Origin of the sequence: Streptomyces sp. CA-142005 (assembly GCF_050942335.1) — a bacterium.
GTDB lineage: Bacteria > Actinomycetota > Actinomycetes > Streptomycetales > Streptomycetaceae > Streptomyces.
Window position 1 is genome coordinate 8,327,467 of the sequence record NZ_CP192078.1, and the last position, 56,734, is coordinate 8,384,200.

Here is a 56,734-nt window from a genome sequence, read left to right on the forward strand (position 1 = left end):
CGAACAGCACGTCGCACTGGCGGCGGCCGGCCTCCCGGAGGATCTGCTCCCACACGAGATAGTCGGCGGCGGCTCCCACACCTTCCTTGGCCTTGTCCATGTAGCCCGGAGGCAGCCGCTTGTCGACGCGGCGCATGCCCTCGGCGATCGCCTTGTCGTGGTCCTGCGGACTCAGTGGAGCGCCGACACGGCCGTCGAGCGCGGGCTCCAGTTCCGCGATGACCGGATCGGTGCTCGTGTCGTGGGTGATGTTCTGCCACTCACCCTCGCCGACCTTGACGATCGTCTCCTGCACGTCGTCGAAGACCTCGTTCAGCAGGCTGCGCAGACGGTCGGTCTCCTCCTCTGGCAGGGCCACGCGATTGGCCCAGGTGCGCAGGGTGCGCTCCGCCTGGTCCGCGTGACCGGCCATGTCCTCGGCGGCCTGCGCACCGGATGACCGCGCGTCGTTGAGGGTGCTCTCACGGTTCCGCCAGAACTCCACGAGGACCTGGTGAGGCACCCACAACCGGTCCTCCACGGCGGCAAGCGCGCGCAGCAGGTCGCCGCGCGCCTGCTCGGTGTACCGATAGAGGTTCAGCAGGACGTTGGCGTCGGGGGCGACCAGGCCGTGGGTCAGTACGGAGGTGAAGTCGTCGGTGGTCGGCGTCCGGAAGGCGCCGAAGTCGTCGAAAAGGCCTCGGCTGTCCGCCCCGGTCGTCGTGTCCTCTGTCACTGCGCCCCCGTCGTCGCTGTATGCCGTGTCCGATGGGCGTACCGACCCGCCCCTCGCGTTCGCCTGCCGGGACCGTAGCGCGTCGAAGAGGACCGCCGGAAGTGAACGGGGAACTCTCGCCGATCTGTTGGCCGGCAGGCGTCCCGTGTCAACTGGACCGGTGGCTCACCTCGGCCCAAACGGTCTTGCCGCCATCCCCGACACCCACACCGATGCGGCTGTCGATCCCAGCTCGGCAGCCCTGCGGATGACCTACTACGTGCTGGCCACCCGTGCCCGACACGAACTGCACCTCGCGTACGAGGGCGAGACCGAGCCGCCCCTGCTGGCACAGATAGGATCGGGGGATCTGGTGCGCGGCTGACACACGCTCTACCTGCACCGCCGGTCGCGTCCGCCGCCCGTGCCTTGGCTCGCCGACTCTGACCGGGCCTGATCGTGCTCATCGGCGTATGGCTTCGGACCCGCATCCGGCGACGAGGGCGCGGCCCCTCCCGGCCCCGCAGCTGAACAGGACATCCGCGCCCCACGTATCCCCCCACCGTGGCAGGATCCCTCACCATGAGTGCGTCCCCGGCGGTGAAGAGCCTGCGTGCCGCGGTGTTCGCCGCGGTGTGTGTGCTGCTCGCCGCCGCCGGGCACGGGCTCGCCATGGGGGACATGCCGCCGCTGTGGGCCGACGCGGCCGGATTCCTCGCGGTGTTCGCGCTCGGCTGGACGCTGGGCGAACGTGAGCGGTCGCTGCCCGGCATCGGTGCGGTCATGCTGCTCACCCAGGCCGGGCTGCACCTCGGCTTCGACGTCGCCCACCCCGTCACCGGACGTTCGGCCATGCCCGGCCACACCATGGCCGCGATGCACATGCACGCGGCGGCCATCACGCAGGCCCATGAAGCCGCGCCTCAACACCTCACCGCCCACGCCACCGCCGCCCACCTCCTCGCCGCGCTCGTCGCCTCCTGGTGGCTGCGGCGGGGCGAGGCCGCGTTGTGGTCGTTGCTGCGCCGGGCCCGCACGCTCGTCCCTGGTCTCGTCGCCTGGTGGCGTGACACCCCGCTGCCCGCCCCCGTCGATCACGCCCCGCGTGTGCCGTCGGCACCCCGGCCTCCCCGTCTGACCTTCCTGCGGCACGCTGTCAGCAGACGTGGACCCCCGCTTCCGATCCCGTACTCGCTCTGACCCCGAACACCACGTCACCCGTACGGAGATCACTCACCCATGTCCGCATCCGCATCACGTCTGACCACGCGCCGCGCCGGCACCGTCATCGCCCTCGCCGCCGGCACCGTCCTGCTCGCCGCCGGTGCCGCCTCCGCGCATGTCACCGTCCATCCCGAGAGCTACGCCAAGGGAGCCACCGACGGTGTGCTGACCTTCCGTGTCCCGAACGAGGAGGACTCGGCCTTCACCACCAAGGTGCAGGTCTTCCTGCCCACCGGCCACCCCGTGCTCGGCGTGCTCGTGCACCCGCAGGACGGCTGGACCGCCAAGGTCACCACCACCAAGCTCAAGACGCCGGTGAAGACCGACGACGGCACCATCACCGAGGCCGCCTCCGAGATCACCTTCAGCGGCGGGAAGATCGGCGCCGGGCAGTACGAGGACTTCGACGTCGCCTTCGGACAGCTGCCCGACGACACCGGCCAGTTGGTCTTCAAAACCCTGCAGACCTACTCCGACGGCAAGGTCGCGCGCTGGATCGAGGAGCCGGCCGGCGGCGACGAGCCGGAGAACCCGGCCCCCGTGCTGAAGCTGACCGCCGGTGACGCGTCCTCCGCACCCGCGCCCGCCAAGACCGCTGTCGTCAGCACCGCCAAGGCCGCCGACACCGGCGACTCCACGGCCCGCGGCCTCGGTATCGCCGGGCTGGTCGTCGGTGTCATCGGCCTCGCCGCCGCCGCGTTCGCCCTCGTGCGGAGCCGGGGCGCGAGGTCGTAATACCTGAGGAGACCAGGAAGGGCCCGGACCGGCAAACGGTCCGGGCCCTTCCCCACGCCAGGGGCCCCCGATGCCAGGGGCCGTCGTTCAGCGCCCCACCAGCTCCAGCACCTTCGCCTCGGTCGCGGCCTCGACGGTGATGCGCGAGGTGCGCCACAGCCACCGCACGTCCCGGCCGAAGGACCACAGCAGTGAGCCCAGGGCGAGGGCGACGATCGCGAGGTTCGCCAGGTGGGGGAGGAGCTCCGCGCCGGCCAGGAGCAGGGCGATGCCCTGCACCGCGGCGACCGTCTTGCGGGCGAACGACGGCGGCAGGGGGGCGTTCAGCCAGGGGGCCAGACGGGCCGCGGCGACGAAGGCGTACCGCATCCCGCCGATCAGCAGCACCCACGGGCCGAGCTGGGTGGACACGTACACGCTCAGCACCAGGATCAGGAGCGCGTCGACCTCCATGTCGAAGCGCGCACCGAGCGCCGTGGAGGTGCCGGTGCGGCGGGCCACCTTGCCGTCCACGCCGTCCAGGAGCAGGGCGACCGCGGTCAGGCCCACCAGCAGCGTCACCGGCGGCGCGCTCTCGAAGGAGTCCGCGACCAGCGCCGTCACGCCGCCCACCAGCGTCGCCCGGCCGAGTGTCACACGGTTGGCGGGACCGAAGGAGCGCAGGCAGGAGCGGTGCAGGGCACGTGCCAGCACCGCCCAGGTGGCGAACGCGAACGCCAGGCCCGTCAGCCAGCCCACCGGCCCCATGCCTATCGCCGTTCCGAGCAGGGCCAGCAGCAGGAGCTGTATACCCGCTCCCACAGCGGTCTCCTGCTGGGGCCTGGCGTCATACGTGTTGTTCAGGGCCACCGCACACCCTCCGGCCGAGTGACAGAGTCGATCAACGCCGCGTACTGTGCGCGGCCTGTGCACTTCTCGGTACGTGAACAACTTCCCTACTGTTCAGGAGGATGCCGATGAACCGCTCGGCCCGCGCGTTCTGGCTTCGCTCACCGGGCCACGGCGAGCTGCGTGACATCACCCTCGCGGAGCCCGCCGAGGACGAGGTCGTGGTGCGCGCCCTGTACTCCGGGGTGAGCCGTGGCACGGAGACGCTCGTGTTCCGTGGCGGGGTGCCGGAGAGCCAACACGCCGTGATGCGGGCGCCCTTCCAGGAGGGCGACTTCCCCGGCCCGGTGAAGTACGGCTACCTCAGCGTCGGTCAGGTGGAGGAGGGACCGGCCGAGTTGGTCGGGCGTACGGTCTTCTGCCTGTATCCGCATCAGAGCCGTTACGTCGTTCGGGTGAACGCCGTGACCGTCGTGCCCGAGCGGGTGCCCGCCGAGCGGGCCGTGCTCGCCGGCACCGTGGAGACCGCCGTGAACGCCCTGTGGGACGCGGCGCCGCTGATCGGCGACCGGATCGCGGTGGTCGGCGGTGGCATGGTCGGCTGCTCGGTCGCCGCCCTGCTGGCCCGCTTCCCCGGCGTCCGGCTGCAGCTGGTCGACGCCGACCCGGCCCGCGCCAAGACCGCCGAGGCGCTCGGCGTGAACTTCGCGACGCCCGACTCCGCCCTCGGCGACTGCGACCTCGTCGTGCACGCCAGCGCCACCGAGGCCGGTCTCACCCGCGCGCTGCAACTCCTCGCTCCCGAGGGTACGGTGGTGGAACTGAGCTGGTACGGCGACCGGCGCGTCGCCCTGCCGCTCGGCGAGGCCTTCCACTCCCGCCGGCTCACCGTGCGCAGCAGCCAGGTCGGCACCGTCTCCCCGGCCGCCCGCGCCGGCCGCGGTTACGCCGAGCGGATGGCGCTCGCCCTCGACCTGCTCGCCGACCCGGCCCTGGACGCGCTCATCACCGGGGAGAGCGCTTTCGAGCAACTCCCGGACGTCATGCCCCAGCTCGCCTCGGGCGAGATCCCGGCCCTGTGCCACCGGATCCGGTACGCCGAGACGGGCCTGACCTGAGAAAAGAGTGAGAGTGAGCTGAACACGGGGAACCGAAGAGCCGTACTACACGGCATCCCCCGACGGGTAAGGACAGGGGGACCAGACGCGTCGTACCTGGAGGGTCGTCCGTTGTTCAGCATCACCGTCCGCGATCACATCATGATCGCCCACAGCTTCCGCGGCGAGGTGTTCGGGCCCGCGCAGCGACTGCACGGCGCCACGTTCCTGGTGGACGCCACCTTCCGCCGCGAGCAGCTGGACGAGGACAACATCGTGGTCGACATCGGCCTGGCCACGCAGGAACTGCGCCTCATCACCGCCGAGCTGAACTACCGCAACCTCGACGACGAGCCCGAGTTCGCCGGCGTCAACACCTCAACCGAGTTCCTCGCCAAGGTCATCGCCGACCGGCTCGCCGAACGCGTCCACAAGGGCGCCCTGGGCGAGGGCGCCAAGGGCCTCGCGGGCATCTCCGTCACCCTGCACGAGTCGCACATCGCCTGGGCGAGTTACGAGCGTGGCCTGTGACGGGGGCGACCACGCAGCGGGCACGGCTGTCCTACGTCCCGGCGCAGGCCACAGCCGTCACCGTCGAGAAGGCCGGAATCATCCCCATGTCCCTGCGCACCGTGCACTTCGTCCTGCCGGGCGGCATCGACGACCCGGCCGCGCCCAGCGGCGGCAACGCCTACGACCGCCGGGTCTGCCTGGACCTGCCCGGCTTCGGCTGGCAGGTCACCCGGCACACCGCGCCCGGCACATGGCCGCGCCCCGACCAGGCCGCCCGCGACCACCTCGCCCGCACCCTGAGGGATCTGCCGGACGACGCGGTGGTGCTGCTGGACGGGCTGGTCGCCTGCGGCGTCCCGGACGTCGTCACCCCGCACGCCGACCGGCTGCGCCTGGCCGTGCTCGTCCACCTCCCGCTCGGCGACGAGACGGGCCTCGACCCGGCCGTCGCCGCCGACCTCGACGCCCGCGAACGCGAGATGCTGCGTGCCGCGCCCGCCGTCATCGCCACCAGCGACTGGGCCGTACGGCGGCTCGTCTCCCATCACGGACTCGCCCCCGAACGGGTGCATGTCGCCGCGCCCGGCGCCGACATCGCACCCCTCGCACCCGGCACCGACGGCGTCTCCCGGCTGCTGTGCGTGGCCGCCGTCACCCCGCGCAAGGGCCAGCACCGGCTCGTGGAGGCCCTCGCGGCGGTCCGGGACCTGCCGTGGACCTGCGAGCTGGTCGGCGGACTCGGCCACGACCGCGCGTACGTCGCACAGTTGCGCGAGACGATCGCCGGGTACGGCCTCGCCGACCGGCTGCACCTGACCGGCCCGCGCTCCGGCGCCGACCTCGACGCCGCCTACGCCGCCGCCGACCTGATGGTCCTCACCTCCTACGCCGAGACCTACGGCATGGCGGTCACCGAGGCCCTGGCCCGCGGCATCCCGGTCCTCGCCACCGACGTGGGCGGGCTGCCGGAGGCGGTCGGCCGCGCCCCCGACGGCGGGGTGCCCGGCATCCTCGTCCCGCCGGAGGACCCCGCCGCGCTCGCCGCCGAGCTGCGCGGCTGGTTCGGTGAGCCCGACGTACGCCGCCGGCTCAAGTCCGCCGCCCGCGGCCGCCGCGCCGCGCTCGACGGTTGGGCCACCACCGCCCGCAGCCTGGCCGGAGTCCTCGCACGGCTCCCCGAAGCCCCGAGGAGGGCGGCATGACCGCGCCGGAGACCACGACGAACGGCTTGGCGTCGATCCCGGCCCAGACAGGACCGAGGAAGGTGACGCCGGTGCGCGGCGAGGGCGAGAAGGAGACGGTTCATGAGGCGTCCGGTGCGGGGGAGGGCGGTGCCGAAGTCGGGCAGCGTGGCGCGGAGGCCTCGGTCGTCGCAGGGGCCGGACCCGTCGGCCGTCCCGGTGAGCGGGCCACCGTACGGCTGCGTCACGACGAGCCCGAGGAACCGCCCCGGTACGCGCCCGAATGGCTGCGGTTGCGGGAAGGGGCCGACGCTGCCGCCCGCGCGCAGGACCTGCTGGACCCCTTGCGGATCCGGCTGGCGAACCTGCCGGGCCACACCGGCGCACTCGCCGTGCACGACCTGGGCTGCGGCACCGGCTCGATGAGCCGCTGGCTCGCGCCCCGCCTGGACGGACCCCAGCACTGGGTCCTGCACGACCGCGACCCCTACCTGCTGCACTTCGCCGCGGTGGGCGCACCGCGCTCCGCCGCCGACGGCAGCAACGTCACCGTCGAGACCCGGCGCGGCGACGTCGCCCGGCTGACGCCGGACGCGCTGGCCGGGGCCTCGCTGGTCACCGCCTCCGCGCTGCTCGACGTGCTCACCCGCGAGGAGGTCGTCACCCTCGTCGACGCCTGTGCCGGGGCCCGCTGCCCCGCGCTGCTCACCCTGTCGGTCGCCGGGCGCGTCGAACTCGCCCCGGCCGACCCGCTGGACACGGAGGTCGCCGAGGCGTTCAACGCCCACCAGCGGCGCGCCGGGCTGCTCGGCCCGGACTCGGTCACCGTGGCCTGCGAGGCGTTCGCCGCGCGCGGGGCCGCCGTACGTGTGCATCCGAGCCCCTGGCGGCTCGGCCCCGAGGATTCGGCGCTGATCGAGCAGTGGCTGCGCGGCTGGGTGGGCGCGGCCGTGGAACAGCGGCCCGAACTGCGCGACCGCGCGGAGCGGTATCTGCGGGACCGGCTCGCCGCCTGCGCGGCCGGTGAGCTGCGGGTCGTGGTCCACCACAGCGACCTGCTGGCCCTGCCCCGGCCGACGGGCGGCGCGTCATGAGCGCGCGGCCGGCCGCGGGGGAGCCCGGGCACCGAACCACCGGAACCGGCCCGGCCGATGTGTGCGTGTACGGCTCCGGCACGATTCACGCGGGCGCGGGGAGTGTGGCCACGGCGGAGGCGACCATCCGCGAGACCGGCACCTGGCTTCCGGAACTGCCGCCCTCCCGCCCCGAACCCACGCCCTCATTCCCGGAGTCGGCGCGCTCCCTCTCCGACCAGCCGCCCACCGAGACCGCGCCCGAGCCCGCGCGGCCCCCCGCCCCCCGGCGCGCCCGCTTCCGCGCGCTGCGTACGCACTTCGGGACGGTCGTCGGTGTGGTCATCCTCGGGGCGCTGCTGTGGCGGCTGGGCACGGGCGTGCTCGTCGACGGGCTGCGGCGGATTGACGCCGCGACGGTGCTGGCCGCGCTGGGCATCGGCGTGGTCACCACCGTACTCAGCGCCTGGCGCTGGCAGTTGGTGGCCCGAGGTCTGCGCATCCGGCTGCCGCTCGGCTCTGCCGTCGCCGACTACTACCGGGCGCTGTTCCTGAACGCGGCGCTCCCCGGCGGCATCCTGGGCGATGTGCACCGGGCGGTCCGGCACGGACAGAACGCCGGTGACCTGCGGCGCGGCGTGCAGGCCGTCGTACTGGAACGCGTCGCCGGGCAGATCGCGCTGGCCGTGCTCGCCGCGGCGGTGCTGCCGACGCTGCCGTCCCCGGTGCGCGACGAGGCCCGCGACTTCGCCCCGCTGGTCGCCCTCGCGGCGGCCGGCGTGCTAGCCGTCGGCCTCGCGGTGCGCATGAACCGGGCGTCCTCCCGCCGGGCCGGGGGCCTGCGCACCGTCCTCGGCGAGGCGCGCCAGGGGCTGTTCTCCCGCCGGGGCTGGCCGGGCATCGCGCTGTCCTCGGTCGTGATCCTGGCCGGACACGTGGCGATGTTCGTCGTGGCGGCGCGGGTCGCCGGCTCCGCCGCCTCCTTCGTGGAGCTGGTCCCGCTCGCGGTCCTCGCCCTCGTCGCCATGGGGCTGCCGCTGAACGTCGGCGGGTTCGGGCCCCGCGAGGGCGTCACCGCCTGGGCGTTCGGCGCCGCGGGACTAGGCGCGAGCACCGGAGTCGCCGTCGCCGTCGTCTACGGTGTGCTGAGCTTCGTGGCGAGCCTGCCCGGCGCCCTCGTCCTCGCGGTCCGCTGGTACGCCGCTCTGCGCGCCGCCCCCGCCACGACGGACCAGGCCGAGCCCGCCACGACGGACCCCGCCCCGGCCTCCGCGACGGAAGGTCCGCGGCCCGCCCGGCAGCAGCCCGAGTCCGCCCAGGCCCCCGCGCCCGGACGGAACACCCCGCCCGCGAGGGACTACCCGCGTCCCGCCCCCGACGTGAGCAACGCGAAATACGCCTCGAAGGATTCCGCGAGGCTCGCCAGCAGTTCCTTTCCCTTTTCCGCCGAACCGAGGGAAGGACGGCCGATGACGCCCGATTCGGTATAGGCGGACATTCCCACGGTGAGCAGATGACGACGGTCGTCAGCGGTGAAATCGGCGGACTCGTAACCAGGGCGGACGAATTCGGGATGAGCGTGCAGCAGAATCGAGGTCTCGATTTCTCCCGCGTGCATGTCGGTGAGCAGCGAGGTGCGCACCCCCGCCCGCTCCCGCGCCGTCTCCCAGTCCTCGGCGGCCGGGAACAACGCCATCCGCTCGCTGCGCGCGGAGGCCTCCTGGACGACGTTGCCCAGAACGTAGTTGCCGCCGTGCCCGTTGACCACGACGAGCGCGTCGACGCCCGAGCGGCGCAGCGACGCGGCGATGTCCGAGACCACCGCATGGAGGGTCACGGCGGAGATGCTGACGGTCCCCGGCCAGTCCGCGTGCTCGTGCGAGCAGGAGACCGTCACCGGAGGAAGGAGGTGCACCGGGTACGCGGCGGCGATCTCCCGCGCCACGGCACAGGCGACGAGCGTGTCGGTCGCCAGCGGAAGGAACGGACCGTGCTGTTCGAAACTGCCTACGGGAAGGACGGCGACCTGTGTTGAAACGCCCGCCCCCCGCGTCCGTACCACTTCGGTGGTGTCCGCCGGCATCACGCCGTACGCCACGCTGTTTGTCCCCCCACATGCCGCCGCACGCGCGCCCGAACCATCCATCGTTTCACGGCCTTTCGTCTCTGCTTAGGAATCAGATCATGACAGAAAACACCGGCGTCAACATGGGCGTACTCGGCAAGAAGGCTCCGCGGCGTTCGGGCGCGGAACGCGTCGTGAATGCACCGCTGCCCACCGTGTACGGGAATTTCCAGGCGGTCGGCTACCTGGACCACGACCGCGGTGACGAGCAAGTGGCCCTGGTGTACGGCGACATCGGCACCGAGAACGTACTGACCCGGCTGCACTCGGAATGCCTGACCGGGGACGCGTTCGGTTCCCGGCACTGCGAGTGCGGCGACCAGCTGGAGGCCGCGCTGCGTGCCGTCGTCGCCGAAGGCAGCGGGATCGTCGTCTACTTGAGGGGCCACGAGGGCCGCGGCATCGGACTGCTCGCCAAGTTGCGCGCGATGGCCCTGCAGGCGGAGGGCCTGGACACGGTGGAGGCGAACCTCGCGCTCGGCCTGCCCGTCGACGCCCGCGACTACGGCATCGCGGCTCAGATCCTGCACGACCTCGGGGTGCGCTCGGTGCGCCTGATGTCCAACAACCCGCGCAAGCGGGAGGCGCTGGTCCGGCACGGCATCCAGGTCGCCGAGCAGGTACCGCTGCTGATCGAGCCGTGCGAGAGCAACATCACGTACCTGCGCACCAAACGGGAGCGGCTGGACCACATCCTGCCCCATCTGGACGCCGTCGCCCACGGCTCCTGAGGCCGGCCGTCCCGGCGTCCGCCGCCTCCCCCCACGGGCGGCGGGCGCCCGGCGGTCAGCGCACCAGCGCCTCGTGCACCAGCCGCCGCAGCTCCGGGAAGATCTTCAGCGTCTTCGGGCGTACCTGCGTCATGAACTGGACCGTCAGCTCATGGCGCGGATCGACCCAGAACGCGGTGGTGGCCACGCCGGTCCAGCCGTACGTGCCGAGGCTGGAGGGGGCCAGGGTGCGGGACGGGTCGGTCACCACCGACACGTTGAAGCCGAAGCCGAGCCCGTCGTTGCCGGGCTCCTGGTGGACGGGGGCGCCGAAGGACCGCAACGTCGCGTCGCCGGGCAGCTGGTTGCGGGTCATCATGCCGACGCTGTCCGCGGACAGCAGCCGCACGCCGTCCAGTTCGCCGCCCCGGCGCAGCATCTCCATGAACCGGTGGAAGTCGTACGCCGAGGAGACCAGGCCGCCGCTGCCGGACAGGAACCTCGGCCGGCCGTGCACCGGCAGCCCCGGCACCGGCTCGATCCCGCCCCCGTCCGTCTCCCCGTACAACTCGGCCAGTCTGCCCGCCTGTTCGGGCCCGATGTGGAAGCCGGTGTCGGTCATGCCGAGCGGGCGCAGGATCCGCTCGGTGAAGAACGCGTCCAGCGGCTGTCCGGACACCACCTCGATGACACGGCCCAGCACGTTCGACGCCACCGAGTAGTTCCACTGGGTGCCCGGGTCGAACTGCAACGGCATCCGCGCGTACACCTCGACCGTCTGCGCGAGATCGGCGCCGGGCGGCACCGAGTACTCCAGGCCGGACTCCCGGTAGAGGGCGTCGACGGGGTGCCGGTAGTAGAAGCCGAAGGTCAGGCCGGCGGTGTGGGTGAGCAGATGCCGGATCAGGACCGGACCGGCGGCCGGGCGAGTGCGCATCCCGGCGCCGGAACCGCCGTCGTACACCCGGGGTTCGGCGAACGCGGGCAGATGACGTTCGAGCGGGTCGTCCAGGGACAGCCTGCCCTCCTCCACCAGCAGCAGTACCGCGACCGCGGTGACCGGCTTGGTCATGGAGTAGAGCCGCCACAGCGTGTCCGCCTCGACCGGCAGCCCGGCCGCGACATCGCGCCGGCCGTACGTGGTGAGGTGGGCGACCCGGCCGCCACGCGACACGGCCACCAGAAAGCCGGGCAGCCGCCCCTCGTCGACATGGTGCGCGACATGCCGGTCCAGGCGGTCCAGCGCCTTGCCGTCCAGCCCCGCCTCACCGGGGTCGACTTCCTGCAGCAGCCGTGCCATCGCTCTCCTCCCGCCGCCTGGTAAGCGATGCCCCCGGCCGCCCGCCGGGACACATCCGGTCTCATCGTCGCCCAGGAACACCACCGTGGACCCGTTCGTCAGCGGTGTTTGTGATCGACGCGACGCCATCGGCCGCGGGCAGCCCACGATCGCCACCGGTCCCGGCCGCCCTGTTCTTGCCATCGGTCCTCGGCAGCCGGGGGGCGGGGAATGCGGGGGACGATCCGGTGAGTTGACCGTGTCATGAGCGAAGACTCCACCCCGGTCCCCCCGCAGGACGCGCTGCTCGACCTGCTCGCCGAAGGCGACGCCGGCGTCCTGGTCACCCTCAAACGCGACGGCCGCCCCCAGCTGTCCAACGTCAACCACGCCTACTACCCCGACGAGCGCGTCATCCGGATCTCCGTCACCGACGACCGCGCCAAGACCCGCAACCTGCGCCGCGACCCCCGCGCCTCCTACCACGTCACCAGCGCCGACCGCTGGGCGTTCACCGTCGCAGAGGGCACGGCCGAGCTCTCCCCGGTCGCCCAGGACCCTTACGACGACACCGTCGAGGAACTGATCCGCCTCTACAGGGACGTTCAGGGCGAGCATCCGGACTGGGACGACTACCGGGCCGCGATGGTCCGCGACCGCCGCCTGGTGGTCCGGCTGCACGTCGACCGGGCGTACGGTATCCCGAAGCGCTGACCTGCCTCCGGTTCGCGGCTACGACGCCTCGGCGGTCCGCGTCTCGATCGCGCGCAGTACGGCGACCATGTCCTCGTCGCCGTACCCCTGGGCCACCGTCTCCTCGAACAGGGTGTGGCACACGTCGAGGAGCGGTGAGGCCAGGTGTGCCTTGCGGGCCGCCTCGGCGATGAGCCGGTTGTTCTTCAGGACGTCCAGCGCGGCCGCCTGCACCGCGAAGTCCCGGTCGAACAGCTTCGGCGCCTTCATCCGGGAGACCCCGCTGGCCATCGGGCCCGCGGCGAGGACGTCCAGGAACAGCCGCCGGTCCAGGCCCTGGCGCTCGGCGAAGTGGAAGGCCTCGGTCAGCCCGGTCACCTGGGTGATCAGGAAGAGGTTCACGGACAGCTTCATCAGCAGCGCGCCGGGCGCCGGACCGCACACGAACGTCTCCCGGCACATCGGCGCGAGCAGCGGCCGTACGGCGTCCACGGCGTCCTTCTCCCCGGCGAGCATCGCCACCAGCTGCCCCTCCTCCGCCGGCACCCGTGACCCGGAGACGGGTGCCTCGACGTACCGGCCGCCGGCGGCGCGGACGTCGGTCTCCACGGCACGGGAGTACTCGGGGGAGGTGGTGCCCATGTGGACGACGACGCGGCCGGCGACCCGTGCCGCCAGCGCGGGTGTGCCCCGGCCGAGGACGGTGTCGACGGCGGCCTCGTCGGCGAGCATCAGGAGCACCACGTCCGCCCGGGCGAACACCTCGTCGGCGTCCGCGGCGACCTCGGCCCCGGCCGCGCGCAGGGGTGCGGCGCGTTCCGGGGTCCGGTTCCAGACCACCAGGGGGGTGCCGGCGGACACCAGGCGCTGTGCCATGGGCCGGCCCATCACTCCGAGACCGATGAAACCGACGTTCACGGGAACCGCCCTCCGCTCCGGGAGCCGACTATGACCGCTGTCATAGTAGCCGCCGTTATGACGCCGGTCATAGAGTGAGGGCGGCGAGGATCGGAGGTCGGCGATGAGCGAGACACGGCACGGGCCGCGGGAGCGGATGGTCTTCAGCGCGGCCCAGCTCATCCGGCGTGACGGCGTCGCCGCGACCGGCATGCGGGAGGTCGCCGCGCACGCCGGCGCACCACGCGGCTCGCTCCAGCACTATTTCCCGGGCGGGAAGGAACAGCTGGTCAACGAGGCGGTCGGCTGGGCCGGACGGTATGCGGGCAGGCGCATCGCGCGCTTCCTCGCGGGGCTCAAGGAGCCGACGCCGAGCGGACTGTTCGCGGCGATGGTCGCCCAGTGGACCGACGAGTACGCGGCGCACGGCTTCGCGACGGGCTGCCCGGTCGCCGCCGCCACCGTCGACTGCGCCTCGGCCGACGGCTCGACCCGCGAGGCCGTGGCCGCCGCGTTCACGACCTGGCGGACCCCGCTCGCCGAGGCCCTGACCGGCATGGGCGTCCCCGCGGCGCGCGCCGAATCCCTGGCCACGCTGATGATCAGCACCCTGGAGGGCGCGATCCTGATGGCCCGCGCGGAACAGGACGCAGGGCCCTTGACCACGGCGGTACGGGAACTCGGGCCCCTGCTCGACTCGGCGGTGGGCTCGGGCGGGTGAGATGAGCGCGACCGGGGAGTGCGGTCGGGTGGGTGTGGCCGGTGCGGGTTGGGGTGGCCGCTGTGGTGGGGCAGCGGTGCGTTTCCGTGGAGTGGTGCGGCTGGTTCGGCGGATGCCGGGGGGCGTGCTGCGGGTGCGGCGGATCGCGGTCGGCCGGTGCTTGTCCGGGCCCGCCCGCCACACTAGCCTCCGCTCGTGATCAATGGTGCGCATGTGGTGCTCTACAGCCGGGACGCGGAGGCCGACCGGGCCTTCCTGCGCGACACCCTCGGGTGGGCGCACGTCGACGCGGGCCACGGATGGCTGATCTTCCAGGCGCCGCCCACCGAGGTGGCCTGTCACCCCGCCGACGGCGAGCCCGCGCACGAGCTGATGCTGATGTGCGACGACCTCGACGCGACGCGGCGTGAACTCGCCGAGCGGGGAGTGGAGTTCTCCCGGCCGGTCGAGGAGGCCCGCTGGGGCCGGGTGACCGCCCTGCGCCTTCCGGGCGGCGGCGAACTCGCCCTGTACGAGCCGCGGCACCCGAAGCCGTAGGCGGAACACCGCGGGCCGCGGACCCACAGTCCGCGGCCCGTGTAGTGCGGACGGGCGGCCCGCGCAGGCGCCGTTCGGCCCTGCGCGGCCCCCGTGGACCCGGTGCCGACCCCGGGCCCCGGCGGTCCTAGGTCGCCGTGACCCGTTCCGCCCGCCGCGCCGGACCGCCCGACCGCTCGCCGAGCAGTTCGGTCGGGACCTTGTGGGTCTCGCGGGCGGTGAGTGCGGCCAGGGCCGGCGGGAGGCACAGGGCGGCCGTGAACAGGGCCACCGCCGACCAGTCGTCGCCGCCCGGGCCGGCGATCTCGGCGGCGAAGGTGACCGCGAACCCGGCGACCGCGAAGCCGATCTGCGTGCCGACGGCCATGCCCGACAGCCGCACCCGGGTCGCGAACATCTCGCCGTAGAAGGCGGGCCACACACCGTTCGCGGCGCTGTAGACCAGACCGAAGGCCACGATCCCGAGGATCAGGGTCAACGGGTGGGAGCCCGTGGAGATCGCCCACAGATAGCCGGCCATCGCCGCCGCGCTGCCCACCGCGCCGATCAGGAACACCGGCCGGCGCCCGATCCGGTCCGAGAGGGTGGCCCACAGCGGGATCGCGCCCAGCGCGGCGAGGTTCGCCAGGGCGCCCATCCACAGCATGAACGTACGGGACATCCCGACCGCGTCACTGGTGGCGTACGCCAGCGCCCACACCGTGAAGATCGTGCTGACCGAGGCGATGAGCGCGCCCGCGATCACCCGGAGCACGTCCCCCCAGTGCTCGCGCAGCAGCACCGCGAGCGGCAGCCGCACCACACCCTCGGTCGCCGCCTGCCGGGCGAAGGCCGGGGTCTCGCGCAGCCGGCGCCGGATGACGTAACCGACCACGGCGACCGCGAAGCTCAGCCAGAACGGCACCCGCCAGCCCCAGGACAGCAGCTGGTCCTCGGGGAGCCTGGAGACGAGGAGGAAGACCAGCGTGGCGATGAGCTGGCCGCCCTGGGTGCCGCTGAGCGTGAAGCTGGTGAAGAACCCGCGCCGGCCCGGTGGCGCGTGCTCAAGGCTCATGGAACTCGCGCTCGCCTGCTCGCCTGCCGCCGATATGCCCTGCAGCACGCGGCAGAGCACGAGCAGCACCGGCGCGAGCGAGCCGGCCTGGGCGCGGGTGGGCAGACAGCCGATCAGGAACGTCGAGACGCCCATCAGGATGAGCGTGAAGACCATGATCTTCTTGCGGCCGAGCCGGTCGCCGACGTGCCCGAGGACCAGTGCGCCGAGCGGCCGGGCGGCGTAGGCGACGCCGAAGGTGGCGAGCGACAGCAGAGTCGCGGTCGCCGGGTCGGAGGAGTCGAAGAACACCTTCGGGAAGATCAGTGCGGCGGCGCTGCCGTAGACGAAGAAGTCGTAGTACTCCAGGGCACTGCCGATCCAGGCGGCCGTGGCCGCCTTCCAGGGCTGGCCTGGAGGGGCCTCGGCGGCGGGCTCGGGGGCAGGGGTGGGGACGGACACGGCGGCTCCTTCGGGGGACTCCACCCTACGGAAGGGCGGGGTGAGCGACGAGGGGAGGGAGCGGGCGAGGGCCGGATCTCGGCGGCTAATTAACCCACTGGGTAGTTAGTTGTGGTGGGTGGGATGTTGCGCCCGTGTTTCCGCGCTGTCAAGAGTCCGGGCCATCGGTCCGTGCGAGAGTGCGACGGTCCGCACGAGAGTGCGGAGCTGGCGGCGTCAGTCGGCCGCCCGCTCCGCCGTCAGGTAGGCGATCACCATGTCGCCGAGCATGGTGCGGTAGTGGTCCCGCTGGTCGGGGTTCACCAGGTCCCGGCCGAACAGGGCGCCGAAGGTGTGCCGGTTGGACACCCGGAAGAAGCAGAACGAGCTGATCATCGCGTGCAGGTCGACCGCGTCGACGTCGGCCGTGAACAGCCCCGACTCCTGTCCCGCGGTGAGGATCCGGCGGATCACCTCCAGAGCCGGGGAGCCGATCTTCCCGAGCTTCTCGGAGGCCGCGATGTGCTCGGCGCCGTGGATGTTCTCGATGCTGACCAGGCGGATGAAGTCCGGGTGCCGCTCATGGTGGTCGAAGGTCAGCTCCGCCAGGCGGCGGATCGCGGCGACGGGGTCCAGGTGCTCGACGTCCAGCTGCTGCTCGGCCTCGCGGATCACCCCGTACGCCCGCTCCAGCACGGCGGTGAACAGCTGTTCCTTGCCGCCGAAGTAGTAGTAGATCATCCGCTTGGTGGTGCGGGTGAGGGCCGCTATCTCGTCGACCCGCGCGCCGTCGTAGCCGGCCCGCGCGAACTCCTGCGTGGCCACGTCGAGGATCTCGGCCTTGGTGCGGGCCGCGTCGCGCACCCGTCCCCCGGGTCGTACCGGTTCTTCGACGCTGGTCATCGCATTCCTTCGGGCCGGTGGACACCAGGGGGGCACGCTCGCTGTGCGTGCCGGTGATTGTAGAAGCAGGAACACGGGCCGTCGCCGAGGTCTTCCTCACGGCGGCCACGACTGATATAGCTAACGTACTGGTTCGTACATTAGTGCCGCCTCGGGAGGGCCACGTGGCCAAGGACTCGTATCTCGTCGGGCTGATCGGGGCCGGCATCGGCCCCTCGCTCAGCCCCGCCCTGCACCAGCGGGAGGCGGACCGGCAGGGCCTGCGCTACCTCTACCGGCTCCTCGACCTCGACGTCCTCGGGCGGACGCCCGAGGCGGTCGGCGACCTGGTCCGCGCCGCCCGCGATCTCGGCTACGACGGGCTGAACATCACCCACCCCTGCAAGCAGCTGGTCATCGACCACCTCGACGCGCTCGACCCGCGCGCCGAGGCGCTCGGCGCGGTCAACACCGTGGTCTTCGACGACGGCCGGGCCATCGGCCACAACACCGACGTGACCGGTTTCGCCGCCGCCTTCGCGCGCGGTCTGCCGGACGCCCCACTGGAGCGGGTCGTCCAGCTCGGCGCGGGCGGCGCGGGCGCGGCCGTCGCCCATGCCGTACTCACCCTGGGCGCCGGGCGGGTCACCGTCGTCGACGCGCTGCCCGAGCGTGCCGCCGCGCTCGCCGACTCGCTGGTACGGCACTTCGGCCCCGGCCGGGCGGGAGCGGCGACGGTCGACAGGCTTCCGGCGCTGCTCGGGGAGGCCGACGGCTGTGGGGGGCTGGTCCATGCCACCCCCACCGGCATGGCCGCGCATCCCGGGCTGCCCCTGCCCGCGGAGCTGCTGCATCCCGGGCTGTGGGTCGCCGAGGTCGTCTATCGGCCGCTGGAGACCGAGCTGCTGCGGGCCGCACGCGTGCGTGGCTGTGCCGCACTGGGCGGGGGCGGGATGGCCGTGTTCCAGGCCGCCGACGCGTTCCGGCTGTTCACCGGGAGAGAGCCGGACAGTGGGCGGATGCTGGCCGACTTCGGGGAACTGGTGGGCGTCGAGCGCTCGGGGAGTGCTGTCGGATGACGAGGAACACGGACATGCACACCTCCATCGCCACCGTCTCCCTCAGCGGCACCCTCACCGAGAAGCTCGCCGCCGCCGCGCGTGCCGGGTTCGGCGGGGTGGAGATCTTCGAGAACGACCTCCTCGCCTGCCCGCTCGCGCCCGAGGAGATCCGTGCCCGCTGTGCCGACCTCGGGCTGAGCATCGATCTGTATCAGCCGATGCGCGACGTCGAAGGCGTGCCCGAGGAGATCTTCGTGCGCAATCTGCGGCGCGCCCGGCACAAGTTCGAGCTGATGAACCGGCTCGGCGCGGACACCGTCCTCGTGTGCTCCAGTGTGTCGCCGGACGCCGTGGACGACGACGCCCGAGCGGCCGGTCAGCTCGCTCGACTGGCCGGACTCGCCGAGGAGTCCGGGATACGGGTGGCGTACGAGGCGCTCGCCTGGGGCCGGCACGTGAACACCTACGAACACGCGTGGCGGATCGTCGAGGCCGCCGACCATCCGGCGCTCGGCGTCTGTCTGGACAGTTTCCACATCCTGTCCCGCGGCTCCGACCCGAAGGGCATCGAGGACATCCCCGGCGAGAAGATCTTCTTCCTGCAACTCGCCGACGCCCCGCTGCTCGCGATGGACGTCCTGCAGTGGAGCCGTCACTACCGCTGCTTCCCCGGCCAGGGCGGCTTCGACGTGGCCGGGCTGGTACGGCACGTCCTCGCCGCCGGATACCGCGGGCCGCTGTCCCTGGAGGTCTTCAACGACGTCTTCCGGCAGGCCGACGCCGGCCCCACCGCCGTCGACGCCCACCGCTCCCTGCTGCTCCTGCGGGAGGCCGTCGGCGCCGCCGAACTGCCGCCGCCCGTCGTGCCCACCGGGGTGGCCTTCGCCGAACTCCTCACCCCGGACGCCGAACCCGTCACCGCGCTGCTGACCGCGCTCGGCTTCACCCGTGCCGCCCGGCACCGCGGCAAGCCCGTCGACCTGTGGCAGCACGGCGAGGCCCGCGTCCTGGTCAACACCGCCGCCACCGCCCGCCGCGACGGCACCCGGCTCGCCGCGATCGGCCTGGAGTCCCCGGACCCCGCCGCTGCCGCCCGCCGCGCAGAGGCCCTGCTCGCACCCGTCCTGCCCCGCCACCGCGCCCCCGGGGACGCCCCGCTCGACGCCGTCGCGGCCCCCGACGGCACCGAACTGTTCCTGTGCGCCACCGGCGACCGCGAACTCCCCGACTGGCGGGCCGACTTCGCCGACCTGCCGGACACCCCGGCGCCCTCCACCACCCGCATCGACCATCTCGCCCTCACCCAGCCCTGGCACCACTTCGACGAGGCCACGCTCTTCCACCGCAGCGTCCTCGGCCTCACCGCCCAGGAGAGCGTCGACCTCGCCGACCCCTACGGCCTGATGCGCAGCCGGGCCGTCGCCAACGCCGACGGCAGCGTCCGTATCGCCCTCGGCGTCGGCGCGGCACCCACCGACGACACCGTGCACGCGGCGCACATCGCGCTGGCCACGGACGACGTGGTGGCCGCGGCCCGCGCCTTCCGCGCCGCGGGCGGCCGGCTGCTGCCGGTGCCGGGCAACTACCACGACGACCTCGCCGCCCGGTACGACCTCCCCGACGACGAGCTGGAGACCTACCGGGACCTCGGCATCCTCTACGACCGGGACGCGGGCGGCGCCTTCCGCCACTGCTACACCGAGACCGTCGGCCGGGTCTTCTTCGAACTCGTCCAGCGCGACCCCGGCTACCAGGGGTACGGCGCCGCGAACGCCCCGGTCCGGCTCGCGGCCCAGCACGCGGGGCGGCGCTGACAGGGGCGGGCGGAGGAACGGGGCGACAGAGCAGGAGGGAAGAGCAGTACGGAAGAGGAGGTGAAGGAGCCGGTGAGCCCGCGGTGAAACCTCGGTGAGACCCGGCCCCGGCACCCGCCGCCCCGCGTTGCGGCGGCCGATACTCGCACGGTCCAGGACATACCCGGTGTCCCGGACCCGAGTGTCCCGTACCGGGTGCCTGGAACTCCCATGCCGATCCCCGGCCGGCCGGCCGCTGTTGCGGCCCCACCTGCCGCCGACCGCGACCGTCACGCCGCCGGCCACCCCGCCCCCGGCCGCCTTCCGGAAGCTGGTGGACACCGGACGGCTGCACTATGTCCTCGTGCCGCGTGCCGACCTGCGTCCCGGCGCCCTCGCGGCCGCCCGTCCCGTCGGGGCACTGCTGCGCTGGACCGCCACCCACTGCGCGCTCGTCCCGCTGGCCGCCTACGACCCCGGCGACCGGATCCGGCTGCTGTACCACTGCGGCCCGGCTCACCAGGGGTGAACCGGGCCGCGTACGAAGGGACTTGCCGAGCGGGAGCCGTTACGGCCGTCTGTTCCACTCGGCGATCACGGGCCGCCCGTGCTCGGTGGACAGCCGGCTGACCGTGCCCGTGGCCAGCTGGAACAGCCGGCCCTCGGCGGGCGGCAGACCCAGTCGGCGGGCGGTGAGCACCCGCAGGAAGTGGGCGTGGGCGACGAGGACCACGTCCCCCTCCGCCAGGGCCGGGGACAGCCGGGCCAGCACCCGGTCGGCGCGGGCGCCGACCTCCCGTGGTGACTCGCCCGGGTGCCCGTCGGGTCCGGGCGGCACGCCGTCGGTCCACAGGTCCCAGCCGGGGCGCGTGCGGTGGATGTCGACCGTGGTGACACCCTCGTAGCCGCCGTAGTCCCACTCGTGCAGGTCGGGGTCGGGCACGACCCCGGTCAGGCCCGCCAGTTCGGCGGTGCGCAGCGCGCGGCCCAGCGGGCTGGCGAGCGCCAGGGCGTAGGTCCGGCCGGTGAGGAGCGGGGCGAGGGACTTGGCCTGTTCCTCACCGGGCCCGGTCAGGGGCAGGTCGGTCCAGCTGGTGTGCTGTCCCGACCGGCTCCACTCCGTCTCACCGTGGCGGACCAGCAGGAGGTCCCCCACGGCGGGTCAGCCCTTCTTCTCGACCGCGTGGCCGCCGAACTGGTTGCGCAGCGCCGCGATCATCTTCATCTGCGGGGAGTCGTCCTGCCGGGAGGCGAACCGGGCGAACAGGGAGGCGGTGATCGCGGGCAGCGGCACGGCGTTGTGGATCGCCGCCTCGACGGTCCAGCGGCCCTCGCCGGAGTCCTCCGCGTAGCCGCGCAGCTTCTGAAGGTGCTCGTCCTCGTCCAGGGCGTTGACCGCGAGGTCCAGCAGCCAGGAACGGATGACGGTGCCCTCCTGCCAGGAGCGGAACACCTCGCGGACGTTCTCCACCGAGTGCACCTTCTCCAGCAGCTCCCAGCCCTCGGCGTAGGCCTGCATCATGGCGTACTCGATGCCGTTGTGGACCATCTTGGAGAAGTGCCCCGCGCCGACCCGGCCCGCGTGGACGTAGCCGTACGGGCCCTCCGGCTTGAGCGCCTCGAAGATCGGCTTCAGCGGCTCGACGTGCTGCTTCTCGCCGCCGACCATGAGCGCGTAGCCGTTCTCCAGGCCCCACACACCGCCGGAGACACCGGCGTCGACGAAGCCGATGCCCTTGATGCCGAGGGCGGCGGCGTGCTTCTCGTCGTCCGTCCAGCGGGAGTTGCCGCCGTCGATCACGGTGTCGCCCGGCTCCAGCAGGTCGCCGAGCTCGTCGATGACGGTCTGCGTGGCGGTGCCGGCCGGGACCATCACCCACACATGGCGGGGGGCGTCCAGCTTCTCGACCAGTTCGGCGAGGGACTTGACGTCGGAGACCTCGGGGTTGCGGTCGTAACCGAGGACGGTGTGGCCGGCGCGGCGGATCCGCTCGCGCATGTTGCCGCCCATCTTGCCGAGACCGATGAGACCGAGCTGCATATCAGTTCACTTCCGATGCGTTCTTGAGCGTGCGGTAGGCGGAGACGAGGGCCGTGGTGGACGGGTCGAGACCCGGGACGTCCGCGCCCTCGGTGAGAGCGGGCTCGACGCGCTTGGCGAGGACCTTGCCCAGCTCCACGCCCCACTGGTCGAAGGAGTCGATGTTCCACACCGCTCCCTGCACGAACACCTTGTGCTCGTAGAGGGCGATCAGCTGGCCGAGCACGGACGGGGTCAGCTCGCCTGCGAGGATGGTGGTGGTGGGGTGGTCACCGCGGAAGGTGCGGTGCGGGACCTGCTCCTCGGGGACGCCCTCGGCGCGGACCTCCTCGGCGCTCTTGCCGAAGGCGAGGGCCTGGGTCTGGGCGAAGAAGTTGGCCATCAACAGGTCGTGCTGCGCCTTGAGTTCCTCGCTCAGCTCGCCGACGGGCCGGGCGAAGCCGATGAAGTCCGCCGGGATCAGCTTGGTGCCCTGGTGGATCAACTGGTAGTAGGCGTGCTGGCCGTTGGTGCCCGGCGTGCCCCACACCACCGGCCCGGTCTGCCACTCCACCGGCCGGCCGTCGCCCTGCACCGACTTGCCGTTGGACTCCATGTCGAGCTGCTGGAGATAGGCGGTGAACTTCGACAGGTAGTGGCTGTAGGGCAGGACGGCGTGCGACTGGGCGTCGTGGAAGTTGCCGTACCAGATGCCCAACAGGCCCAGGATCAGTGGGGCGTTGGCCTCGGCGGGTGCGGTGCGGAAGTGGTCGTCGACCAGCCGGAAGCCGTCGAGCATCTCCCGGAACCTCTCCGGGCCGATGGCGATCATCAGGGACAGGCCGATCGCGGAGTCGTACGAGTAGCGGCCGCCGACCCAGTCCCAGAACTCGAACATGTTGTCCGGGTCGATGCCGAACTCGGTGACCTTCTCCGCGTTCGTGGACAGCGCCACGAAGTGCTTGGCGACGGCCTTCTCGTCGCCGTCGAAGGCGTTCAGCAGCCAGGAGCGCGCCGAGGTCGCGTTGGTGATCGTCTCGATCGTGGTGAACGTCTTGGACGCGACGATGAACAGCGTCTCCGCCGGGTCCAGGTCACGGGTGGCCTCGTGCAGGTCGGCGCCGTCCACGTTCGACACGAACCGGAACGTCAACTCCCGTGCGGTGTACGGGCGCAGCACCTCGTAGGCCATCGCGGGGCCGAGGTCGGAGCCGCCGATGCCGATGTTGACGACGTTCCTGATGCGCTTGCCGGTGTGGCCGGTCCACTCGCCGGAGCGGACCTTGCCGGCGAAGTCGGCCAGCTTGTCGAGGACGGCGTGCACCTTCGGCACGACGTTCTCCCCGTCGACCTCGATCACCGCCTCGCGCGGGGCGCGCAGCGCGGTGTGCAGGACCGCACGGTTCTCGGTGACGTTGATCCTCTCGCCGCGGAACATGGCGTCGCGCAGCGCGAACACGCCGGTGGCGGTGGCGAGTTCCTGGAGGAGAGCCAGGGTCTCGTCGGTGATCAGGTGCTTGCTGTAGTCGATGTACAGGTCGCCGACCCGTACGACGTACCGCTCGGCTCGGCCGGGGTCCGCCGCGAACAGGTCGCGCAGGTGCGGCTGCCCCTCGGCGCGGTGGTCGGCGAGGGCCGTCCACTCGGGCCGGTTGGTGAGCTTCACAAACTCGGACTGAGCCATCTCAGGCGTTCTCCTTGGCGGCCTCGCCCTTGAGGGCGATGGCGTACATCTCGTCGGCGTCGAGGCGGCGCAGTTCCTCGGCGATGAGTTCGGAGGTGGGGCGGACCTTCAGGGCCAGGGTGCGCGGCGGCTGGCCGGGCAGGGACAGCGTGGCGAGGGGGCCCTCGGGACGGTCGATGCGGATCTCGCCGTTCTGGGTGCCCAGCCGTACGGCGGTGACGACCGGTCCGGCGGTGACCACGCGGTCCACGGACACCCGCAGGCGGGCCTCCAGCCAGCGGGCCAGCAGCTCGGCGCTGGGATTGTCCGCCTCCGCCTCGACGGCCGCCGACGTGATCCGCACCCGGGCCTGGTCGAGGGCGGCGGCCAGCATGGACCGCCACAGCGTGAGCCGGGTCCAGGCGAGGTCGGTGTCGCCGGGGGCGTAGTTGCGGGCGCGGGTCTCCAGGACCTCCATCGGCCGCTCGAACGCGTACAGGTCGGTGATCCGGCGCTGCGCGAGCGCGCCGAGCGGGTCCTCGGCCGGGGCGTCGGGGGCGTCCACCGGCCACCACACGACGACCGGCGCGTCCGGCAGCAGCAGCGGCAGCACGACCGAGTCGGCGTGGTCGGACACCTCGCCGTAGGTGCGCAGCACGACCGTCTCGCCGGTGCCGGCCTCGGAGCCCACCCGGACCTCGGCGTCCAGCCGCGAGTGGGTGCGGTCGCGCAGGGTGCGGACGTGCCGCTTGATGACGACCAGGGTCCGCATGGGGTGCTCGTGCGAGGCGTCCTCCGCGGCCTTGATCGAGTCGTAGGCGTTCTCCTCGTCCGTGACGATGACCATCGTCAGGACCATGCCCACGGCCGGGGTGCCGATGGCGCGGCGGCCCTGCACCAGCGCCTTGTTGATCTTGCTTGCCGTGGTGTCGGTCAGGTCGATCTTCATGGCCTGCGCCAGCTCCGTCCGTCTCGTGCGAGCATCTCGTCCGCTTCCCTCGGTCCCCAGCTGCCCGACGCGTACTGCGCCGGCCGCCCGTGCGCCGCCCAGTACTCCTCGATCGGGTCGAGGATCTTCCAGGACTCTTCCACTTCCTGGTGACGGGGGAACAAATTCGCGTCGCCGAGCAGCACGTCCAGGATGAGCCGCTCGTACGCCTCCGGGCTGGACTCGGTGAACGACTCGCCGTACGCGAAGTCCATCGACACGTCCCGGATCTCCATCGAGGTGCCCGGCACCTTGGAGCCGAACCGCACGGTCATGCCCTCGTCCGGCTGGACGCGGATCACGATCGCGTTCTGCCCGAGTTCCTCGGTGGCGGTGGAGTCGAAGGGGGAGTGCGGGGCCCGCTTGAACACCACCGCGATCTCGGTGACCCGGCGGCCCAGCCGCTTGCCGGTGCGCAGGTAGAAGGGGACGCCCGCCCAGCGGCGGTTGTCGATGCCCAGCTTGATCGCGGCGAAGGTGTCGGTCTTCGACTTCGGATCGATGCCTTCCTCCTGGAGGTAGCCGACGACCTTCTCGCCGCCCTGCCAGCCGCCCGCGTACTGGGCCCGCACGGTGTGCCTGCCCAGGTCCCGCGGCAGCCGCACCGACTTCAGCACCTTCAGCTTCTCGGTGAGCAGCGCCTCCGCGTCGAACGCGATCGGCTCCTCCATGGCGGTCAGCGCCATGAGCTGCAGCAGGTGGTTCTGGATGACGTCACGGGCGGCGCCGATGCCGTCGTAGTAACCGGCGCGGCCGCCGATGCCGATGTCCTCGGCCATGGTGATCTGCACGTGGTCGACGTAACTGCGGTTCCAGATCGGCTCGTACATCTGGTTGGCGAAGCGCAGCGCCAGGATGTTCTGGACGGTCTCCTTGCCGAGGTAGTGGTCGATGCGGAACACCTGGTCCGGTTCGAACACGTCGTGCACGATCGCGTTCAGCTCGCGGGCGCTGGCCAGGTCGTGGCCGAACGGCTTCTCGATGACCGCGCGCCGCCAGGAACCCTTCGGCGGGCTCGCCAGGCCGTGCTTCTTCAGCTGCTGCACGACCTTCGGGAAGAACCGGGGCGGCACCGAGAGGTAGAACGCGAAGTTGCCGCCGGTGCCGCGGGAGGCGTCCAGCTCCTCCACCGCGTCCTTCAGCTGCTTGAAGGCGGTGTCGTCGTCGAAGTCGCCGGGGATGAACCGCATGCCCTCGGCGAGCTGCTGCCACACCTCCTCGCGGAACGGGGTGCGGGCGTGCTCCTTCACGGCGTCGTGCACGAGCTGCGCGAAGTCCTGGTCCTCCCACTCGCGGCGGGCGAACCCGACGAGGGAGAAGCCCGGCGGCAGCAGACCGCGGTTGGCGAGGTCGTACACCGCCGGCATCAGCTTCTTGCGGGACAGGTCACCGGTCACACCGAAGATGACCAGCCCGGACGGGCCGGCGATGCGGGGGAGCCTGCGGTCGCGGGTGTCCCGCAGCGGGTTCTCCCAGTCGGCGGCCGGGGCCACCGGGACCTGCACCGCCTCGGGTGCGGGCGCCTTGGGTGCGGGCGGCTCGGCGGCGGGGGCGTTCTCGGTCATCGGGCGTCAACTCCCTTGCTCTTCAGGGACGTCGTCACGGCGTCCAGCAGCTCCTGCCAGGCCGCCTCGAACTTGGCGACGCCCTCGTCCTCCAGCTGCTGGACGACCGCGTCGTAGGAGATGCCGAGCCGCTCGACGGCGGCCAGGTCGGCGCGGGCCTGCGCGTAGCCGCCGGTCACCGTGTCGCCGGTGATCTCGCCGTGGTCGGCGACGGCGTTCAGGGTGGCCTCCGGCATGGTGTTGACCGTGCCCGGCGCGACCAGTTCGTCCACGTACAGGGTGTCCTTATAGGCCGGGTCCTTCACCCCCGTGGAGGCCCACAGCGGGCGCTGCTTGTTGGCCTTGGCACCGGCCAGCGCGACCCAGCGGGCGGAGGCGAAGACCTCCTCGTACGCCTCGTAGGCGAGCCGGGCGTTGGCAAGGGCCGCGCGGCCCTTGAGGGCGAGGGCCTCGTCGGTGCCGAGGGCGGTCAGCCGCTTGTCGATCTCGGAGTCCACGCGGGAGACGAAGAAGGACGCCACCGAGTGGATCGTGGCGAGGTCGATGCCGCGCTCCTCGGCCTTCTCCAGGCCGGCCAGGTAGGCGGCCATGACCTCGCGGTAGCGCTCCAGGGAGAAGATCAGGGTCACGTTGACGCTGATGCCGAGGCCGATGACCTCGGTGATGGCCGGCAGGCCCGCCTTGGTCGCCGGGATCTTGATCATCACGTTGGGGCGGTCGACCAGCCAGAAGAGCTGCTTGGCCTCGGCGACGGTCGCCTTCGTGTCGTGCGCCAGGCGCGGGTCGACCTCGATGGAGACCCGGCCGTCCCGGCCGCCGGAGGCGTCGTACACCTCACGCAGGATGTCGGCGGCGTCGCGCACGTCGGCGGTCGTCATCATCCGCACCGCCTCGTCCACGGTCACACCGCGTACGGCGAGGTCGGCCAGCTGCTCCTCGTAGCCCTCGCCCGAGCCGATGGCGGCCTGGAAGATCGAGGGGTTCGTGGTGACACCGACGGCGCTCCCGCTCGCCACCAGCTCGGCGAGGCTGCCCGAGGTGATCCGCTTGCGCGACAGGTCGTCGAGCCAGATCGACACGCCCTCGTCGGCGAGGCGCTTGAGGGCTCCCGGGGTCGCGATTGCTTCGGTCACAGTGATCATTCTTCTTTCGGGTCGTATCGGGCGTCGGTGTCAGGCGCGCGCGGCGGCGAGCGACTCGCGGGCCGCGGCGGCGACGTTCTCGGGGGTGAAGCCGAACTCGGCGAACAGGGTCTTGGCGTCGGCGGAGGCGCCGAAGTGCTCGAGGGAGACGATGCGTCCCGCGTCGCCCACGTACCGGTACCAGGTCAGACCGATCCCGGCCTCGACGGCGACCCGGGCCTTCACGGCCAGCGGCAGCACCCGCTCGCGGTACTCGCGGGGCTGCTCCTCGAACCACTCCACGGACGGCATCGACACCACGCGCGTGCCGATCCCCTCGGCCTGAAGCTGCTCGCGTGCGGCCACGGCCAGCTGCACCTCGGAGCCCGTCGCGATGATGATCACCTCCGGGACCTGCGTCGAGGACTCGCGCAGCACGTAGCCGCCCTTGGCCGCGTCCTCGTTCGGCGCGTACACCGGCACGCCCTGGCGGGTGAGCGCGAGCCCGTGCGGGGCGGGGTTCACGGCGTGCCTCTTCAGGATCTCGGCCCAGGCCACCGCGGTCTCGTTGGCGTCGGCCGGGCGGACGACGTTCAGGCCCGGGATCGCGCGCAGCGAGGCCAGGTGCTCGACCGGCTGGTGGGTGGGGCCGTCCTCGCCGAGGCCGACGGAGTCGTGCGTCCACACGTAGGTCACCGGCAGCTGCATCAGCGCCGACATGCGGACGGCGTTGCGCATGTAGTCGGAGAACACCAGGAAGGTGCCGCCGTAGATCCGGGTGTTGCCGTGCAGGGCGATGCCGTTCATCTCCGCGGCCATGGAGAACTCGCGGATGCCGAAGTGGACGGTACGGCCGTAGGGGTCGGCCTCGGGCAGCGGGTTGCCCTTGGGCAGGAAGGAGCTGGTCTTGTCGATGGTGGTGTTGTTGGAGCCGGCCAGGTCGGCGGAGCCGCCCCACAGCTCCGGGATGACGGGGCCGAGGGCCTGCAGCACCTTGCCGGAGGCGGCGCGGGTCGCGACCGACTTGCCCTCCTCGAACACCGGCAGCGCGTCCTGCCAGCCCTCGGGCAGCTCGCCCTTGCTGACGCGGTCGAACAGCTCGGCGCGCTGCGGCTGCGCGGCACGCCACTCGGCGATCCGCTTATCCCAGGCGGCGTGCGCCTCGGCACCCCGGTCCAGGGCCCGCCGGGTGTGCTTCAGGACGTCGTCCTCGACCTGGAAGGTGTGCTCCGGGTCGAAGCCGAGGACGCGCTTGGTGGCGGCGATCTCCTCGTCGCCGAGCGCGGAGCCGTGGGAGGCCTCGGTGTTCCGCGCGTTCGGGGCGGGCCAGGCGATGATCGTGCGCATCGCGATGATGGAGGGCCGCTCGGTCTCGGCCTGCGCGGCCGTCAGCGCCGCGTACAGGGCGGGCACGTCGATGTCGCCTTCGGCGGTGGGATCGATGCGCTGGGTGTGCCAGCCGTAGGCCTCGTACCGCTTCAGCACGTCCTCGGAGAAGGCGGTCGCGGTGTCGCCCTCGATGGAGATGTGGTTGTCGTCGTAGAGGAAGACCAGGTTGCCGAGCTTCTGGTGACCGGCGAGCGAGGAGGCCTCGGCGCAGACGCCCTCCTCCAGGTCGCCGTCGGAGACGATCGCCCAGACGGTGTGGTCGAAGGGGGAGGTGCCCGCGGGGGCCTCCGGGTCGAACAGGCCGCGCTCGTAGCGGGCGGCCATCGCCATGCCGACCGCGTTGGCGACACCCTGGCCGAGCGGGCCGGTGGTGGTCTCCACGCCGGCGGTGTGGCCGTACTCGGGGTGGCCCGGGGTCTTGGAGCCGTGCGTGCGGAACGCCTTCAGGTCGTCCAGCTCCAGCTCGTACCCGGAGAGGAACAGCTGCGTGTACAGCGTCAGCGAGGTGTGGCCGGGGGACAGAACGAAACGATCCCGGCCGGTCCACTCGGGGTCGGCGGGATCGTGACGCATCACCTTCTGAAAGATCGTGTACGCGGCAGGTGCCAGGCTCATCGCCGTGCCCGGGTGCCCGTTGCCCACCTTCTGCACCGCATCGGCCGCCAGCAGACGGGCGGTGTCCACGGCACGCCGGTCGAGGTCGGTCCACTCGAAGCTGTCGGAAGTCTGCGTGGTCATCTTCAAGAAGTCCTCGTTCAGTGCGGGATTGCTGGCCTGACGCGTTCAAACTTAAAAGTCTGACTTTTTCGAGGAAAGGTCGGGGTGTGTCAGCCTGTGGTGAATCTGGGACAGTGATCGCGCGACAGGGACGGCACGAAAAGGACATGGCTGACAGAACGCCCCAAGGTGAGGGGCCGAGCGCGGGCGGTGAGGGCATCAGGACCTTCCCCTTCCCGACCGAACTGGCCGTCGGCGGCGTCGGCATGCAGGTCGGCCCCATGGGCGCCGACCACGCCTGGCACGCCGACGCCCCCCTGCACCGCGTCCACCGCATCGACTTCCACGTCATCATGCTGTTCACCGACGGCCCCGTACGGCACATGATCGACTTCGCCGAGTACGAGGCCGGCGCCGGCGACCTGCTGTGGATCCGCCCCGGACAGGTCCACCGCTTCTCCCGCGAGGCCGTGTACCGCGGAACCGTCCTGACCATGCAGCCCGGCTTCCTGCCGCGCGCCACCGTTGAGACCACCGGCCTGTACCGCTACGATTTCCCGCCCCTGCTGCACCCCGGCCCGGACCGGCTCGCCGCGCTCCAGGCCTCCCTCGACCAGCTGCGGCGCGAGTACGAGGACACCGCCACGCTCCCGCTCAGCCTGCACACCGCCGTCCTGAGGCACACCCTCACCGCGTTCCTGCTGCGCCTCGCGCACCTCGCGGCCAGCTCCGCCGAGGCCGGCCGGCAGCAGACGGACAGCACCTTCACCCGCTTCCGGGACGCCGTCGAGCAGGGCTTCGCCACCAACCACAGCGTCAGCGCCTACGCCGACGCCCTCGGCTACTCCCGCCGCACCCTCGTCCGCGCCGTCCGCGCCGCCACCGGCGAGACCCCCAAGGGATTCATCGACAAACGCGTCGTGCTGGAGGCCAAGCGCCTCCTCGCCCACACCGACCTGCCGATCGGCCGTGTCGGCGTGGCCGTGGGCTTTCCCGACGCGGCGAACTTCACCAAGTTCTTCCATCTGCACACCGGTCAGACACCGGTGGCGTTCCGCGCGGAGCTGCGGTAGCGCACCCGTCTTCCGCGCGCTGACCGTCCCGCACATGACGAGTCGGGGGTTGGCCCATGGGTGCGGGCCAACCCCCTGTCGCCGGCCGATCAGTGGCCGAAGTCGAACCAGTTGACGTTCACGTAGTCGGCCGGCTGGCCGCTGGTGAAGGTCAGGTACACGTCGTGGGTGCCGGTGACCGAGCCGATGTTGGCCGGGATCGTCCGCCAGGACTGCCAGCCCCCGGTGTTGCCGACGGCGAAGCTGCCGATGGGGGCGTTGCTCCGGCTGTCCAGGCGTACCTCGACCAGTCCGCTGACGCCGTCGGCCGCGCCGCTCGCCACCCGGGCGTAGAACTGGGTGGCCGCCGTGGAGCCGAAGTTCACGCCCTTGTACAGCGCCCAGTCGCCGTTCGCGATCCAGCCGATGTCCTGGCCGCCGCCGGTGTCCGTGGTGGTCTCGGTGCTGATGCCGGACTGGCTGTCGTAGGACTCGGCCTGGACGGCGCTGTAGGCGTCGCGGTTGCCGGGCGGCGGGGGAGTGGTGCCGCCGCCGCTGCCCGAGGACTGCAGGACCTGTACGTAGTCGACGACCATCGGGTGACCGGGCTCCGTGGCGCTGGTCGGGCCGCCGCCGAAGGCGCCGGGGAAGCCGCCGCCCATCGCCACGTTCAGGATGACGAAGAAGCCGTGGTTCGTGGCGTTGGCCCAGGTGGTGGCGTCCATCTGGTTCGCCGTGACGGTCTGGTAGTTGACGCCGTCGACGTAGAAGCGGATCGCCTCCGGGCTCACCGAGCGGTCCCACTCCATGGTGTACGTGTGGAAGCCCGACTGGCACGTGGTGTTGGGACACGCCGTCGAGTTGCCGAGGCCCGTGGTCTCGTTGCAGGGGCCGCCCGGGTTGGTGCCGCAGTGCATGGTGGCCCACGTCTTGTTCAGGCCCTGGACGTTCTCCATGACGTCCAGCTCGCCGACGCTCGGCCAGTTCTGGTAGTTGCCGCGGTAGGGCGCGCCCAGCATCCAGAAGGCGGGCCAGTAGCCGGCGGCCGCGTTCCCGGTGACGTTGGGCATCTGGATGCGGGCCTCGACGCGCAGCTTGCCGCCGGCCGGGGGCTGGAAGTCGGTCCGGGTGGTCTCGATCCGGCCGGAGGTCCAGTTGCCGGAGGCGTCGCGGCGCGGGGTGATGAGCAGGTCGCCGCTGCCGTCGAGGGCCACGTTGTTCGTGCTGGAGGTCATCGTCTCGACCTCGCCGGTGCCCCAGTTCGCGGCCCCGCCCGGATACGAAGTCCCGGTGTCGTACTGCCAGTTGGACGTGTTCACGCCGGAGCCCGCCGCGCCGTTGAAGTCGTCCAGGAAGACCTGGGACCAGCCCGAGGGAGGGGTGGGCGCGGTGGCGCCGGCGGGTGCGGTGGCGGCCGTGGCGACGGCCACCGCCAGGCCGAGCGTGGCGACGGCGGCGACCAGCGCGCGCCGCAGGGGGCGGGGTCTGGGGATGCCGGAGGATTCGCTCATGGGAGGCCTCTCGGTAGGTACGGGGAGTGTGCGGGGGGTGTGAGAGCGCTCCCATGCCGAAGCTGAGAGCGCTCTCAAGGTGCCGCCAATGTGCTCCCCGCCCCTGCGGCCGTCAAGACGTGAAACAAAGAAAGTCCTTGACCCGCAAGGGAGTTCACGGGGTGAAGCCGCCCGTACCGGCTCAGACCGCGCTGCCCGCCTTCCAGTCGGCCCAGGACAGGAACCGCACCCCGCCAGGGCCGCCGCGGCGGGTGCCGCGCCGAGCGCGGCGAGCAGACCGCGCCGGGACCACCTCCGAGGCTGCCGTCCGGACCGGTTCGAAATGTGCGCCACTGACACGACACGCCTTCCTGAGTTCTCCCGACGGTGCCTGGGCATCCTGCGAGGCTTGTCTGGGATGCTCCTTTGAATCCGGAGGGTGCTTCCTGAGATGCCCGTGAGGAGTCACCCCTCCTCGTCCCCTCCGACCGACTGAGGACAGCGCATGAACGGATCTCCGGCGAGCGTCGTCGAGGCGGCCTTCCGGCACTACCGGTCACAGGACCGCGAGGCGGCCCTGCCCCTCTACGCCGACGACTTCACCTTCACCAGCCCCCGCGACGACCGCATCGGCAAAGCGGCGTTCTTCGAGCGCTGCTTCCCCACCGCGGACCGGTTCACCGAGCAGCGGATCCTGCACCTCGTCGCCGCCGACGCCGAAGTGGTGTTCGTCCAGTACGAGTACGAGCTGACCAGCGGCGAGCGTTACCGCAACATGGAGGCGATCACCGTCCGCGACGGACTCGTCCGGGAGGTGCAGGTCTTCTTCGGCGGACGGGTTTGAAGGCTCCCCGCCCGGCACCCGCACTTCTCATGCCCGCCGCTCCGGCCGCCAGCCAAGCGCCCGCGAGATTCCCCGGGCCGCCAGCCGTACCGCCGGAGCCAGCGCCGGCACCTGGGCGCCCGCCCGGGGCACCACCACCGACACCGCCGCCACCACGTCCCCGCCCGGCCCGCGTACCGCCGCCGCCACCGACAGCGCGTCCTCCGTCACCTGACGCTCGCTCACGGCCACGCCGGCCCGGCGCACTTCGGCGAGCGTACGTCGCAGACGCACCGGATCCGTGATCGTGTACGGCGTGAACGCCGCCAGCGGGCCGGCGCAGTACTCCTCCTGCACATCCGGATCGGCATGGGCGAGGAGGACCAGCCCGACGCCGGTGGCGTGCAGCGGCCAGCGCGCGCCGACCCGGATGTGCACGCCCACCGCCGACCGGGCCGACAGCCACTCGATGTAGACGACCTCCGCGCCATCGCGCACGGCCAACTGCACGTTCTCGTGCGTCGCCTCGTACAGGTCCTCCAGGTACGGCAGCGCCAGCTGTCTGAGGCCCAGACCGCGCGGCGCGAGCGCGGCCACCTCCCACAGCCGCAGCCCCACGTGGTACACCCCGGACGCGTCGCGCTCCAGCGCGCCCCACGCGGTCAGGGCGCCCGCCAGCCGGTGCGCGGTGGTCAGGCTGAGCCCGGCCCGACGGCTGATGTCCGTCAGGGACAGGGCGGGGTGCTCGTGGTCGAACGCGGCGAGCACGGCCAGCAGACGGTCGGCCGCGGAGCGCTCGCTCACGGACCACCTCACCCTGTCGCCGTTCGTCCCGGCCGGGATCGTAACCGACGACCCCGCTCCACGCCGCCCGGCCGCGGCCGGTGGGCGCAGGACGACGAGCCGGTGACCATGTGGCCCGCGTTGTGCACCACCACGTCCAGTCGGCCCTCGGCGGCGAGCACGGGGTCCACCGCCGCGTCGGCGGAGTCCTGGGAGGTGACGTCCAGCTCGACGGCGTACAGGGACACGCCGTGCTCGGCCGCCTACCGGTCCAGGCCGGCCACGGCGGGTGCGTTGCGGCCGGTCGTCTGCCGGATGCCCGCGTAGAGGGTGTGACCGGCGTCGGCCAGGGCGCGCACGGGGCGGCGGTCAGTGCGTCATGAAGGAGGCGACGGGCAGCGGGCGGGAGACGATCCGGACGTCGCCGAGGCGTCCGTGCAGGATCTGGTCGATCCTGTCCGCGTACTCGTAGCCGCCGAGCAGCCAGGGGCGCCCGGACGAGGCGATGCCGATCGCGGGGGCGTGCGGGTTGCGAGCCACGGGGCAGCCCTGGACGTACATGGTCGTGTGCCGTCCGTCGTTGACCACGGCAAGGTGCCACCAGGTCTCGCGGGCGGTCTCGTCGCCCCAGTTGGTGGCGAGCTGCTGCTGGTTGAGCGGGTGGACGGCCCACTGCGGGCCGGGGCCGTCGGAGAGGGACAGCGTGGCCAGCGGCTCGTCCGGGTCGTCCGTGACCGTGCCCACCGAGCCGTTGCGGCCGGTGCGGCTCACCAGGCCGGACCAGGCGTTGTGCGAGGCGTCCCAGTCGGCGGGCAGCCAGTAGAACGCCTCGATGGTGTAACCGTCTTCGAAGGTGGCAGAGTCGAGCGGGGCACCGTCGACCGTCCTCAGATACGCCCCCTTCAGCGGCGACTTGTAGCCCTGGAACTCCAGGCTGCCGTGGCCGGGCTGGTCGGGGTGGTGGTCCGCCGACCAGCCGAGCGTGCCGCCGCCCACCGAGACCACGTTCAGGTCGTTGCCGTGGCCGGACAGGTCGCGGACGGTGCCGGACACGGGCGACTCGAAGCGCCAGTACGCGACCGTCCCCCGGACCAGCATCTGCGAGGCCGGCCGCGCCGGGCGGGGCGGTACCGGGTCGAAGCCGGAGAAGCGGTCGGCGAAGTCGATCTCGACGGAGAAGCGGTCCGCGTCGCCGCTGAGCTCCATCTCCTGCCGTTCCAGCTCGTTGAGGCCCTTCTTGGCCCGGCCGAGGATCCACGGCGAGACCGTCTCCACGTCGATGACGTTCCGGTCCAGGTCGAAGTGGTAGAGGCGGATCATCGCCGCGCCGCCGAAGTAGCGGTTCTGGTAGTTCGTGAGGTGCAGGTGCACCTCGTTGCCGGCCGCGTTCTTGCGGATCGCGCGGCCCGCGGGCCAGTAGTGGCCGTTCAGGGTCAGGAAGATCTGGTCGTGGTCGGCGATCAGCTGGTCCCACAGCTGCTGCCCGTAGTCGGACAACCGGTCGTCGGCCACGGCGAGTTCATGCGTCGTGAGAATGACCGGCGTCCTCGGGTGCTGCGCCAGCACGTCCCTCGCCCACGCGTAGCCCTTGGCCGACAGCCGCCAGTCCAGCGCCAGCACCAGCCACTCGCGGCCGGCCGCCTTGAACAGGTGGCAGGTGTTGTAGCCGTCCGCGGAGGCGCCCCCGAATGTCGGCTTGCCCTTGAACCGCTGCGGTCCGAAGGCGTCCAGGTACGGGGTCGAGCCGCGCTGGTCGTCCGTCGACGACCGGATGTCGTGGTTGCCCGCCAGGACGCTGTAGCCGACGCCCCGCCGGTCGAGCAGCCCGAACGCCTCGCTGATCGCGGCGAACTCCTCCTCGGCGCCGTTCTGCGTGAGGTCGCCGAGGTGGGACAGGAAGACGATGTTCTCTTCCCCGCCGTGCTCCAGCAGATAGCGCAAAGACGCCTCGATGGGCGCGGGGTTGATGCTGGGCCCGTCGAAGAGGTACTGGGTGTCGGGCATCACCGCGAGGGTGAAGCGGCGGCTCTGCGCATCGGGCCGCCAACCGCTCTGCGAGGCGGCCTCGGCGGCGGCCGGCAGGGCGACCGAGGCGGTGGCGGCGGCGCCCAGCAGCGCGGTCGCCCTGAGGAAACCGCGTCGTCCGGCACCGGCCTGCGCGGCCTCGCCCTGGCTGTGGTCATGCGACGTACACACGTGTGCTCCGTGAGGGGTGACGTGACGGGGGAAGGGCGCGGGGGGTTACAGAACGCGCAGGGTCCAGCTCCAGCGGTGGACGCCCGCCTTGATGCGGTACTCGGGGAAGGTGTCCGGGCCGCACGACGCCGTGCCCAGCCCGCGGTGCGCCGCGTCGATGTGCACCACGCACCCGGTACGCGGCACCAGTTCGTCATGGTGCGTCGCGGCGGTCAGATCCTCGGCGCGATGCCGGGTGACCGAGACCTGCCGCGGCTGGTCCAGCTCGACCGCCAGACCGGTCGCGTCCGGCGCGGACAGCGTGAACCGCCGTACGCCGTGCCGCCCGCCGCTCTCCTGGGGGCGCAGGTAGGGGGTGAACAACTCGTCGACGGGGAGGCGGTGATGGCCGACGGGCGCGCCCGCGCCGCGGTCGGGATACGACTCCCACGGCCCCTGCCCGAACCACTCCAGCAGGTCCAGGCCCCCCACCGTCTCGAAGACCGAGCCGACCCGTGCCACGTCGTGGAACTCGTCCGGCAGCCCGGCCTCCTCGTCGATGCGGATGCCGCCCTCGACCGGAGTGAACACCTGCCGGTGCCGTACGACGCCGACCGTGCCGGCGTACTCGGCGTCCACGGTCGTGCGGTTGCCGTCCCGGCGTACCGACACGACCTTGCGGACGAGCGTGTCGAGCCCCCAGTCGCGCCAGCGCGGGGCGATGCCGCCGAGTTCGTCGTTGTCGGTGGGCGCCCGCCACAGCGAGAGCGTCGGGGCGGCCGTCAGCAGCGGATGGACCAGCAGGCCCTCGGCGTCCACCTCGACGGGCCGGTCCACGAGGACCTGCTCGCGTACGGCTGGCCCGCGCAGCCGCACCTGCGGCACGCACACCTCGGTGCCGCGCGGCGCCCAGGGCTGGTCCTCGGCCACGGTCACCCGCAGCGTCAGCCAGGCCTCACCGCCGTCCCGCGGCACCTCGAAGGGCAGCGGCACCGCGGCCGTCTGGCCGGGACACAGGTCGGGCAGGTCCGCCGGCGCGGTCAGCCTCCTGCCGTCGGCCAGAACCAGCTCCCACTCGCCGGCCAGCCAGCCCAGGCCGCGGAAGTGCTGGTGGTTGCCGAGGACGATGCCCTCGTGCCGGAAGCACTCGATGCGGACCGGCGCCGCGATCTCCCGGTGCTCGAACATCGCCGGCTTCGGGGTGCGGTCGGGGAAGACGACCCCGTCGGCGACGAAGGCGCCGTCATGGATCGTCTCGCCGAAGTCGCCGCCGTAGGCCCAGCGGTGGCCGGGTGCGGTGACACCGTTGTCGTACAGCCCGGCGCCCGCGCGCCCGGCGGGTCTGCCGTCGCTCACGCGTTGCAGAATTCCGTGGTCCCAGAACTCCCAGATGAACCCGCCCTGAAGACCCGGCGTGGACTCGATGGCCGCCCAATGGGCCGCCAGCGTGCCGTTGCTGTTGCCCATCGCGTGGCTGTACTCGCACTGGATGAGGGGCCTGGTCTGCCGGCCCGACAGGGCGTGGGCGACGCAGTCCTCGATCGGCGCGTACATGGGGCAGGCGATGTCGGAGGCGTCGTCGGTCGCCGACCAGTCGAGTTTGGCGGCCCCCTCGTACTGGATGGGCCGGGTGGGGTCGTGCCGGCGCAGCCAGCCCGCGGCGGCGTCGTGGTTCGCGCCGTAGTCGGACTCGTTGCCCAGCGACCAGATGATGACCGAGGGGTGGTTCTTGTCGCGCAGCACCATCCGCGAGACCCGGTCCACGAAGGCGTTCAGATAGCGCGGGTCGTCGGCGATCTCGTGGGCGTGGTCGTGGGACTCGATGTCCGCCTCGTCGACGACGTAGAAGCCGAGCTCGTCGGCGAGGTCGTACAGGGCCGGGTCGCCCGGGTAGTGGGAGGTGCGGATCGCGTTGAAGCCGAAGCGCTTGAGCAGGACCAGGTCCGCGCGCATGTCGTCGCGGGAGACCGTGCGGCCGGTCAGCGGGTGGAAGTCGTGCCGGTTGACGCCCCGGATGTAGACGCGCTCGCCGTTGACCAGGAGGTCGCGGCCGGCGATCTCGACGTCGCGGAAGCCGATGCGGTGGTGCGAGGCGTCGGCGACGGTTCCGTCGGGGCGGTGCAGGCGGACGGTGAGGTCGTACAGCTCCGGCGTCTCGGCGTTCCAGGTGCGCACCTCGGGCACGGTGGTCCGGACGCGGGCCTCGCCGAGGAAGTCGGAGACCCGCTCGTCCTCGGCGTTGAGGCGGTCGAACCCGGCGTCCTGTGCGAGGAGCTCTCCTTCCAGGTCGGCGCTGACGTACCACCCGCCGGGCAGCGTGCCGCGCGTGTCGCGCACCTGGCAGTCGACGCACAGCTCGCCGTCGTACCCCGCCCGCACGGTCACGTCGGCCAGATGCAGCGGATCCGTCGCGTACAGCAGCACCGAGCGGGTGATCCCGCCGTGCCACCAGTGGTCCTGGTCCTCGATGTGGGAGGCGTCGGACCACTTCACCACGGTCAGCCGCAGTACCGACCGCCCACCGGCGCGTACGACGTCGGTGAGGTCGAACTCGGCGGCCAGGTGGGAGTCCTTGGAGATGCCGACGGGCCGCCCGTCGACGTGCACCAGGAGCACGCTCTCGGCGGCGCCGACCTGGAGCACGATCCGGCGTCCGGCCCAGTCGGCGGGGACGTCCATCTCGCGCTCGTACACACCCGTCGGGTTGGCGGCGGGGGAGCCGGGCGGGATGTCGGGGAACGGCATGCGGACATTGGTGTACTGCGGCAGGTCGTCGGTGTCCTGCAGGGTCCAGGCGCCGGGGACGTACGCCGAGGACCAGGTCCCGCCGACCGGTGCGTCCGGAGCGGGCAGCAGCTGGAAGCGCCAGTCGCCGTCCAGCGAGAGGGCCCCGGAGCGCCGGTCGACGGCGTTCGTGGGCAGGCGCCCCCAGGAGGTCAGTTCGGGGGCCCGCCAGGGGCGCAGGGCGAGGAGTGCGTCGGTCATGACCATTCCGAAGTCGGTGGTGACGAAAGTGGCGTGGAGCCGGCCAGGACGCGGCCTTGCAGGCCCCAGGCGGGGTCGACGGGGATGCCGAGCCGGTCCAGGACGGTGGGGGCGATGTCGATGAGGCGGGGCGTGGGGAGCCGGGTGCCGCCGGGCGCGCCGGGCTCGGCGAGGACCACGAAGACCCCTCGCTCGGCAGGCGTGTCGCCTCCGTGGCCACCGGTGTCGAGGTGTCCGTGGTCCGTGGTGACCAGCACGGTCCAGTGCTCGTCCGCATGGGCGGGGTCGGAGCGCCGGGTGTCGATGGCCTCCAGCAACCGCCCGAGGTGGGTGTCCTGGGTGAGCAGGGCGTGGTCGTAGGCGGGACTGAGGGGTCCCGTGGCGTGGCCGGCCTCGTCGGTGGCGCCGAAGTACACGAACACGAGGTCCGGGTCGTCCTCGGTGAGCCAGCGTGCGGCGGTGCGGGCGACAAGGCGGTCGGCGGTGTCGTAGCCGTCGGACTCGCCGTCGTAGTGCGCACGCCGGCCGATGGCGGGGCCGAGGGTGCCGCGGCGCACCAGTTCCGGCCAGGACACCGCGGCCGCGGCGCGCAGACCGGGCCGTGCGGTGGCGGCGCGGCTGAGGAAGTCGGGATAGCGGGCGTAGTCGGCGCCGGCGAAGTCGTTGCCCCTGACCCCGTGGCGGTCGGGCCACACCCCGGTCAGCACGCTCGACCAGCCGGGTCCGGAGTCGGTGTAGGCCATGCTGGTCGACGGCCCGTCCTCGGCCTGGCCGTCCACCTCGCCGTAGGGCAGCAGGCTGGTGCCGAAGGCGCCCGCTGCCATCAGGCCGTGCAGCACGGGTGCCGTGGACGGCGAGCGTAGCGAGATGGGGGTCCCCCCGGCCGGAGGCTGGGGGAGTGGCGAGATGGGGGTCCCTCCGGCCGGAGGCCGGGGGAGGGGCAGCCGGTCGAAGCGCAACCCGTCCATGCCCACCACGAGCACCTTGCCGCGCCCCGGCCGCCCCCCGCCGACGTCGTACGTCACCGGTCACCTCTCTCGCGACACCGGTTCAGCTGCCCTGCACCGCTCCTTCGGTGGCGCCCGCGATGAACCCGCGGGCGAAGATGCTGAAGACCACGACCAGCGGAAGGGCCGCCATCAGCACCCCCGCCATGACCATGCTGTAGTCGGTGGTGTGGCCGACGTTCAGCTGGGCCAGCTCCACCTGCAGGGTCACGTGGTCGGGGTTGGTGAGCACGACCAGCGGCCAGATGTAGTCGTTCCAGCAGTTGACGAAGGCGTAGATGGCGAGGAAGGACAGAGCGGGCCTGATCATCGGCAGCGCGATGTTCCAGTACTGCCGGAAGAACCCGGCGCCGTCGATGCGCGCGGCGTCGAGCAGTTCGTCGGGAACGCCGTTCTGGATGTACTGGTGCAGCCAGAAGATGCCGAAGGCGTTGGCGAGCGAGGGCAGGGCCAGCGCCTTGAGCATGCCGACCCAGCCGATCTTCGACATGAGGATGAACTGCGGCAGGATCGCCAGCTGCAGCGGCAGCATCATGAACAGCAGCAGGGTGCCGAAGAGCAGCTTGCGGCCGGGGAAGTCGAACTTGGCGAAGGTGAAGGCAGCCAGGGAGTCGATGAACAGCACCAGGGCGGTGGTGACACACGCGACGACGACCGTGTTGAGCATCGACCCGAAGAAGTCGATGGTGTGGAGCACGTGCCGGATGTTCTCCAGCAGGTGGGAGCCGAACGTCAGCTTCGGCGGGCTCTTGTAGATGTCCTGGGTGGTGTTGGTCGCCATGACGATCGTCCACACGAAGGGGAAGACCGAGATCAGGACGGCCAGTATGAGGATGATGTGCGCGGTCAGGCCCTTGGGGCGGCGCAGCCGCCGCGCGCCCGTGGCCGGACGCGTCGTGTCCGCTGTCGTCATGACTTCCTCCTTCCTCGCGTGAGGCGCCAGTTGATGGCGACCAGCACGAGGATCAGCACGAAGAAGGCCCACACGATGGCCGCGCCGTAGCCGTAGTCGTTGTTCAGGAAGGCCGACTGGTAGAAGTACAGCAACGTGGTCAGACCGGCCTGGCCCGGGCCGCCGAGGTTCGCGTTGGCGGCGTTGCTCGCGAACAGGACCTGGGGTTCGCTGAAGCTCTGCAAGCCGTTGATGGTCGAGATGACGACCGTGAACAGGATGATCGGCCGCATGATCGGGATGGTGATCTGGAAGAACGTGCGGACGGGGCCGGCGCCGTCCATCTTCGCCGCCTCGTAGATCGAGGTCGGGATCGCCTGCAGACCGGCCAGGTAGATGATCATGTTGTAGCCGGTCCACATCCAGGTCATCAGCAGCGCGATGACCAGCTTGATCAGCCACGGGTTGCTGAGCCACGGGACGGGCGAGATGCCGACCGTGCCCAGGATCGCGTTGACCAGACCGAAGTTGTTGCTGAACACCGCGCCGAAGAAGATCGCCACCGCGACGATCGACGTGACGTTGGGCACGTAGAGGGCGATGCGGTAGAAGCCCTTGAAGCGGCGCACCGAGTGCAGCAGGGTCGCCAGCACCAGGGCGCCGAAGAGCGTGGGAACGGTGGACAGGACCCAGATCACCAGGGTGTTGCGGATCGACAGCCAGAACACCGGGTCCGACCACAGGAACCGGAACTGCTGCAGACCCACGAACTGCATGGTGCCCATGCCGTCCCAGCGCTGGAAGGCCAGATACAGCGAGTAGAAGACGGGGAAGAACGAGAAGCCGATGAAGACCAGGTAGAAGGGCGAGATCGCGAGGTACTGCCGCCAGTACGACAGCGGCCCGCGCCGCCCGGGCCGGGCGGCGCCCGCGGGCGTGGCGCGCCGCGGGCGGAACCGGGCGGGGCCCGGCCCGCCACGGTGCCCGGGCACCGTGGCGGGGTCGGTGACCGGAGGTGAGGACACCTCAGTTCACCCCCTGTCGCCGGGCGATCTGCCTGGCCTGGCTGACCGCGTCCTTCCAGGCGTCGTCGGGCTTCTTGCCCTTGGCCTCGATGTTGGTCAGCTCCGTCATGTAAGGGGCCATGACGGCGGCGTCGGCGGGTGCCTCGTAGCTGTCCGGGATGGCCTTGGCGGCCGGGCCGAAGACCTCGATGATCTTCTGCCCGCCGAAGAAGGCGTCGGGGCCCGTCATGGCCGGCATGGAGTACGCGGCCGGGGCGGCGGGGAAGATGGCGGCGTCGGTGAAGCCGCGGGCGTCGTTGGCGGGGCTAAGGATCCAGCTGATGATCTTGAACGCCTCTTCGGGGTTGCGGCACTGCCTGGGCAGGGCCAGGTAGGAGCCGCCCTGGTTGGCCGGTCCGCCGGGATTGGCGCAGACCCGCCACTTGCCCTTGGTCTGCGGGGCGGCCTGTTCGATGTCCAGCGCGTGCCAGGCCGCGCCGAGTTCGGTGCCCAGGTTCTTGCCGACGGCGGCGTTCCAGGTGTTGTCGTTGATCTTGGCGTCGATGCCGAGCGTGTAGGGACGGACCGCCGTGGTCCACGCCGTGCGGATGTGGTCCTGGTCCCCGATGAAGTGGTTGTTCTTGTCGATGAACCGCTGGGTTCCCTGGCCGACCGCGATGTTGAACACCGAGCTGATGTTGTTGACCAGGAAGGTGCCGGGCACCTTGCCCTTCAGTTCGGTGCCGAGCGCGAAGTAGCCGTCCCAGGTCTTGACCCGGTCGGCGACCTTGGCGGGATCGGTGGGCAGCCCGGCCTTGGCGAACAGGTCCTCGCGGTAGAAGAGCGCGGTGGGACCGATGTCGATCGGGAAGCCGATCTGCTTGCCGTCGGCGGTCTGGGCGAGCTTGGTCTTCCAGTCCAGGTACTGGTGCGAGATCGTCTTGAAGCCGAGGTCGTTGAGGTCGAGGAAGCGGCCGGCGTTGGGCAGGAAGGACGCCATGTCCTCGCCCTTGATGCCGGTGATGTCGGGCACGGAGGTGCCCGCCGCGAGGGTGGTGGTGAGCTTCTGCTTGAAGTCGCCGCCGATGGACGAGACGGTCAGCTTCACCTGGCCGCCGAAGTGCGTCTTGGCCTCCGCGACCACCTTGTCGCTGAGCGCGCCGCCCCAGTACCACAAGGTGAGGTCCTTGCCGTTCTTGGTGCCGCTCGATCCTGAGCCGCCGCCGCATGCGACGGTCAGGCCGGAGGCGGCCGCGGTGAGCGCGGCGGCCTGGAGGAAGCCTCTACGAGAAAGGTCCACGGGTTACTCCTGTTGTTCCTGTTCGCGGTGCTGAGGGGCGTGATGGGAGTCAGTGCTGCCGTGCGGAAGCCCGTGGGCCGACGGGCGGGTGAGGGTTCGGCGGAGTCACGGGGGCGTGGCGGACCGGCGGGCCGACGTCCGCCGGGAGCCGGTCCGCGAGGAAGCCGTACGCGCGCTTCAGGTCGGGGTCGGTCAGGGAGCGCCACCAGCGGTCGACGCCGTACCAGCCGGGGGCGGCGAGTGCGCCGCCGTGGTGGCGGACGGACAGCCCGGCGGCGAGGACCGCGAAGCGCAGCCGCTCGGCCAGCGGCCAGCCGCCGAGCGAGGCCGCGAGGAAGCTCGCGCCGAACACGTCCCCGGCGCCCGTGGCGTCCAGCACGTCGACGTCGAGGGCGGGGACCTCCGCGTACTCGCCGGTCGTCTGGTCGGCGGCCATCGCCCCGTCGCCGCCCCGGGTGACCACGGCCACCGGGACCAGCTCGCTGAGCGCGCCGAGTGCCGCCCGCGCGCTGTCGGTGCGGGTGTAGGCCATCGCCTCGGTCTCGTTGGGGAGGAAGGCGTGGCACAGGGAGAGCTGGTCGAGGAGGTCCGTGGACCACCGCTGGGTGGGGTCCCAGCCGACGTCGGCGTAGATGCGGGTGCCGTTCGCGGCGGCCTTGGCGAGCCACTCGCGGGGCTCTGCCTCGAGGTGCACGAGGGCGGTGCGCGCCTCGGGCGGGTCGCCCATGAGCGCGTCCTGCGAGTACGGCGGCTCCTGGCCGTGGGTGACCAGGGCCCGGTCGGTGACGGGGGTCCCGCCGCGCGAGCCGGGCCGGGCGTGGGGGAGGGCGAGCGCGACGGTGACGGGGGTCGGCCAGCCGTCGGCGGTGCGGGAGAGCGAGAGGTCGATGCCCTCCTGGTCGCACAGGACGTCACGGCAGTACGCGCCGTAGAAGTCGTCCCCGAAGACCGTGGCCAGCGAGGTGCGCAGACCGAAGCGGGCCGCGGCCACCGCGAGGTTCGCGATGCCGCCCGGGCCGCAGCCCATGCCGGCCGTCCAGATCTCCTGGCCGGGCGTCGGCGGCTTCCCGAGTCCCGTGAGGACGAGGTCGTAGAACAGCAGCCCGGTCAGGAGCACGTCGGGCCTGTCGTCGTCCACGCGCACCGCCTCTCGTCAAAACTCGTCATTTTTTATGACCGGAATCGTGCGCCGCCTCGCGGGATTGGTCAATACCCGAGCAGAAGTGAGCATGGAAATGATTGAAGATGACGAGTAGTGTGCGCGGTGTGCTGGCAGAACGACGACACCAACTCATCCTGCGCGCCCTGCGCTCCGGCGGTCCCGCGTCCGTGACCGACCTCTCCGAACAACTGGGTGTGAGCCCCGCCACGATCAGGCGTGACCTGGTCAAGCTGGAGGAGGACGGTCTGCTCACGCGTGTGCACGGCGGGGCGGTCGTCGAGGAGGGCGACCAGCCCTTCGCCGAGGTCGCCGAGGTGCGCGTGGCCGAGAAGGACGCGATAGCCGCGCGGGCGGCGGCGATGATCGGCGACGGCCAGTCCGTGCTGCTCGACATCGGGACCACCGCCTACCGGCTGGCCCGTCAGCTGCACGGCCGCCGCCTCACCGTGATCACCAGCAACCTGGTGGTCTACGAGGAACTCGCCGACGACGAGGGCATCGAGCTGGTCCTGCTCGGCGGCATGGTCCGCCGCGAGTACCGCTCCCTGGTCGGCTTCCTCACCGAGGACAACCTGCGTCAGCTGCACGCCGACTGGCTCTTCCTCGGCACCAGCGGCGTGCGCCCGGGCGGGCAGGTGATGGACACGACGGTCGTCGAGGTGCCGGTGAAACGGGCCATGATCAAGGCCGGCGACAAGGTCGTCCTGCTGGCCGACTCCGCCAAGTTCCCGGGTACGGGCATGGCGAGGGTCTGCGGTCCCGAGGACCTGGACGTGGTGGTGACGAACGCGCCGGTCGACCCGGTGACCCGCTCCTCGCTGGAGGAGGCGGGCGTCGAGGTGGTCCTGGCAGGAGAGGTGCAGACGTGAAGCTGACGATTCTGGGCGGCGGCGGGTTCCGGGTGCCGCTCGTGTATGGCGCGCTGCTGGGCGACCGCGGCGAGGGGCGGGTCACCGAGGTCGTGCTGCACGACCTGGACGCCGGCCGGCTCTCCGCGGTGACCCGTGTGCTCACCGAGCAGGCCGCCAGGGCCGAGGACGCTCCCCGGGTGACCGCCACGACCGACCTCGACGAGGCGCTGCGCGGCGCCGACTTCGTCTTCTCGGCGATCCGCGTCGGCGGCCTGGAGGGCAGGGCGAACGACGAGCGCGTGGCCCTGGCCGAGGGCGTGCTCGGCCAGGAGACGGTCGGCGCGGGCGGCATCGCCTACGGCCTGAGGACCGTCCCAGTCGCCGTCGGCATCGCGCAGCGCGTCGCCCGGCTCGCCCCGGACGCCTGGGTCATCAACTTCACCAACCCGGCCGGTCTCGTCACCGAGGCCATGTCCCGCCACCTCGGCGACCGCGTCATCGGCATCTGCGACTCGCCGGTCGGCCTCGGCCGCCGTATCGCCCGCGTGCTCGGCGCGAACCCGAAGGAGGCGTGGATCGACTACGTCGGCCTCAACCACCTCGGCTGGGTCCGCGGCCTGCGCGTCGCCGGCCGCGACGAACTCCCGCGCCTGCTCGCCGACCCCGGCCTGCTCGGCTCCTTCGAGGAGGGCAAGCTCTTCGGCGTCGACTGGCTCCAGTCGCTCGGCGCGATCCCGAACGAGTACTTGCACTACTACTACTTCAACCGCGAGGCCGTCCGCGCCTACCAGCAGGCCGAGAAGACCCGCGGCGCCTTCCTGCGCGACCAGCAGGCGCACTTCTACGAGGAGGCCGTCCGCTCCGGCGTGTCGGCCCTCGAGGCCTGGGACCGCACCCGCGCCGAGCGCGAGGCGACGTACATGGCGGAGAACCGGGAGACGGCCGGCGCCGGCGAGCGCGAGGCCGACGACCTCTCCGGCGGCTACGAGAAGGTCGCCCTGGCCCTGATGCGGGCCATCGCCCGCGACGAGCGCACCACCCTCATCCTGAACGTCCGCAACCAGCACACCCTGTCGGTCCTGGACGCGGACGCCGTGATCGAGGTGCCCTGCCTGGTCGATGCCAACGGCGCCCACCCGGTCGCCGTCGACCCGCTGCCCGGCCATGCCTCCGGCCTGGTCTGCGCCGTGAAGGCCGTCGAGCGCGAGGTCCTCGCCGCGGCCGAGTCCGGCTCCCGCACGACGGCCGTGAAGGCCTTCGCGCTGCACCCGCTGGTCGACTCCGTGAACGTGGCCCGTCGGCTGGTCGAGGGGTACACCGAGGTCCATCCTGGCCTCGCGTACCTCAAGTGAACGCCCGCCGGAAAGGGCTTGCCCACCGCTTGCTCCCCCGCACTGGAGACCTCTGATGCACGACGAACGCCGCCGGATCGAGGAGCGCGCCGAGCGCCTCCACCACCAGCGCATCAAGCCCGCGACCTATGCGGCCACCACCCCCCTCGCGGTCGAGGCCTGGCAGGCGCCGGGCGAGCCGGTGCCCTTCGAGGAGGCCGCCGCCGCGCCGTACGAGCCCTTCGCGACGGGCACTCCCTGGGGGCCGCCCTGGGGCACGACCTGGTTCCGGATGAGCGGACAGGTGCCCGCCGAGTGGGCCGGCAGGCGCGTCGAGGCGGTCATCGACCTCGGCTTCGTCGGGGACTGGCCCGGCAACCAGGCCGAGGCCCTGGTCCACCTCGCCGACGGGACCCCGCTGAAGGCGGTCAACCCGCTCAACCAGTACGTGGCGATCGCCAACCCGGCGGAAGGGGGCGAGGCTGTGCACTACCTGGTCGAGGCCGCCTCCAACCCGGACATCCTGGCAGGCGACTTCGCGGCCCCGACCCCGCTCGGCGACGTCCTGACCGCCGGCGCCGAGCCGCTGTACACCTTCAGGCGCGCCGACCTCGCCGTCCTCGACGAGGAGGTCTGGCACCTCGACCTCGACCTTCAGGTGCTGCGCGAGCTGATGGCGGAGCTCGGCGAGCACGAGCCGCGCCGGCACGAGATCCTGCACGCGCTGGACCGCGCCCTCGACCTGCTGGACCTGGACGACATCTCCGGTTCGGCTCCCGCCGTACGCGAAGCCCTGAAGCCGGTGCTGGCCAAGCCCGCCCACGCCAGCGCCCACATCATCTCCGGCGTCGGCCACGCGCACATCGACTCGGCGTGGCTGTGGCCCATCCGCGAGACCAAGCGCAAGACGTCCCGGACGTTCTCGAACGTCACGTCCCTGGCCGACGAGTACGAGGAGTTCGTCTTCGCCTGCTCGCAGGCCCAGCAGTACGAGTGGGTGCGCGACAACTACCCGCAGGTGTGGGCGCGGATCAAGAAGTCCGTCGAGAAGGGCCAGTGGGCGCCCGTCGGCGGCATGTGGGTGGAGGCCGACGGCAACCTGCCCGGCGGCGAGGCGGTCGCCCGCCAGCTGATCCACGGCAAGCGGTTCTTCATCGAGCACTTCGGCGTCGAGACCAAGGGCGTCTGGCTGCCCGACTCCTTCGGCTACAGCGCCGCCTACCCGCAGTTGGCCAAGCTCGCGGGCAACGAGTGGTTCCTCACGCAGAAGATCTCCTGGAACCAGACCAACAAGTTCCCCCACCACACCTTCTGGTGGGAGGGCATCGACGGCACGCGCATCTTCACGCACTTCCCGCCGGTCGACACCTACAACGCCTGTTTCAGCGGCGAGGAGATGTCCCGCGCGGTGCGCAACTACGCCGAGAAGGGCGGCGCCACCCGGTCCCTGGCCCCGTTCGGCTGGGGCGACGGCGGCGGCGGCCCCACCCGCGAGATCATGGAGCGGGCAAGGCGTCTGCGGGACCTGGAGGGTTCGCCCAAGGTCGTCGTCGAGCACCCGGACGCCTTCTTCGCCAAGGCCCGCGAGGAGTACCCGGACGCCCCCGTATGGGTCGGCGAGCTGTATCTGGAGCTGCACCGGGCCACGTACACCTCCCAGGCCCGCACCAAGCAGGGCAACCGCCGCTCCGAACACCGCCTGCGCGAGGCCGAGTTGTGGGCGACGACGGCCGCGCTGCACGCGCCGGGCTACGCCTACCCGTACGACAGGCTCGACCGGCTGTGGAAGACGGTGCTGCTGCACCAGTTCCACGACATCCTGCCGGGCTCCTCGATCGCCTGGGTGCACCGCGAGGCGGAGGCCGAATACGCCCGGGTCGCGAAGGAGGTGGAGGAGCTGACAGCCGAAGCGGTGGCCGCGCTCGGCGGCGGCGGGACCCGCGTGTTCAACACCAGCCCGTTCGACCGCGCCGAGGTGATCCGCACGGCGGTGGGCGCACCGGCGTACGTGCGGGTGCCCGCGAGCGGCAGCGCGCCGCTGGCGAACGCCGCGCCCGCGCGGCCGGTGACGGTCGACGGACGGGTCCTCGACAACGGCCTGGTCCGCGTGGAGCTCGCCGCGGACGGCACCCTGTCCTCCGTGGTCGACCTGCGCGCCGGCCGCGAAGTCCTCGCCGGCCAGGGCAACCTGCTGCGCCTGCACACGGACCTCCCGAACTACTGGGACGCCTGGGACATCGACAAGCACTACAAGAACCGCTACACGGACCTGTTGGAGGTCTCGGAGATCGAGGTCGTCGACGAGACCCCGCTGCTCGGCTCGATCCGCGTCGCGCGGTCCTTCGGCAAGGGCTCGACGATCACCCAGACGATCACTCTCCGCGCCGGCAGCCCCCGCATCGACTTCGAGACCGACATCGACTGGCACGAGGCCGAGAAGATCCTGAAGGCCGGCTTCCCGGTGGACATCAGGGCCCCGCACTCCTCCGCGGAGATCGCGTACGGTCACATCCAGCGCCCGACGCACACCAACACCAGCTGGGAGGCGGCCCGTTTCGAGGTCTCCGGCCACCGCTGGGTGCACATCGCCGAGCCCGGCTACGGCGTCGCGGTCCTCAACGACTCCACCTACGGCCACGACGTCTCCCGCACGGTCCGCGAGGACGGCGGGACGACGACCACGGTCCGCCTCAGCCTGGTCCGCGCCCCGCGCATCCCGGATCCCGGGGCCGACCAGGGCCGCCACCGCTTCACCTACTCCCTGCTCCCCGGCGCGAGCATCGAGGACGCCGTCGCCGAGGGCTACGCCCTCAACCTGCCCCTGCGGGTGGCGGATTCGGCGGGCGAGCCCGAGCCGGTCGTCTCCGTGGACGGGGAGGGCGTGACCGTGGAGGCGGTGAAGCTCGCCGACGACGCCTCGGGCGACGTGGTGGTACGGCTGTACGAGTCGCGCGGCGGCCGGGCCCGGGGCGTTCTGCGGACCGGCTTCCCGCTCGCGGCCGCATCGGTCACCGACCTGCTGGAGCGGCCGCTGGAGGACGCCGAGGTGGCCGACGGCGGTGTTCCCGTCGAGCTGCGGCCCTTCCAGATCCTGACGCTCCGGCTGCGAAGGGGCTGACCTCGTGCCCATGCAACCCTGGTTCACCGACGCCAAGTTGGGCATCTTCGTCCACTGGGGCATCTACGCCGTCGACGGCGTCCAGGAGTCCTGGTCGTTCTACGACGACATCGTCCCGCACGACCGGTACATGTCCCAGCTGGAGCGCTTCACCGGCGCGCACTACGACCCGAAGGCGTGGGCGGACCTGTTCGCCCGCGCCGGGGCCCGGTACGCCGTCCTGACGAGCCGCCACCACGACGGGGTGGCCCTGTGGGACACCCGGTACGGCGACCTCAACCTCGGCAAGGACTACATCGGCCCCTACGCCCGGGCCCTGCGCGACAGGGGCCTGAAGGTCGGCCTCTACTACTCGCACTCCGACTGGAACCACCCCGACTACGCCTCGACGCGCAAACCGGGCCGTCCGCCGGAGCTGGAGGACAACCGCTACTCCGAGGTAGCGGCCGAGGACGAGGACCTGGAGGCCTGGGAGCGTTTCCTTGCCTACCGGGACGGCCAGATCCGCGAGCTGGCCTCCCGCTACCGGCCCGACCTGATGTGGTTCGACGGCGAGTGGGACCGCAGCGAGGAGCAGTGGCGCATCAGGGAACTCGCCGCGCTCATACGGTCGTACGTCCCCGACGTCGTCTTCAACGCGCGCATGCTCGGCGAGGGCGACTACGCCACCCCCGAGCAGGGCGCTCCCATCGTGCCGCCGGACGGCCCCTGGGAGCTGTGCCTCACGATCAACGACTCGTGGGGCTACCAGCACCACGACCACAACCACAAGTCGGTGTCGCAGCTCGTCCGCACCTTCACCGAGACCATCGGCGGGGGCGGCAACCTGCTCCTCGACGTCGGCCCCATGGAGGACGGCACCATCCCGCAGCCGCAGGTCGAGCGCCTCGAAGCGCTGGGGGAGTGGATCCGCAGGCACGCGGAGGCGGTGTACGGCACGGTCCGCGGCCTGCCGGCCGGGCACCACTACGGTCCCAGCACCCTCTCCGCCGACCGCCGTACGCTCTATCTCACCCTGTTCGACGTCCCGCGCGCCGAGATCGGCGTCCGGGGCCTGGCGACGGCGGTCCGCAGGATCACCGTGCTCGGCACCGGAACCGAGCTCGGCCACCGGGTGATCGGCGGGCTGCACGAGGCGGTCGGCGTGCTGTGGATCGACCCGCCGGCCGCGGCGGACCTCGACCCGTACGCCACCGTGCTGGCCGTGGAACTCGACGGGGAACTGGAGCTGTACCGCGGTTCGGGCCGGTTCTGATTCCCGGTGCGCGCGTGGGGGTGCCCGGCCTGGGCACCCCCACGCGCTCGACCGTACGGATCAGCCGGTGAAGCCGGCCGTGATCGAGGTGAACTGCCAGTTGTTCTGGCTGATGCCGGAGCAGTTGCTCACCACGCCGCCGCCCGGGCACGGCCGGTCACGGTTGACCGACCAGAAGGCGAGCCGCGCGATGTGGTGCGAGTTCGCCCAGTCGCGGATCTGGGTCCAGATCGCCGCGGTGGTCGTCTCCTGCTGGTCGGACAGGCCGTTCATGCCGGAGATGCCGATGTGGGAGTACGCGGTGGCGTCGTCCCAGCCGAACGTCGACTTGAGCTTGGCCTTCAGCCCCTCCGCGGCGTTCACGGTGTTGCCGTACATGTCCGAGCCACCGCCGAAGTCGAACGGCATGATGGTGAACACGTCGATGTTCGCGCCGAGCGACTGCGCCTGCTCGATCAGCCGGTTGCCGTAGTACGTCGGCCCGGTGGTCGAGGTGCCGAAGGTGACGATGGTCTTCAGCCCCGGGTTGTTGGCCTTGACCGTCTTCAGCGCGGTGAGGATCTTCGCCTGCACGGCCTCGTTCTCGAACTCGTCCGTGTTCTCGATGTCCATGTCGACGGCCTTCAGGCCGTAGGCGTCGATCACCTTCTGGATGGCGCCGGCGAGCGCGGCGGCCGAGGAGCAGTTGGCGCCGAGCTTGCTGCCCTGCCAGCCGCCGAAGGACGGCACGATGTCACCGCCGGCCGACCGGACGGCGTTGATCGCGCTCTGGTCGGCGCCGCCGGTGAGCGGCCGGCTGCCGTCCCAGGCCGGGGTGCAGCCGCCGGAGTCCAGCACGAACGCCATCGTGAACCACTTGATCCCGGTCGCACTCATCACCGTCGTCGGGCTCGGCGGGTCGCCCCAGCCCTCGTACAGATACGGTGCGGCCTGCTTGAACCCGGTGCCGCCGCCGCTGCCCGCGTTCGTGGTCACGGAGACGGCGTTGGAGGCGGCCGAGACGTTCCCGGCCGCGTCGTGCGCCTTCACCGTGAAGGTGTACGACGTGCTGGGCGACAGCCCGCTGACCGTGGCCGAGGTGCCGGAGACGGTCAGCACCTGGTTCGAGCCGCTGTAGATGTCGTAACCGGTGACGCCCACGTTGTCCGTGGCCGCGTTCCACGACAGAGAAACGCTCGACGACGTCTTGCCGGTCGAGGTCAGGCCCGTAGGAGCGGTCGGCGCCTGGGTGTCGCCGCCGCGCCCGCCGCCGGGGCCGTCCAGACTGACGTCGTCGGCCCAGTACGTGCCCTGGGCGTACCAGCCGTGGACGTAGAGGGTGGCGCTGGTCTGCGAGGCACCGGTGGTGAAGGAGACGCTCAACTGGCTGTACGCCGTCGGCGACGTGGTCCAGGTCGATGCGCCGCCGTTCACGCCCAGGTACACATAACTGCCGCGTACCCAGCCGCTGAGGGTGTACGTCGTGTTCGGCTGCACGGCGACCGTCTGGCTGCACTGCGCGTTGTCGCTGTCCGTCACCGCCCCCTGCAGCGCCTTCGAGCCGCTGTGCACGGGGGAGGAGACGACCGAGCCGAGATTGCCGGTGCAGGTCCAGGGGGAGAGGCCGCCGGACTCGAAGCCGGGGTTGGTGAGGATGTTGGCCGCCTGAGCGGTACCCGGAAGGGCGATGGCGCCGCCGACCGCGAGAGCGACGGAACCGAGGAGAGCGAGAAGCCGACGTCTGTGACGTCCGAGTGGATTGCGCACACGACCTCCCTGTGGGGATGGGGTGTTCGGGAGTGCACGGCTGTGCAGAGGTGCGCTGAAGAATTTGGTATGGACCAATCCTGCTGTCAAGGACGCACGCAGAATTGGTCCATACCGGCGGACTAGAGCGGCAGGATCTCCACCGCCGAAGCCCTCTGTACGGGCAACGCCGGAAGCGCGATCTCCGCCTCCCGCTGACGGGGAAGCACCGCAGGCAGAAGCGACCGCGGCCCCGAGACCACCGTGTAGTCCTGCCCCAGGAAGGGCGGCTCGATCACCCCGGGGTCCTCACCCAGCGCCAACTGCACGGCGGCCCAGGGCGCGTTCACCCCACACAGTGACAGCTGGTGCAGGCCACCCGCGGGCCGCGTGTTGACGTCCATCAGCACCGGGCGGTCGCCGAGCATGCGGAACTGGATGTTGGACAGGTGGTGCAGCCCGAAGCCCTCCGCGATCAGCCGGGCCGGCTCCAGCCAGCGCTCGTCCAGGGTGAAGCCCCTCCGGCGGCCGTTCTTGGTGCGGCCCACCGAGAGCCGCAGCCGGTTGTCGGGCCCGGTCAGGCAGTCCACCGACACCTCGGGCTGCTCCAGGCGCGGCATCACCAGCCAGTCCACCGGCTGCCCGGACCGCCGCAGCGCCTCGACGACGAGGTCGAGCTGGACGTACGGGCTCGGGAACCCCTCCAGGCCGGCCAGCGAGAACGGGGCGCGGGTGATCACCCGGAAACCGACCCCGCCGGCTCCGGCGGCCGGTTTGAAGCACGCTCTGTGCCCGGCGGCCTCCAACTCCTCGACGGCGGCGAGGAGTTCGTCGGCCGTACGCACCCGCCACCACGGCGGCACCGGCACGCCCACCGAGCGGACCGCCTCGTACGCGGTCGCCTTGTCCTCGAACACGGCCACCGCCTCGGGCGTCGGCGCCAGCAGCGCCGTACCCGCGGCGGCGAACTCCGCGCGGTGCCGCACGATCGCCGCCTGGTGCAGCCGGGGCACGAACACGTCGATGCCGCGCCGGGCGCACTGGTCGAGCGCGTACTCGACATAGGCGGCCGGGGACAGGCCCTCCGGCTCCAGGTCGGCGGTGTCGGCGGCGGCGAGGACGGGGGAGTCCGGGTCGCCGTGAGTGGCATGGATCTCCACCGCGCGATCGCTGGGATTTCTGCGCAGCTGATCCATGAAGAAGACGTTCTCCGCGTACGTGCGGTTGAGCCAGACGCGTACGCGAGAGAGCATGCAGGCCGCCTTTCACGGTGTGCGGGCAGGGCTCGGCGGCCCGTGCCCGGGCAGGAGGGAGGAAGGGACACCAAAAAACCCCTGAGAAAAGGGAGGTTGGGGTGATGGTGTCGGGGCGATCATACGGCTTTCAGGAGCCCGCGCGTGCAACGCGGATGTTACGGATTTCCGGGGCTTGTCCAGTAGGCTCGCCGGGGCCCGTGCGGTCGTCGCCGAGCGCGGCCGGGCCCGCGCGACACGGGGCCGGGTGCCCCTTGTCGGGGCGTGAGGGAATGTGTTCTCGTGGTCCCGGCGGACGATGATCGAAAGGGGTGCGGGGTGGAGTCTGCGGCCGGGGCCGGGCTGCTGCTGGCCATCAGCGACCTGCACATCACCTATCCGGAGAACCGCGCGCTGGTCGAGGACATGCGGCCCACGAGCGACGAGGACTGGCTGATCGTGGCCGGTGACATCGCCGAGACGGTGGCCGACATCCGCTGGACCCTTCAGAAGCTCGCGGGCCGTTTCCGCAAGGTCCTGTGGGCCCCCGGCAACCACGAGCTGTGGACGCACCCGAAGGATCCGGTCACCCTGCGCGGCGTCGCCCGCTACGAGCACCTGGTCGAACTCTGCCGCGAGCTGGGCGTCGTCACCCCCGAGGACCCCTACCCGGTGTGGCACGGCCCCGGCGGCCCGGTCGTCGTCGCCCCGCTGTTCCTGCTGTACGACTACTCCTTCCTGCCGGCCGGCTGCGCCACCAAGGCCGAGGGCCTGGCCTACGCGCACAGCACCGGCGTGGTCTGCAACGACGAGTACCTGCTGCACCCCGATCCGTACCCGACCCGTGACGCCTGGTGCCGGGCGCGGGTCGCCGAGACCGAGCGCAGGCTCGCCGAGCTGCCCGCGGACCTGCCGGTCGTACCGGTCAACCACTATCCGCTGCACCGGCATCCCACCGAGGTGCTGTGGTATCCCGAGTTCGCCATGTGGTGCGGCACCGAGCTGACCGCCGACTGGCACCGCCGGTTCCGCGTGGCGACCATGGTCTACGGCCATCTGCACATACCGCGCACCACCTGGCACGACGGAGTCCGCTTCGAGGAGGTCTCCGTAGGCTATCCCCGAGAATGGCGCAAGCGCCCGGAGCCGCCGGGAAGGCTGCGCCGCATCCTGCCCATGGAGGAGGAAGCCGGTGATCGAGGAGCTGCTCCCGGAGTCGGTCGTGGCCGTGGAGGCACACCGTGACGACCCGCTGTGGGACGCCCCGCTCTTCCCCGAGGAGGCAGCGCTCGTCGAGCGCGCGGTGACCAAGCGGCGGCGCGAGTTCGCCGCCGTACGCGGCTGCGCCCGGCGCGCCATGGAGAAGCTCGGCGTGCCCGCGCAGTCCGTCCTCAGCGGCGAGCGGGGCGCGCCGCGCTGGCCGGCCGGCCTGATCGGCAGCATGACCCACTGCGACGGCTACTGCGCCGCCGCGCTGGCCCCGGCCGACGATCTGGCCTCCCTCGGCATCGACGCCGAACCGCACGGACCGCTCCCGGACGGCGTCGGCGAATCCGTCTTCCTGCCCGCCGAGGCCGCGCGGCTCGCCCGGCTGCACGGGCTGCGGCCCGCCGTGCACTGGGACCGGATCCTGTTCAGCGCCAAGGAGTCCGTCTACAAGGCGTGGTTCCCCCTGACCCGCGCCTGGCTGGACTTCTCCGAGGCCGACATCACCCTCGACCCGAGCCCCGGCGACCAGCCGCACGGCACCCTGCGTGCCGAACTCCTCGTCCCCGGGCCCCGGGTCGGCGACCGCCGGCTCCAGGTCTTAGACGGCAGGTGGGTCGTACGCGACGGAGTGCTCGCCACCGCCGTGGTCGTCCCGCATCCCTGAACCCCCGGCGGCGGCTCGGACCGCCCGGCCCGGTCAGGCCGGCGGGCACCAGTCGCGCAGCAGCCGGAAGAACTGCTCCTCGTTCCCCGTGAGGCCCGCGCGCGCCAGGGCCTGTTCCGCCTCGGCCAGCACGACGGGCGGCACCACGGCGGGCCGGCCGCCGTCCGGTGGCCCGTCGAAGGCGGCGCGCACGGTGTGCAACAGCCGCAGATAGGCCTGCACGGCGGTGCGCTCGCGGTCGGTCAGTACGGCGGTGGGCATCGGTCGGCTCTCCCCGAGTAGGCGTCACGGTCGCGCGCCCTGCGGCGCACCTCTCCAGCTTGCCGCCCACCACTGACAACGCCGTTCGGCCGCGTCCCGGTTCGCCCGCTCAGCCGAGGCCGAATCCTTTCGCCCCTGCGCCGTACCGCCCCGGACCAGCCCAGCGGGTCCGGGACCAGCCCTGCGGCCGCGGATCAGCCCTGTGGCCCCGGATACCCCAGGGACGCCTCGATGCGCCCGGCCACGTCGTCGCGGTGCACCGGGCCGCGCAGGGCCGAACCGGCCAGCCAGGTACGGCACTTGCTGGCCAGCAGCAGACCGAAGGTCTCGGCGTCCCGCTCCTCGGCGAGATCGAAACGGGTCCGGGCCGCGACCCGCTGCACCGTGGCCTGGAGCGCGTCCTGGTCGGTGTCGTCGTGCAGCAGCCGCGTGGCGACCCCGACGCCCTCGACGTGGTGTCCGCGGTGGTCGGCCTGCATGTGCCACAGCTCGTGGCCGAGGATCACCAACTGGTGGTCGGGCGCGGTGCGTTCCTCCACGACGACCAGGTCGCGGTCGGTCAGGTCCAGCCACAGGCCGCTCGCCGTGCCCGGCGGGAAGGGGGCCGCACGGAAGTGCACCGGGCGGCCCCGGCGGCGGCTCATCGCCTCGCACAGCGCGCCGTACAGCTCGCGCGGCGGCACCGGCGCGGGCAGCGCAAGGCCACCCACCAGCTCGTTGCACAGCCGGCGCATGTCCCTGCCGATGCCCACAGTCCTCCCCCGGCTCACGACTCGGGCCGTTTGACGCTCTCCAGGAGCATGTCGAGCCACTCCGCGACCTTGTCCCGGTGCTGGTCCGTGGGCAACTGCGCGGCACGCCAGGCTATTCCGCGCACCCCGTGGTCCTGCAGCAGCCGCTCCAGCGGATCCTCGTCGGCCCCCGCGGCGGCCCGCTCCCGGTCGGCGAGCTTCGTCAGCAGCTCCTGCTCGGTGCGCTGCAGCGCGCCCGCCAGTGCCTCGGGGTCCTCCGCGGTCAGGAAGCCGGCGTGCACCCGGAAGAAACGCTGCAGCGCGTCGCAGTGCTCCATGGTCGGCCGCCGGTCGCCGTTGATGAGGGCGCCGGCCTGCTGGCGGGACATGCCCGCGCCGTCGGCGATCTCCTGCTGGGTGTACTTACGGCCGTTGGGTTTCAGCCGAGTGCGCCGCAGCAGGCCGAGGCGCTGCAGAAAGCGCGCCTGCACGTCCGGTTCACCGGCGGGCCGGCCGGCGAGCAGGGCCTTGACCACCGGCTCCGGCACCCCGCAGGCCACGGAGAGCCGCCCGACGTCGAAGACCTCGGCGTGCGGCACGCCGAGCCGTTCGGCGAGCGCGGTGACGCGGGCGACGACGGCCGGCAGCTGGGCGGTCGCCGTGGCGCCCGGATCCTCGTAGCCATCCGTCACCGACAGAACTCC

At 71.8% G+C, this 56,734-nt stretch carries 51 protein-coding genes and 1 pseudogene (1 of these 52 cut by a window edge); 23 read left to right on the forward strand and 29 right to left on the reverse strand.

The features are described 5' to 3' along the window. Positions 1-715 carry the 5' portion of a PIN-like domain-containing protein gene (locus ACQPXS_RS38435; RefSeq protein ID WP_433454045.1) on the reverse strand. The gene continues 578 nt to the left of window position 1, outside the view, so only the first 715 of its 1,293 coding nucleotides appear in the window; its start codon is at positions 713-715; the stop codon falls past the left edge of the window. Positions 716-875: 160 nt separating this feature from the next. Here ACQPXS_RS38435 and ACQPXS_RS38440 point away from each other — a divergent pair, with 160 nt between their 5' ends. The 3 genes from ACQPXS_RS38440 to ACQPXS_RS38450 all read left to right on the forward strand — a co-directional run bounded on the left by ACQPXS_RS38440 (position 876) and on the right by ACQPXS_RS38450 (position 2,653). Further along, entirely contained in the window at positions 876-1,079 is a 204-nt protein-coding gene (locus ACQPXS_RS38440) for a hypothetical protein (RefSeq protein WP_433454046.1), read from the forward strand. A 197-nt stretch (positions 1,080-1,276) separates the two neighbouring features. Beyond that, positions 1,277-1,894, forward strand: a complete 618-nt coding sequence (locus ACQPXS_RS38445) for a hypothetical protein (RefSeq protein ID WP_433454047.1) — start codon at positions 1,277-1,279, stop codon at positions 1,892-1,894. A 39-nt stretch (positions 1,895-1,933) separates the two neighbouring features. Next, positions 1,934-2,653, forward strand: a complete 720-nt coding sequence (locus tag ACQPXS_RS38450) for a YcnI family copper-binding membrane protein (RefSeq protein WP_433454048.1) — start codon at positions 1,934-1,936, stop codon at positions 2,651-2,653. Positions 2,654-2,740: 87 nt separating this feature from the next. Here ACQPXS_RS38450 and ACQPXS_RS38455 read toward each other — a convergent pair whose 3' ends face one another. Further along, positions 2,741-3,502 (reverse strand): CDP-alcohol phosphatidyltransferase family protein, encoded by a 762-nt coding sequence (locus ACQPXS_RS38455; protein ID WP_433454049.1) that lies wholly within the window; start codon positions 3,500-3,502, stop codon positions 2,741-2,743. Positions 3,503-3,609: 107 nt separating this feature from the next. Here ACQPXS_RS38455 and ACQPXS_RS38460 point away from each other — a divergent pair, with 107 nt between their 5' ends. From ACQPXS_RS38460 to ACQPXS_RS38480, 5 genes and pseudogenes are all read left to right on the forward strand, one after another. After that, positions 3,610-4,599, forward strand: coding sequence for a zinc-dependent alcohol dehydrogenase (locus ACQPXS_RS38460; protein WP_433454050.1), 990 nt, complete (start codon positions 3,610-3,612; stop codon positions 4,597-4,599). A gap of 111 nt (positions 4,600-4,710) precedes the next feature. Then, positions 4,711-5,109 (forward strand): 6-pyruvoyl trahydropterin synthase family protein, encoded by a 399-nt coding sequence (locus ACQPXS_RS38465; RefSeq protein WP_433454051.1) that lies wholly within the window; start codon positions 4,711-4,713, stop codon positions 5,107-5,109. After that, on the forward strand, positions 5,106-6,293 hold the full coding sequence (locus tag ACQPXS_RS38470; RefSeq protein ID WP_433454052.1) for a glycosyltransferase family 4 protein: 1,188 nt from the start codon (positions 5,106-5,108) through the stop codon (positions 6,291-6,293). Before ACQPXS_RS38465 ends, ACQPXS_RS38470 begins: the two co-directional genes overlap by 4 nt. Then, positions 6,290-7,366 carry a class I SAM-dependent methyltransferase gene (locus ACQPXS_RS38475; RefSeq protein ID WP_433454053.1) on the forward strand — a complete coding sequence of 359 codons (1,077 nt, stop codon included), beginning with the start codon at positions 6,290-6,292 and terminating at the stop codon, positions 7,364-7,366. The genes ACQPXS_RS38470 and ACQPXS_RS38475 overlap by 4 nt, the downstream gene beginning before the upstream one ends. Continuing rightward, positions 7,363-8,505: pseudogene (locus tag ACQPXS_RS38480) on the forward strand (lysylphosphatidylglycerol synthase transmembrane domain-containing protein); the annotation flags it as partial. The gene ACQPXS_RS38475 and the pseudogene ACQPXS_RS38480, both read left to right, overlap by 4 nt. Before the next feature lie 197 nt (positions 8,506-8,702). On the opposite strand, the gene ACQPXS_RS38485 reads toward ACQPXS_RS38480, so the two are convergent. Further along, positions 8,703-9,491, reverse strand: a complete 789-nt coding sequence (locus tag ACQPXS_RS38485; RefSeq protein ID WP_433454054.1) for a creatininase family protein — start codon at positions 9,489-9,491, stop codon at positions 8,703-8,705. 38 nt (positions 9,492-9,529) lie between these two features. Here ACQPXS_RS38485 and ribA point away from each other — a divergent pair, with 38 nt between their 5' ends. Next, positions 9,530-10,201: a GTP cyclohydrolase II gene (gene ribA, locus ACQPXS_RS38490; protein WP_351806819.1), complete on the forward strand. Its 672-nt coding sequence runs from the start codon at positions 9,530-9,532 to the stop codon at positions 10,199-10,201. Between the two features lie 55 nt (positions 10,202-10,256). Here ribA and ACQPXS_RS38495 read toward each other — a convergent pair whose 3' ends face one another. Next, positions 10,257-11,480 carry a serine hydrolase domain-containing protein gene (locus ACQPXS_RS38495; RefSeq protein ID WP_433454056.1) on the reverse strand — a complete coding sequence of 408 codons (1,224 nt, stop codon included), beginning with the start codon at positions 11,478-11,480 and terminating at the stop codon, positions 10,257-10,259. A gap of 243 nt (positions 11,481-11,723) precedes the next feature. Between ACQPXS_RS38495 and ACQPXS_RS38500 the strand changes: the two genes are divergently transcribed. Beyond that, on the forward strand, positions 11,724-12,173 hold the full coding sequence (locus tag ACQPXS_RS38500; protein ID WP_433454058.1) for a PPOX class F420-dependent oxidoreductase: 450 nt from the start codon (positions 11,724-11,726) through the stop codon (positions 12,171-12,173). An 18-nt stretch (positions 12,174-12,191) separates the two neighbouring features. On the opposite strand, the gene ACQPXS_RS38505 is transcribed toward ACQPXS_RS38500, so the two are convergent. Continuing rightward, the gene (locus ACQPXS_RS38505; protein ID WP_433454060.1) at positions 12,192-13,262 is read right to left on the reverse strand and encodes an NAD(P)-dependent oxidoreductase; all 1,071 of its coding nucleotides are present in this window, start codon (positions 13,260-13,262) and stop codon (positions 12,192-12,194) included. On the opposite strand from ACQPXS_RS38505, the gene ACQPXS_RS38510 reads away from it, so the two are divergent. Further along, positions 13,174-13,770 carry a TetR/AcrR family transcriptional regulator gene (locus ACQPXS_RS38510; protein WP_433454061.1) on the forward strand — a complete coding sequence of 199 codons (597 nt, stop codon included), beginning with the start codon at positions 13,174-13,176 and terminating at the stop codon, positions 13,768-13,770. The two genes, ACQPXS_RS38505 and ACQPXS_RS38510, sit on opposite strands and share 89 nt — an antisense overlap. A gap of 195 nt (positions 13,771-13,965) precedes the next feature. Further along, positions 13,966-14,307 (forward strand): VOC family protein, encoded by a 342-nt coding sequence (locus tag ACQPXS_RS38515; protein ID WP_365322991.1) that lies wholly within the window; start codon positions 13,966-13,968, stop codon positions 14,305-14,307. Positions 14,308-14,434: 127 nt separating this feature from the next. Here ACQPXS_RS38515 and ACQPXS_RS38520 read toward each other — a convergent pair whose 3' ends face one another. Together ACQPXS_RS38520 and ACQPXS_RS38525 are read right to left on the reverse strand one after the other, a co-directional pair. Continuing rightward, on the reverse strand, positions 14,435-15,802 hold the full coding sequence (locus ACQPXS_RS38520; protein ID WP_433454062.1) for an MFS transporter: 1,368 nt from the start codon (positions 15,800-15,802) through the stop codon (positions 14,435-14,437). Positions 15,803-16,018: 216 nt separating this feature from the next. Next, positions 16,019-16,684 carry a TetR family transcriptional regulator gene (locus ACQPXS_RS38525; protein ID WP_433454063.1) on the reverse strand — a complete coding sequence of 222 codons (666 nt, stop codon included), beginning with the start codon at positions 16,682-16,684 and terminating at the stop codon, positions 16,019-16,021. A 164-nt stretch (positions 16,685-16,848) separates the two neighbouring features. Between ACQPXS_RS38525 and ACQPXS_RS38530 the strand changes: the two genes are divergently transcribed. From ACQPXS_RS38530 to ACQPXS_RS38540, 3 genes are all read left to right on the forward strand, one after another. Continuing rightward, the gene (locus ACQPXS_RS38530) at positions 16,849-17,742 is read left to right on the forward strand and encodes a shikimate dehydrogenase (protein WP_356310997.1); all 894 of its coding nucleotides are present in this window, start codon (positions 16,849-16,851) and stop codon (positions 17,740-17,742) included. Positions 17,743-17,756: 14 nt separating this feature from the next. Continuing rightward, positions 17,757-19,538 carry a bifunctional sugar phosphate isomerase/epimerase/4-hydroxyphenylpyruvate dioxygenase family protein gene (locus ACQPXS_RS38535; protein WP_433456155.1) on the forward strand — a complete coding sequence of 594 codons (1,782 nt, stop codon included), beginning with the start codon at positions 17,757-17,759 and terminating at the stop codon, positions 19,536-19,538. A 166-nt stretch (positions 19,539-19,704) separates the two neighbouring features. Continuing rightward, positions 19,705-20,046 (forward strand): hypothetical protein, encoded by a 342-nt coding sequence (locus ACQPXS_RS38540; RefSeq protein ID WP_433454064.1) that lies wholly within the window; start codon positions 19,705-19,707, stop codon positions 20,044-20,046. 39 nt (positions 20,047-20,085) lie between these two features. On the opposite strand, the gene ACQPXS_RS38545 is transcribed toward ACQPXS_RS38540, so the two are convergent. Genes ACQPXS_RS38545 through tkt form a run of 7 tightly spaced genes read right to left on the reverse strand, consistent with a single transcriptional unit; the run spans position 20,086 to position 29,001 of the window. Beyond that, positions 20,086-20,673 carry a histidine phosphatase family protein gene (locus tag ACQPXS_RS38545; RefSeq protein ID WP_433454066.1) on the reverse strand — a complete coding sequence of 196 codons (588 nt, stop codon included), beginning with the start codon at positions 20,671-20,673 and terminating at the stop codon, positions 20,086-20,088. A 6-nt stretch (positions 20,674-20,679) separates the two neighbouring features. Continuing rightward, complete coding sequence (gnd, locus tag ACQPXS_RS38550) at positions 20,680-21,558, reverse strand: phosphogluconate dehydrogenase (NAD(+)-dependent, decarboxylating) (protein ID WP_433454067.1); 879 nt, start codon at positions 21,556-21,558, stop codon at positions 20,680-20,682. Position 21,559: 1 nt separating this feature from the next. Next, the gene (gene pgi / locus ACQPXS_RS38555; protein ID WP_433454068.1) at positions 21,560-23,221 is read right to left on the reverse strand and encodes a glucose-6-phosphate isomerase; all 1,662 of its coding nucleotides are present in this window, start codon (positions 23,219-23,221) and stop codon (positions 21,560-21,562) included. Between the two features lies 1 nt (position 23,222). Next, complete coding sequence (opcA, locus tag ACQPXS_RS38560; RefSeq protein ID WP_433454069.1) at positions 23,223-24,149, reverse strand: glucose-6-phosphate dehydrogenase assembly protein OpcA; 927 nt, start codon at positions 24,147-24,149, stop codon at positions 23,223-23,225. Then, entirely contained in the window at positions 24,146-25,753 is a 1,608-nt protein-coding gene (zwf, locus tag ACQPXS_RS38565) for a glucose-6-phosphate dehydrogenase (RefSeq protein ID WP_433454070.1), read from the reverse strand. Before zwf ends, opcA begins: the two co-directional genes overlap by 4 nt. Beyond that, positions 25,750-26,895, reverse strand: a complete 1,146-nt coding sequence (gene tal / locus ACQPXS_RS38570) for a transaldolase (protein WP_433454071.1) — start codon at positions 26,893-26,895, stop codon at positions 25,750-25,752. Before tal ends, zwf begins: the two co-directional genes overlap by 4 nt. 30 nt (positions 26,896-26,925) lie before the next feature. Next, positions 26,926-29,001, reverse strand: coding sequence for a transketolase (gene tkt / locus ACQPXS_RS38575; protein ID WP_433454073.1), 2,076 nt, complete (start codon positions 28,999-29,001; stop codon positions 26,926-26,928). Positions 29,002-29,147: 146 nt separating this feature from the next. On the opposite strand from tkt, the gene ACQPXS_RS38580 reads away from it, so the two are divergent. Next, the gene (locus ACQPXS_RS38580; protein ID WP_433454074.1) at positions 29,148-30,053 is read left to right on the forward strand and encodes a helix-turn-helix domain-containing protein; all 906 of its coding nucleotides are present in this window, start codon (positions 29,148-29,150) and stop codon (positions 30,051-30,053) included. Positions 30,054-30,142: 89 nt separating this feature from the next. Here the strand turns inward: ACQPXS_RS38580 and ACQPXS_RS38585 are convergent, their stop codons facing one another. Continuing rightward, entirely contained in the window at positions 30,143-31,543 is a 1,401-nt protein-coding gene (locus ACQPXS_RS38585) for a glycoside hydrolase family 16 protein (protein WP_433454075.1), read from the reverse strand. A gap of 484 nt (positions 31,544-32,027) precedes the next feature. Between ACQPXS_RS38585 and ACQPXS_RS38590 the strand changes: the two genes are divergently transcribed. Beyond that, complete coding sequence (locus ACQPXS_RS38590; RefSeq protein WP_433454077.1) at positions 32,028-32,366, forward strand: nuclear transport factor 2 family protein; 339 nt, start codon at positions 32,028-32,030, stop codon at positions 32,364-32,366. Between the two features lie 27 nt (positions 32,367-32,393). Here the strand turns inward: ACQPXS_RS38590 and ACQPXS_RS38595 are convergent, their stop codons facing one another. From ACQPXS_RS38595 to ACQPXS_RS38635, 9 genes are all read right to left on the reverse strand, one after another. Next, positions 32,394-33,149, reverse strand: coding sequence for an IclR family transcriptional regulator (locus ACQPXS_RS38595; RefSeq protein ID WP_365323150.1), 756 nt, complete (start codon positions 33,147-33,149; stop codon positions 32,394-32,396). Positions 33,150-33,157: 8 nt separating this feature from the next. Further along, on the reverse strand, positions 33,158-33,376 hold the full coding sequence (locus tag ACQPXS_RS38600; RefSeq protein WP_433454079.1) for an SDR family oxidoreductase: 219 nt from the start codon (positions 33,374-33,376) through the stop codon (positions 33,158-33,160). Between the two features lie 121 nt (positions 33,377-33,497). Beyond that, complete coding sequence (locus tag ACQPXS_RS38605) at positions 33,498-35,324, reverse strand: LamG-like jellyroll fold domain-containing protein (RefSeq protein ID WP_433454081.1); 1,827 nt, start codon at positions 35,322-35,324, stop codon at positions 33,498-33,500. A 45-nt stretch (positions 35,325-35,369) separates the two neighbouring features. Next, positions 35,370-38,288: a glycoside hydrolase family 2 TIM barrel-domain containing protein gene (locus tag ACQPXS_RS38610; protein ID WP_433454083.1), complete on the reverse strand. Its 2,919-nt coding sequence runs from the start codon at positions 38,286-38,288 to the stop codon at positions 35,370-35,372. Continuing rightward, on the reverse strand, positions 38,285-39,256 hold the full coding sequence (locus ACQPXS_RS38615; protein ID WP_433456157.1) for an alkaline phosphatase family protein: 972 nt from the start codon (positions 39,254-39,256) through the stop codon (positions 38,285-38,287). Before ACQPXS_RS38615 ends, ACQPXS_RS38610 begins: the two co-directional genes overlap by 4 nt. A gap of 82 nt (positions 39,257-39,338) precedes the next feature. Then, the gene (locus ACQPXS_RS38620; protein WP_351806875.1) at positions 39,339-40,208 is read right to left on the reverse strand and encodes a carbohydrate ABC transporter permease; all 870 of its coding nucleotides are present in this window, start codon (positions 40,206-40,208) and stop codon (positions 39,339-39,341) included. Further along, complete coding sequence (locus tag ACQPXS_RS38625; RefSeq protein WP_433456158.1) at positions 40,205-41,179, reverse strand: carbohydrate ABC transporter permease; 975 nt, start codon at positions 41,177-41,179, stop codon at positions 40,205-40,207. Before ACQPXS_RS38625 ends, ACQPXS_RS38620 begins: the two co-directional genes overlap by 4 nt. Positions 41,180-41,213: 34 nt before the next feature. Next, positions 41,214-42,491 (reverse strand): ABC transporter substrate-binding protein, encoded by a 1,278-nt coding sequence (locus ACQPXS_RS38630; protein WP_433454085.1) that lies wholly within the window; start codon positions 42,489-42,491, stop codon positions 41,214-41,216. 49 nt (positions 42,492-42,540) lie between these two features. Further along, entirely contained in the window at positions 42,541-43,629 is a 1,089-nt protein-coding gene (locus ACQPXS_RS38635; RefSeq protein ID WP_433454087.1) for a carbohydrate kinase family protein, read from the reverse strand. A gap of 128 nt (positions 43,630-43,757) precedes the next feature. Here ACQPXS_RS38635 and ACQPXS_RS38640 point away from each other — a divergent pair, with 128 nt between their 5' ends. Genes ACQPXS_RS38640 through ACQPXS_RS38655 form a run of 4 tightly spaced genes read left to right on the forward strand, consistent with a single transcriptional unit; the run spans position 43,758 to position 50,208 of the window. Next, positions 43,758-44,522, forward strand: coding sequence for a DeoR/GlpR family DNA-binding transcription regulator (locus tag ACQPXS_RS38640; protein WP_351807052.1), 765 nt, complete (start codon positions 43,758-43,760; stop codon positions 44,520-44,522). Beyond that, positions 44,519-45,856 (forward strand): 6-phospho-beta-glucosidase, encoded by a 1,338-nt coding sequence (locus tag ACQPXS_RS38645; protein WP_351806881.1) that lies wholly within the window; start codon positions 44,519-44,521, stop codon positions 45,854-45,856. The genes ACQPXS_RS38640 and ACQPXS_RS38645 overlap by 4 nt, the downstream gene beginning before the upstream one ends. A gap of 55 nt (positions 45,857-45,911) precedes the next feature. Next, on the forward strand, positions 45,912-48,953 hold the full coding sequence (locus ACQPXS_RS38650; protein WP_433454089.1) for an alpha-mannosidase: 3,042 nt from the start codon (positions 45,912-45,914) through the stop codon (positions 48,951-48,953). Between the two features lie 4 nt (positions 48,954-48,957). Next, on the forward strand, positions 48,958-50,208 hold the full coding sequence (locus ACQPXS_RS38655; protein WP_433454091.1) for an alpha-L-fucosidase: 1,251 nt from the start codon (positions 48,958-48,960) through the stop codon (positions 50,206-50,208). Positions 50,209-50,268: 60 nt separating this feature from the next. On the opposite strand, the gene ACQPXS_RS38660 is transcribed toward ACQPXS_RS38655, so the two are convergent. Next, a complete protein-coding gene (locus ACQPXS_RS38660; protein ID WP_433454093.1) occupies positions 50,269-51,954 on the reverse strand; it encodes a carbohydrate binding domain-containing protein in 1,686 nt (561 codons plus the stop codon). A 122-nt stretch (positions 51,955-52,076) separates the two neighbouring features. Beyond that, positions 52,077-53,186, reverse strand: coding sequence for an ATP-grasp domain-containing protein (locus ACQPXS_RS38665; RefSeq protein ID WP_351806889.1), 1,110 nt, complete (start codon positions 53,184-53,186; stop codon positions 52,077-52,079). Between the two features lie 318 nt (positions 53,187-53,504). Between ACQPXS_RS38665 and ACQPXS_RS38670 the strand changes: the two genes are divergently transcribed. Together ACQPXS_RS38670 and ACQPXS_RS38675 are read left to right on the forward strand one after the other, a co-directional pair. Then, the gene (locus ACQPXS_RS38670; RefSeq protein ID WP_433454096.1) at positions 53,505-54,410 is read left to right on the forward strand and encodes a metallophosphoesterase family protein; all 906 of its coding nucleotides are present in this window, start codon (positions 53,505-53,507) and stop codon (positions 54,408-54,410) included. Then, on the forward strand, positions 54,358-55,038 hold the full coding sequence (locus ACQPXS_RS38675) for a 4'-phosphopantetheinyl transferase family protein (protein ID WP_433454098.1): 681 nt from the start codon (positions 54,358-54,360) through the stop codon (positions 55,036-55,038). The genes ACQPXS_RS38670 and ACQPXS_RS38675 overlap by 53 nt, the downstream gene beginning before the upstream one ends. Before the next feature lie 33 nt (positions 55,039-55,071). Here the strand turns inward: ACQPXS_RS38675 and ACQPXS_RS38680 are convergent, their stop codons facing one another. The 3 genes from ACQPXS_RS38680 to ACQPXS_RS38690 all read right to left on the reverse strand — a co-directional run bounded on the left by ACQPXS_RS38680 (position 55,072) and on the right by ACQPXS_RS38690 (position 56,722). Beyond that, entirely contained in the window at positions 55,072-55,299 is a 228-nt protein-coding gene (locus tag ACQPXS_RS38680; protein WP_351806895.1) for a hypothetical protein, read from the reverse strand. Positions 55,300-55,493: 194 nt separating this feature from the next. Next, entirely contained in the window at positions 55,494-56,051 is a 558-nt protein-coding gene (locus tag ACQPXS_RS38685; RefSeq protein ID WP_356317370.1) for a toxin-antitoxin system, toxin component, read from the reverse strand. Between the two features lie 14 nt (positions 56,052-56,065). Further along, positions 56,066-56,722, reverse strand: coding sequence for a helix-turn-helix domain-containing protein (locus ACQPXS_RS38690; RefSeq protein ID WP_351806899.1), 657 nt, complete (start codon positions 56,720-56,722; stop codon positions 56,066-56,068). Between the last annotated feature and the right edge of the window lie 12 nt (positions 56,723-56,734).

Excerpts from the sequence above, each read along its gene's own strand:
- ACQPXS_RS38580 (WP_433454074.1), top strand. The coding sequence starts at position 29,148 with ATGGCTGACAGAACGCCCCAAGGTGAGGGGCCGAGCGCGGGCGGTGAG.
- ACQPXS_RS38535 (WP_433456155.1), top strand. The coding sequence starts at position 17,757 with ATGCACACCTCCATCGCCACCGTCTCCCTCAGCGGCACCCTCACCGAG.
- ACQPXS_RS38585 (WP_433454075.1), bottom strand. The coding sequence starts at position 31,543 with ATGAGCGAATCCTCCGGCATCCCCAGACCCCGCCCCCTGCGGCGCGCG.
- pgi (WP_433454068.1), bottom strand. The coding sequence starts at position 23,221 with ATGGCTCAGTCCGAGTTTGTGAAGCTCACCAACCGGCCCGAGTGGACG.
- ACQPXS_RS38445 (WP_433454047.1), top strand. The coding sequence starts at position 1,277 with ATGAGTGCGTCCCCGGCGGTGAAGAGCCTGCGTGCCGCGGTGTTCGCC.
- ACQPXS_RS38505 (WP_433454060.1), bottom strand. The coding sequence starts at position 13,262 with ATGCCGGTCGCGGCGACGCCGTCACGCCGGATGAGCTGGGCCGCGCTG.
- opcA (WP_433454069.1), bottom strand. The coding sequence starts at position 24,149 with ATGAAGATCGACCTGACCGACACCACGGCAAGCAAGATCAACAAGGCG.
- zwf (WP_433454070.1), bottom strand. The coding sequence starts at position 25,753 with ATGACCGAGAACGCCCCCGCCGCCGAGCCGCCCGCACCCAAGGCGCCC.
- ACQPXS_RS38450 (WP_433454048.1), top strand. The coding sequence starts at position 1,934 with ATGTCCGCATCCGCATCACGTCTGACCACGCGCCGCGCCGGCACCGTC.
- ACQPXS_RS38510 (WP_433454061.1), top strand. The coding sequence starts at position 13,174 with ATGAGCGAGACACGGCACGGGCCGCGGGAGCGGATGGTCTTCAGCGCG.
- ACQPXS_RS38610 (WP_433454083.1), bottom strand. The coding sequence starts at position 38,288 with ATGACCGACGCACTCCTCGCCCTGCGCCCCTGGCGGGCCCCCGAACTG.
- ACQPXS_RS38665 (WP_351806889.1), bottom strand. The coding sequence starts at position 53,186 with ATGCTCTCTCGCGTACGCGTCTGGCTCAACCGCACGTACGCGGAGAAC.
- ACQPXS_RS38620 (WP_351806875.1), bottom strand. The coding sequence starts at position 40,208 with ATGACGACAGCGGACACGACGCGTCCGGCCACGGGCGCGCGGCGGCTG.
- ACQPXS_RS38500 (WP_433454058.1), top strand. The coding sequence starts at position 11,724 with ATGAGCGAAGACTCCACCCCGGTCCCCCCGCAGGACGCGCTGCTCGAC.
- ACQPXS_RS38475 (WP_433454053.1), top strand. The coding sequence starts at position 6,290 with ATGACCGCGCCGGAGACCACGACGAACGGCTTGGCGTCGATCCCGGCC.
- ACQPXS_RS38650 (WP_433454089.1), top strand. The coding sequence starts at position 45,912 with ATGCACGACGAACGCCGCCGGATCGAGGAGCGCGCCGAGCGCCTCCAC.
- tkt (WP_433454073.1), bottom strand. The coding sequence starts at position 29,001 with ATGACCACGCAGACTTCCGACAGCTTCGAGTGGACCGACCTCGACCGG.
- ACQPXS_RS38485 (WP_433454054.1), bottom strand. The coding sequence starts at position 9,491 with ATGGATGGTTCGGGCGCGCGTGCGGCGGCATGTGGGGGGACAAACAGC.
- ACQPXS_RS38525 (WP_433454063.1), bottom strand. The coding sequence starts at position 16,684 with ATGACCAGCGTCGAAGAACCGGTACGACCCGGGGGACGGGTGCGCGAC.
- ribA (WP_351806819.1), top strand. The coding sequence starts at position 9,530 with ATGACAGAAAACACCGGCGTCAACATGGGCGTACTCGGCAAGAAGGCT.
- ACQPXS_RS38460 (WP_433454050.1), top strand. The coding sequence starts at position 3,610 with ATGAACCGCTCGGCCCGCGCGTTCTGGCTTCGCTCACCGGGCCACGGC.
- tal (WP_433454071.1), bottom strand. The coding sequence starts at position 26,895 with ATGATCACTGTGACCGAAGCAATCGCGACCCCGGGAGCCCTCAAGCGC.
- ACQPXS_RS38615 (WP_433456157.1), bottom strand. The coding sequence starts at position 39,256 with ATGGACGGGTTGCGCTTCGACCGGCTGCCCCTCCCCCGGCCTCCGGCC.
- ACQPXS_RS38590 (WP_433454077.1), top strand. The coding sequence starts at position 32,028 with ATGAACGGATCTCCGGCGAGCGTCGTCGAGGCGGCCTTCCGGCACTAC.
- gnd (WP_433454067.1), bottom strand. The coding sequence starts at position 21,558 with ATGCAGCTCGGTCTCATCGGTCTCGGCAAGATGGGCGGCAACATGCGC.
- ACQPXS_RS38680 (WP_351806895.1), bottom strand. The coding sequence starts at position 55,299 with ATGCCCACCGCCGTACTGACCGACCGCGAGCGCACCGCCGTGCAGGCC.
- ACQPXS_RS38495 (WP_433454056.1), bottom strand. The coding sequence starts at position 11,480 with ATGGCACGGCTGCTGCAGGAAGTCGACCCCGGTGAGGCGGGGCTGGAC.